This window comes from Pseudonocardia sp. Ae150A_Ps1 (assembly GCF_001932315.1).
In the GTDB taxonomy this organism is placed as follows: domain Bacteria; phylum Actinomycetota; class Actinomycetes; order Mycobacteriales; family Pseudonocardiaceae; genus Pseudonocardia.
This window is the reverse complement of the sequence record NZ_MCIJ01000001.1, coordinates 468,961-524,839: the sequence shown is the minus strand read 5'-3', so window position 1 is coordinate 524,839 and position 55,879 is coordinate 468,961. Positions and strand designations below refer to the sequence as shown.

The window sequence follows — 55,879 nt, the reverse complement described above, 5'->3', positions numbered from 1 at the left end:
CTGCTGGAGTCGATCGAGGGCTACCGGGGGGAGCCGCGCAACAAACCGCCGTTCCCGGCCTCCGTCGGCCTGTTCGGCAAGCCGACGGCGATCAACAACGTCGAGACGCTCTACAACGTGCTGGAGGTCCTCGACATTGGCGGGCAGGCGTTCGCCGGGGTCGGCGGCGGCCGGTCTACCGGGTCGAAGCTCTTCTGCGTCTCCGGCGCGGTCGGCACGCCCGGGGTGTACGAGGTGGACTTCGGGACCACCCTGCGGCAGCTGCTCGACCTCGCGGGCGGTGCCCGCGGGTCGCTGCGGACGGTGCTGCTCGGCGGCGCGGCCGGCGGCTTCGTGCTGCCCGGCGACCTGGACGTCGTGCTCACCCTGGAGGGTGCCCGCGACATCGGCGCCACCCTGGGCTCGGGCGTCGTCCTGGTGTTCGACGAGGACGCCGACCTGACCGGCACCCTGCGGCGGATCGCCGCGTTCTTCCGCGACGAGTCGTGCGGGCAGTGCGTGCCCTGCCGGGTCGGGACGGTCCGCCAGGAGGAGGCGCTCGCCCGCCTGGAGCGGAACGCGCCGATCGGCTCGCGGGAGACCGAGATCGCGCTGCTCGACGACCTGGCCCGGGTGATGCGGGACGCGTCGATCTGCGGGCTGGGACAGACGGCGCCGTCCGCGGTGACGTCCGCGATCGACCTCGGGCTGATCGCGGCACCCCCGTGCGACCGCTCGTCGACGAACGGCCACGGGGGCACCCGGTGATCGGCCCGGCCACCCGACCATCCGCAGCGGCGAGGGAGCACCGATGACGACGACCAGCGGCAAGGGCCCGGCCGGCCCCGGCGGCGGCTCGCGGGCACCGGCCCCCGGGCAGGTCGACGGCGCCCCCGAGGCCGACACGGGCGCGAACGGCTCGGAGACCCCGGGCGACGGCCCGGGCGCGGGCGAGGGGGTCGGCGCCCTGGGCCGGACCAACGGGGCCGGGGCGGTCGGCGTCACCGTCGCCGACCCGGCCGGGGCCGCGCCGGGCCCGGCCGAGCGCCTGTCCGGCGGCCCCGTGATGCTCGGCCTGATCCGGCGCACCGTCGGGCTCTCGCTGGACGGCACGGAGGTCCGGGTCCCGGAGGGCTCGACGATCCTGGAGGCGCTGCACTCCGAGGGCACGGCCGAGCAGGCCGACACCCCGACGCTGTGCTGGGCGCCCAACATGGACCCGATCAACGCCTGCCGGGTGTGTGTCGTCGAGGTCGAGGGCTCCCGCACCCTGGTGCCGTCGTGCGCCCGGCGGTGCGAGGACGGCATGGAGGTGGGGACCGCCGCCATCCGGGGCACCACCACGCCCCGGACGGGCGCACCCGGGCGACCGTCGAGCAGCCCGTCAAGATCGACAACGATCTCTACGTGCGGGACTACTCCCGCTGCATCATGTGCTACAAGTGCGTCAACGCCTGCGGCACCGACGCCCAGTTCACCTTCGCGATCGCCGCCGCCGGTCGCGGGTTCGACGCCCGCATCGCCACCGAGCACGACGTCGAGCTGCCCGACTCCGCCTGCGTCTACTGCGGGAACTGCATCGGCGTCTGCCCGACGGGCGCGCTGGTCTCGGTGGCCGAGCACGACCGGCGCGAGGCGGGCGACTGGCATCCCGACGAGGAGTCCGTCACGACGACGATCTGCTCGTTTTGCGGGGTCGGCTGCAACCTGGAGCTGCACGTCCAGCGCGGCGAGATCGTGAACGTGACGAGTCCGGCCGACCACTCGGTGACCCACGGCCACCTGTGCATCAAGGGCCGGTTCGGGTTCCGGCACGTGCAGAACCTGCCGGAGGACCGACCGTCGTGAGGAAGCGGGTCAGCTCCCGCTCGACGTGCGTGGTGACCGGCTCGCGCGGGTCGAAACCCCACCACGTCAGGGTGCCCTGCCAGTAGGTCGCGACGGCGTCGCCCAGGCCGGGCGGCCCGTCCAGGCACGCGTCGAGGACCCCGGCGAGGGACGCCCGCCACGCCGTGCCCCGCCGGCGCGCCTGCGGGTCGCGGAGGTCCTCGCGCAGCACCAGCAGGGCGTCGGCGTAGCTGTCGATGCCGCCGTACTGCTCGGAGAGCCCGACGAGGAACGCGACCGCGCCCCGCGGGGTGCGCTCCACGGTGGCCCCGAGCTCGTCGGTGCGCCGTTCGAGCCGGTCCCACGCGTGCAGCAGCACCCGGCTGAGCAGGTCGGGCTTGCTCCCGAACCGCTGGACGAGCGTCGCCGGGGCCAGTCCGCTCGCCTCGGAGAGCGCGGCGAACGTCAGGGACTGCGGGCCGCCGGCGTGCAGCACGTCGAGGGCGACGTCGAGGACGTCGGAATCGGGGACCTGCTTGCGGCGGGGCATGGCACCATCGTATATAAACGAATAGACGTTCACATATGAGGAGGGCACATGGACCTGACGGGACGGGTGGCGCTGGTCGCCGGGGCGACGCGCGGGGCCGGGCGCGGGATCGCCGTCGAGCTGGGCGCCGCCGGGGCGACCGTGTACTGCACCGGGCGCACCACGCGCGAGCAGCGGTCCGAGTACGACCGCGCGGAGACGATCGAGGACACCGCCGACCTGGTCACCGCGGCCGGCGGCACCGGGATCGCGGTGCCCACCGACCACCTCGACTCCGAGGCCGTCGCCTCGCTCGTCGACCGGATCGGGCGCGAGCACGGCCGGCTCGACGTGCTCGTCAACGACATCTGGGGCGGCGAGCTCATGGTCGAGTGGGAGACCCCGGTCTGGGAGCACGACCTGGCCAACGGGCTCCGGACGCTGCGGCTGGCGATCGACACCCACCTGGTCACCGCGCACCACGCGCTGCGGCTGCTGTCGCGGACGCCCGGCGGGCTCGTCGTCGAGGTCACCGACGGCACCGACGGGTACAACGCCGAGAACTACCGGCTCAACGCCTTCTACGACCTCGCGAAGATCGCCCCGATCCGGCTCGCCCGGTCCTGGGCGCACGAGCTGCGCGAGCACGGCGGCACGGCGGTCGCTGTCACGCCCGGCTGGCTGCGCTCGGAGATGATGCTGGAGCTCTTCGGCGTCACCGAGGACACCTGGCGCGACGCGCTCACCGCCGAGCCGCACTTCGCCATCTCCGAGTCGCCGCGGCTCGTCGGGCGCGGGATCGCCGCACTCGCCGCGGACCCCGACCGGCACCGCTGGAACGGCCGCTCCACCTCCTCCGGGGAGCTCGCCCGGGAGTACGGCCTCGACGACGTCGACGGCTCGCGCCCGGACGCCTGGCGCTACATCGTCGAGGTGCAGGACGCGGGGAAGCCGGCGGACGTCACCGGCTACCGCTGATGCCACCGGACCCCACGGCGCTCGCCGTCCTGACCGCCGTCGTGGCGGCCGGGACGGCGGTGCAGGTCCTGCTCGGGTTCGGGGTGAACCTCCTGCTCGTCCCGACGGCGCTGCTGCTCTGGCCGGGACTGGTACCGGTCCCGGCCATGATCGTGAACCTGCTGCTGTCGGCGGGGGTCGCGGTGCGGTGGCGCCGGTGGGCCGATCCGCGGGTCACCCGGTGGGCGCTGGCCGGGGCGGTGCCGGGGCTCGTCGCGGGTGCCTGGCTGCTGGCGGTGCTGAGCCCGCGGGCGCTCGCCGTCGCGGGGGCCTGCGGCATCCTCGCCGCGGTGCTGATGACCGCCCGCGGCCCGGCGGCCCGGCACGCGGGCCCCACGGCGAGCGCCGCGGCCGGGGCCGGTTCCGCGGTGCTGGGCACGACGGCTGCGGTCACCGGCCCGCCGGTCGCGTTGCTGCTCGCCGGGACCGACCCCCGCCGCGCCCGGGCGACGGTCGCGGTGACGGGCACGGCCATCGCCCTGGTCGCACTGGCCGCCGTGCTGGCGGGGCCGCTGCGGGCGGGCGCGGGCGACGCGCTGCTCGCCGGCCTGTGGCTGCTGCCCGGGATCGGGCTGGGCTGGGTCGCCGGGCACCTGCTGGGGCGCCGGGTGGGCGCCCGGACGCTGCGCCGGGTGGTGCTGGTCGTGTCGGCGGCGTCGGCCGTCGTCGTGCTCGTGCGGGCCCTGGCGACCTGAGCCGGGTCAGGGTGTGGCGGGAGGCCGTGCCTCCCGTCGCTGCAGCACGAGCAGCGCGCCGAGCGCGATCACCGCGAGCAGCGCGACGAGCCCGCAGAAGGCGATCCCGGCCGTCCGCAGCCCCCAGGCCTGGCTCGCCGCGCCGAGCCCGACGACCGGCAGCGAGATCGCGACGTAGAGCACCAGGAAGTACGACGACGTCGTCCCGGCCCGCCGTGCCACGTCCACCCGGCTGTTCACCGCGGCCAGGCCCTTGGAGAACGTCATGCCCTGCCCCGCGCCGGCGATCACCGCGCCGGCGAGCAGCTCCGTCATCGACGCCCGCGCCACCGACAGCGCGACCAGCCCGACGCCGGCCACCAGGAGCACGCAGCCCGCGTCGAGCATCCGGTCGGTGCCGGCGTGGCGGACGAGCAGCTGCGCGACCACCGAGGCCCCGAGCAGCACGAACGACATCACGCCCGCGACGGCGTGGTTCGGGATGCCGACGATCTCGGAGACGATCCGCGGGGAGAGCGCGGTGAACAGGCCGAGCACCGCGAAGCCGGCGAACCCGGCCGTCGCCGCCAGGGCGAACACCGCCCGGACGGCGGGCGGGACCTCCACCGTCTGCGGGCGCAGCGACGGGTGCGCGGGCCGGTCCCGGACCGTCTCCGGCGCGGCGAGCACCAGCAGCCCGCACAGCGCCACCACGACCGCGTGCACCGCGAAGGACAGGTGCAGCGGTGCCGGCAGGTACTCGACGGCGACGCCCGCGAGTGCCGTGCCCAGGCCGAGCCCGCCGATGTTCGCGGCGGTCGCCACCGCGGGCCCGCGGTCCCGCCACGACTCCGGGGCGGCCTCGATCACCGCTGCGGTCGCGGCCCCGGCGAAGATCCCGGCCGAGACGCCCGACAGCAGCCGCCCCACCAGGAGCACCCACACCGGACCGGCCAGCAGGAAGACCAGGCTGCTGACCAGGGAGAACGCGACGCCGGCGAGCAGCATCGGGCGTCGCCCCAGCTGGTCGGACCAGCGGCCCGCGAGCAGCAGCGCGGCGAGCACGCCGAGGGCGTACACGGCGAAGACCACCGTCTGGACGACCGGGGAGAACCCGAGCTCGCGCTGGTAGAGCGCGTACATCGGGGTCGGCATCGTGGCGCCGAGCATGACCACGGCGAAGGTGACGGCGAGCCCCTCGAAGGCCGCGGCCGGTGGCAGGCGAGCGATGATCGAGCCCCTTCCGTACGCCCGGTGCGTGTTGCAACGATCATGATCCCACCCGGGGCGGAGGGCCGCCGCCGAACCTGCCCGGACGGACGGGAGCGGCGCGCGCCCGCTCAGGGCCTGCGGCGCAGCACGTGCAGGTCCACCCCGTGCGGCAGTGGTCGGGTGCGGACCGTCCAGGTCCCGCGGGCGGCCTCCAGCCAGCGCGGGGTCTCCGGGCGCCCGGGATCGGCCAGCCACACCGCCGCCCGGCGGCTCGTCACCCGCGGCAGCAGCGCGGTCAGCGCGTCCGCCGCGGCGACACCGTAGAGCACGTCCGAGGCCAGCACGAGGTCCCACCGCTGCTGCCCGAGCCGCGGGTCGCCGGCGTCGAACGCGGCCACCACGGCCTCCACCGCCAGCCCCGACCGGCGGGCGTTCGCCGCCACCCAGCCGACGGCGGCGGGGGACCGGTCGGTCGCCACCACCGGCACCGCACCGGCGCGGGCCGCGGCCAGCGACGGCAGCCCGAGCCCGCAGCCCAGCTCCAGCACCCGGCGCCCGGCCAGCCGCGCCGGGCCCGCCGCGGCGACCGCGTGCGCCAGCGCCCGCCCGGACGGCCACAGGTGGGCCCAGTGCGCCGGGTGCAGCTCCTCCACGCCCTCGGCGACCTCGACGGCGTCGGGCTCGACGGTGTCCGGGTCGGCCGGGCGCAGCAGGGTCAGCGGTCCGCCCGGCAGCGCGATCTCCTCCAGCACGCCGGGGCCGGTCGGGCCACGCACGCCACGGCGCACCTCAGACGCCGTCCCGGTGTGTCCACCGGCCGCCGACGAGCGTCCCCGCGACCGGCATCGCGCGCAGGACGGCCGGGTCGCAGGTGACCGGATCGGCGTCGGTCAGCACCAGGTCGGCGCGGACGCCCTCGGCGACCCGGGCCGTCGAGCCGCCGACCACGCCGAACGACGCGCCGAGTGCGACGGCCCGGTCGAGCTCCTGCTCCGGGTGCCACCGCTCCCGGCCGTCGGCGGAGCGGTGCACGGCCGCGGCGAGCGCGACCCACGGGTCGAGCGGGGCCACCGGGGCGTCCGAGCCGAGCGCCAGCCGGGCCCCGGTGCCGTGCAGCGACGCGAACGCAAACGCGCGCCCCGTCCGGCCCGCCCAGAGCCGGTCGGCGACGTCGCGGTCGTCCAGCGCGTGCTCGGGCTGCACGCTGGCCACCAGGCCGAGTGCGGCGAAGCGGGGCACGTCGTCGCCGGTGAGCAGCTGGGCGTGCTCGATCCGCCCGCGCGCCCCGGTGGCGGCGAACGCGTCCAGCACCAGGGTGTTCGCGTGGTCGCCGATGGCGTGCAGCGCGGCCTCCAGGCCGGCGTCGTGCGCCCGGGCCAGCAGCGGGCGGAGCTCGTCCGGCGGGACGAGCAGCAGCCCGCACGGGTTGTCGATCAGTGCGCCCGGCGGCGCCGGGTACGGGTCGTAGCAGTACGCGGTGCGGGTGTTCAGCGATCCGTCGGTGATCACCTTGAGCGGGCCGGCGGTGAGCAGGCCGTCGCACCCGTCGACGGCGTCGCCGGTGCGCAGCCCGGTCGCGACGAGGTCGTCGAGCCGGTCCGGCCACACCGACGCCTCGACCCGCAGCCCGGTCGCGCCCGCGGCGATGCGGCGCCGCCAGTCCGGTAGCGACCACGGTGCCTCGAAGTCGACGATCCCGACGACACCCCGGGCCGACGCGGCGGCCGCCGCGTCGGCGACGAACCCGTCGAGCGTCTCGTCGGGGACGTCCTGCAACGCGACCGTGACCGCGAAGAACTCCGACTCGCGGATCCGGCCGGTCGGGTGCCCGTGGTGCCCGAACCGGTCCAGTGCCGGCCCGTTCAGCCAGCCCTGGTGCAGATCACCCGACACCAGGACGACCGGGACGTCGCCCGCGAGCGGGTCCAGCAGGTCGCGGTGCGCCTCGTCCGGCCACAGCGAGTCCCGGAACCCGAACCCGACCAGGGCCTCGCCCGGCGCGGGCGGGGCCTGCGCGAGGCGCTCCGCGACGAGCGCGGCGCACTCCGCGGCCGACCGGGCGCCGGAGACGTCGAGCCGGCGGCGGGCCAGCGCCCACTGCGCCATGTGCACGTGGTGGTCCCACAGGCCGGGCAGCAGTGCGCGCCCGTCGCCGTCGACGACCTCCGCCCCGCCGGGATCGAGCCCGGGCCCGATCGCGGCGACGCGGTGCCCGGACACGAGCACGTCGACCGGCTCCCCGAGCCCGGTGCGGTCCGCGGCGAGCGGGCGCACCGACCGCAGCAGGGTGCGCCCGCCCCCGGCGGCGCTCATCCCTGGAAGGGCCGGTCGCGGCCGGTCCAGCGCTCCTCGTCGCGGCGGTAGACCGGGATCGGGCGCTCGGCGACCCGGAACGTGTACCGGCCGGCCTCCTCGACGACCTCACCGTCGGTGGCGAGCACGCTCGGCTCCAGGAGCTCGACGTCGACCCGCGGCACCTCACGCTGGTGGTAGACGCGGCTGTGGCCGAGCGCGCCGAGGATCAGCGCGATCACCACGCGCAGCCGGGAGAACCGCACGTCGGCGCGCAGCCAGCGGACGTCGAGCAGGCCGGAGTCCAGCGTCGGCCGCCACGCCGGCACCGCGCCGCGCGGGTAGTACGGGCCGTTGCCGACGAACAGGAACCAGACCTTGTACCAGCGGTCTTCGATCTTCACCGAGATCTTCTCGGACCGCCGCAGCACGGTGATCAGGGCCGCGGCGAAGGCGGGCCACTTGCCGTAGCGCGGCTGCCACTGCTCGCGCAGCCGCACCAGCTCCGGGTAGGAGCCGATCGAGGCCGTGTTGATGAAGTAGCGGGTCCGGGTGACGGAGATGTCCTCCGGGTCGTCCAGCCGCCCGGGGTGGGCCTCGACCAGGGCCAGGTCCACGGCGACGGCCTCACCGGCCTGCGTGGCGTCGACGGCCTCCTGGGTGTCGTAGACGCCGACGTCACGGGCGAAGTGGTTGAGCGTCCCGCCCGGGACGACGACCAGCGGCAGCCCGTGCCGGTCCGCGACCGACGCCGCGGTCGCCACCGTGCCGTCGCCGCCCGCGACGCCGACCGCGCGCACCCACTGCCCGCGCTGCGCGATCGCGTCCTCCAGCATGTCCTCGACCTTGATCCCGTCGCCGACGACGAGATGGTGCGCGGCCGGGAGACGCTCCCGGACCTCGTCGGACACGTCGTGGTCCGGCGGCCCGGAGAACGGGTTGGACACGATCACCAGGCCCTCGCCCTGCGGCAGCTCCGGCACGGTGTCGATCGGCCGCGCCCTGGCCTCGTCGCTGGGGCGGACCGGCCACCAGCGGCGGGTCAGCTGTGCCACCGCGGTCCCGACGGCGGCCCCGGCCACCACGTCGGAGGTCCAGTGCACGCCGACGTGCACCCGCGACCAGCCGACGATCGCGGCCAGCGGCACGACGACCGGCGCCGCCCGCCGGTTCTCCATGACCACGGCCGTCGCGAACGCGGCCGCGGAGGCGGCGTGCCCGGACGGGAACGACGACGAGGACGGCGGGTCGGCCACCGTCCGGAACGCGGGCAGCTCCGCCGCGGCCGGACGCCGGCGCGGCAGCAGCGGCTTCAGCAGCGCGTTCGCGGTGAGGCTGGTCAGCACGATCGACGCGACACCCCGCATGGCCGCCTGGCGCCCGGCACCCCGCCGGACGGCGAGGATCCCCGCGATCGCGAACCAGAGCACGCTGTGGTCGGCCGTCCGGGTGAGCCGCCGCAGCGTCCGGTCCACCCGGCTGGGTGGCCTGCCCGCCACGAAGTCGGTGATGGACCGGTCCACCTGCGAGACGGTGTCGATCCCCCCGTCCACTCGTCGGGACCGCCGTGCGACGCGCTCGAACCATCCGCTCACAACCGTGACGGTAGAGGGGGTCCAACGCCTACCCTGAACCCCATGCAGCGTCGGATCTTCGGGGTCGAGACGGAGTTCGGTGTCACGTGCACCTTCCACGGGCAGCGCCGGCTGTCCCCGGACGAGGTGGCGCGCTACCTCTTCCGGCGGGTGGTGTCGTGGGGCCGGTCCTCCAACGTCTTCCTCCGCAACGGTGCCCGCCTCTACCTCGACGTCGGATCCCACCCCGAGTACGCCACCGCCGAGTGCGACTCGCTGACCCAGCTCGTCGCCCACGACAAGGCGGGCGAGCGCATCCTCGAGGACCTGCTCGTCGACGCCGAGCGCCGGCTCGTCGACGAGGGCATCGGCGGGGACATCTACCTGTTCAAGAACAACACCGACTCGGCGGGCAACTCCTACGGCTGCCACGAGAACTACCTCGTCGCGCGGCAGGGCGAGTTCTCCCGGATCGTCGACGTGCTGCTCCCGTTCCTGGTCACCCGCCAGCTGATCTGCGGCGCGGGCAAGGTCCTGCAGACCCCGCGCGGCGCGGTGTACTGCCTGTCCCAGCGGGCCGAGCACATCTGGGAGGGCGTCTCCTCGGCGACCACCCGGTCCCGGCCGATCATCAACACCCGCGACGAGCCGCACGCCGACGCCGAGCGCTACCGACGGCTGCACGTCATCGTCGGCGACTCGAACATGTCCGAGGTGACGACCCTGCTGAAGGTGGGGACGGCCACGCTCGTGCTGGAGATGATCGAGGCCGGCGTCCAGTTCCGGGACTTCACCCTGGACAACCCGATCCGGGCGATCCGCGAGATCAGCCACGACCTCACCGGGCGGCGCCCGGTCCGCATGGCGGGCGGCCGCGAGGCGAGCGCGCTGGACATCCAGCGCGAGTACCACGCCCGGGCCGTGGAGTTCCTGCAGAGCCGCGGGCACGAGGACAAGGTGATGGAGCGCGTCGTCGAGCTGTGGGGGCGCACCCTCGACGCCGTCGAGTCGCAGAACCTGTCGCTCATCGACCGCGAGATCGACTGGGCGATCAAGCACCGGCTCGTCGAGCGGTACCGGGAGAAGCACGACCTGGAGCTGTCCAGCGCCCGGATCGCCCAGCTCGACCTGGCCTACCACGACGTCCGGCGCGGCCGCGGGCTGTTCGACATGCTGCAGCGCAAGGACCTCGTCGACCGGGTCACCGACGACGGCGAGATCGAGGCCGCGAAGGACACCCCGCCGCAGTCCACCCGGGCGAAGCTGCGCGGCGACTTCATCGCCGCCGCCCAGGCCGCCGGCCGGGACTTCACCGTCGACTGGGTGCACCTGAAGCTGAACGACCAGGCGCAGCGGACCGTGCTGTGCAAGGACCCGTTCCGCGCCGTCGACGAGCGGGTGGACCGGCTGATCGCCTCGCTCTAGGTCGTGGGTGGTCGTCGCGGCCGGAACCGCGACGACCACCCACGAGCCGTCAGCCCTCCGGCTGCGCGACCCGGCCGAACCGCGACTCCGCCGGATCGGCGAACACGTGCAGCCCGAACCGCCGCGAGAGCTCCCGGCAGACCGCGACGCCGCGGACCGAGTTGCCGTGCCGGTCGAGGCCCGGCGAGTAGACGCCGAGACCGAACCAGCGCGGCAGCACGCCCATGATGCCGCCGGACACGCCGCTCTTGGCCGGGATGCCGACGTCGTGGGCCCACTCGCCGGCGGCGTCGTACATGCCGCACATGCTCGTCACGCTCACCACCGTGCGCAGGTGCTCCCGCGGCAGCGCCCGCCGGCCGGTCACCGGGTTGCGGCCGCCGTTCGCGAGGGTCGCCCCCATCAGCGACAGCTCCGGGGCGGTCACCGCGATCGAGCAGGCCGCCAGGTAGACGTAGAGGTTGTCGTCGATGTCGCCGTGCAGCATGCCCAGGCTGCGCATCAGGTAGCTCAGCCCGAGGTTGCGGTCGTTGGAGACCAGCTGCTCGTCGAGGATCTTCTGGTCGACGACCAGGTCCGGGTTCCCGGTGTAGTCGCGGTTGCGCTCCAGCAGCCGCTCGACCTTCTCCTCCTTGGTGGCCCCCTTGACGAGGTTCGCCGCGACCAGGGCACCCGCGTTGATCATGGGGTTGAACGGCCGGTGGTGGACCTGGTCGAAGGTGATCGAGTTGAACGGGTCGCCGGAGGGCTCGACGCCGACCCGGCGCAACGTCTCGTCCAGCCCGTTGTCCTCGAGCGCGAGACCGTAGGTGAAGACCTTCGAGATCGAGTGCAGCGGGAAGCGGATCCCGCAGTCGCCGACCTCCCACCGGGTGCCGTCGACGTTCGTCCCGGCGAGCCCGAACTCGTCGGCGCGGCTCTCCATCTCGGGCGGGTAGTAGCTGACGATCTCCTCGCCGGGCAGCAGGCTCCCGCCACCCGCCGAGCACGTGTTGCGGAGGTCCTCGAGCTGCTCCTGCACCAGCTCCCGTTCGGCCTGGGCGACCATCGGTGTCCCTTTCGTCGACGATGTCCGCTGGAGAACCTACGACGTCACAGACCCTCGGGGAGCCAACCGTCACCCGAGGGGTACATCTCGGTGGCGTCGTCGCGGCGGGCGGGCCGGACGATCCGGCCCAGCCGCGACTCCGACGGGTCCGCGAACACGTGCAGCCCGAACCGGTCCGACAACGCCCGGCACACCGCGACCCCGCGCGCCGAGTTGCCGTGCCGGTCGAGGCCGGGGGAGTAGACGCCGACGCCGATCGCGTCCGGGATGGACGCCAGGATCGCCCCGGACACGCTGGACTTCGCCGGGATGCCGACGTCGTAGGCCCACTGGCCCGCGGCGTCGTACATGCCGCACATGCTCATCACGCTGAGGACGTCGCGGGTGTAGGTGCGGGGCAGCGCCGGGACGCCGGTGAAGGGGTTCGCCCCGCCCCGCGCGACCGTCGCGGCCATCGTGGACAGCTCGACGGCGGTCACCGTGACCGAGCAGGCCGCGAGGTAGACGTAGAGGTTGTCCTCGATGTTGCCGTGCAGCATGCCCAGGCTGCGCATCAGGTAGCTCAGCGACACGTTGCGGTCGTTGGACACGAGCTGCTCGGCGAGGACGTCCTCGTCGACGGCGAGGTCCGGGTTGCCCGAGTAGATCCGCAGCCGGGTGAGCAGCCGCTCGACCTTCTCCTCCTTCGTCGCCCCGTGCACCAGGTTCGCCGCCACCAGCGCACCCGCGTTGATCATGGGGTTGAACGGGCGGTTGTTGACGTCGTCGAAGGAGATCGAGTTGAACGGGTCGCCGGACGGCTCGACCCCGACCCGCAGCAGGACGTCCTCGCGGCCGTTGTCCTCGAGCGCGAGGCCGTAGGTGAAGACCTTCGAGATGGAGTGCAGCGGGAAACGGGCCTCGGCGTCGCCGACCTGCCACTGGGTGCCGTCGACGTCGGTCGCGGCCAGCCCGAACAGGTTCGACTGCGCGGCCATGGACGGTGGGTAGTAGGCGACGACGCGGTTGTCCGGGATGCCGCCGGGACGCCCGATGACCTGGTGCAGCTCCTCGAGCTGCTCCTGCACGATCTCGCGCTCGGTCTGCTCCATGTCCCGCCCCCTCCGCCGTCTCGGCGCGGGGCCGGTGGACCGCCGCGACCCGGGTGTGCGCAGCGGAACCTAGATCACGGGGACGGGGTCACTCGATCCCGGGCATGATCCGGCGCCGGAGTTCGGCCAGCTCGTCCTGGACGTCCGGATCGGCGGGGCCCGCCTTCTCCGGTGCCGGGGCGATGCCCATCGAGCGCAGCAGCCCGGTGGCCGCGGCCGCCGGGTCGCCCGCCTCGCCCAGCACCGGGTGCAGTCCCTCGTCGGCGAGATGGTGGAACACGAGGTTCACCACGGTCCACGGGTTGAAGGTCTCCTGCTCTGCCGTCATCTCGCCCACCTCCACGCACACCCGCGCGGCCGCGGTGCCACGCCGTCCGGTGAGCCTTTCCCCGGCTGCGCCGGGCGTCAACGGGGGTGTCGCAGGATGAGACGGGCGCAGTGGCCGGTGCCGGTCCGCGCGGGGCGCACGGCCGGGCGCCGGGCCCCTGGCTACGATGCCTCTCGTGTCCTCCGCCCGCGCCGAGCGACTGGTGAACCTGGTCCTCTGCCTGATGTCGACGCGGCAGTACCTGACCGCCGAGCGGATCCGCGCGACCGTGCCCGGTTACGCCGAGGCCGCGGGTGACGAGGCGTTCTTCCGGATGTTCGAACGGGACAAGGCCGAGCTGCGCGAACTGGGCGTCCCGCTGGAGACCGGCCACAACTCGGTGTTCGACACCGTCGAGGGCTACCGGATCGCCCGCGCCGACTACGAGCTGGGCGAGATCGAGCTGGAGCCCGACGAGGCGACCGCCGTCGCCCTCGCCGGGAACTTGTGGGACTCACCGGACCTCGCCGGCGCGGCGCACGGGGCCCTGGTGAAGCTGCGCGCGGCCGGTGTGGAGGTCGCCGAGACCCCCGCCACCGTCCGGCCCGGCCCGCACGCCGGGGAACCGGCGTTGGCCCCGCTGCTGGCCGCGACCCGCGCCGGGCAGGTCGTGGTCTTCGACCACCGGCGCGGCGGCCCGGCCGACCCGCCGTCGCGACGGACCGTCGAGCCGTGGGGCGTGGTGTCCTACCGCGGCCGCTGGTACCTCGTCGGCCGCGACCGCGACCGCGACGCGGTCCGCTGCTTCCGGCTGTCCCGCATCACCGGTGCGGTCCGCGGGACCGGGCCGGAGGGCGCGGTCCGGGTCCCCGACGGCGTCGACCTGCGCGGCATCGTGCGCTCCTCCGCGGGCCCCGGGCCGGTGACCGGCACGGCGCGGGTCTGGGTCGCTGAGGGCCGGGCGGCCGGGCTGCGCCGCATCGGGCGCGAGCGGGGCCCGCACGAGCACCGCGGACGGCCGGGGGTGCTGATCGAGATCGACCTCCGTGACCGGTCGGTCGTCGCCCGGTGGCTGGCCGGGCACGGCCCGGACGTCGCCGTCCTCGACCCGCCGGAGCTCGCCGTCGCCGTGCGGGAGCTGTGGGCGGGCGCCGCCGACCTCGCCGTGGACCGGGCCCGGTGAGCCGCCAGGGGGTCGCGCAGCGGCTGCCCCGGCTGCTGTCGCTGGTGCCGTACCTGCGGGCGCACCCGGGCGTGCCGGTCGCGGAGGCGGCCGCCGACTTCGGCGTCGACGAGAAGCAGCTGCGCAAGGACCTCGAGCTGCTGTGGATGTGCGGGCTGCCCGGCTACGGGCCCGGCGACCTGGTGGACCTGTCGTTCGCCGGGGACACCGTCGACGTCGTGTTCGACGCCGGCCTCACCCGTCCGCTGCGGCTGACCACCAGCGAGGCGACCGCGCTGCTGGTGGCGCTGCGGATGCTGCACCAGTCGCCAGGCGTCGTCGACTCCGACGCCGTCGCGCGCGCCATCGGCAAGATCGAGGCCGCGGTCGGCACGGCCGGGGAACAGGCCGGGACCGGGGGCCTCGACGGGCTGGTCGCCGTGGAGTCGGGCCCGGGGGAGCGGGAGTCCACGGCCGTCGTCCGGCGGGCGCTGGACCGCGGGCGCGCGCTGCGGATCGTGTACTTCACAGCGGGCCGGGACGCGGTGTCGCGGCGCGACGTGGACCCGATGCGTCTGGTGGTCGCCGAGGGGCGGAGCTACCTCGAGGCGTGGTGCCGCCGGGCCGGGGGAGTGCGGATGTTCCGGCTGGACCGGGTCGAACAGGCCGAGGAGCTCGGCGAGCCGTCCCGGCCGCACCCTGACGCGGAACCCACCGACGTCTCGCACGGGCTCTTCGGGCGCCGTGAGGGGCAGCGGCACGCCGTGCTCGAGCTGGAGCCCGAGGCGCACTGGGTCGCCGAGTACTACCCGGTCGACGACGTCCGCGTCCCCGGGGCCGGTGACACCGAGGGCGACCCGCCACCCGGCACCGCGCCCCGAGGCGTCCCGCAGGCCGACGGTGGTGACCCCGCCCCGGCCGGCCGGCTGCGGGTGCTGCTGCGGTTCGCCGACCCGGACTGGCTGGTGCGGCTCGTGCTGGGACTCGGGGGTGCCGCGCGGATCGTCGAGCCGGCCGAGCTGGCCGGCGTGGTCCGGGCCCGGGCCCGTGAGGCACTGCAGGTCAGCGACGGAACGTGACCGGTCTGCCACGCTCGGCCACCCTCGGCGACCGGACGCCGGGCGGACCGGCGGCAGGGTGACGCGGCGGACGGCGCGGTGAACGGCCCGGTGAACAGCGGGTGAGCACCCAGCCGTCCCGTACCGGGTGCACAGGGACCGCACAGGGGCCGTGCGTAGACTCGGTCACGTACCGGCGGATCGACGGAGGGTTTGTCCCATGCCCGGTGGCTACGAATGGCTGATCATCATCGCCGTGCTGCTGCTGTTGTTCGGCGCGAAGAAGCTGCCCGAGATGGCGCGTTCGGTCGGTCAGTCCGCCCGTGTGTTCAAGGGCGAGATGAAGGGCCTGAAGGACGACGACGCCACGTCGAAGGCCGCGCAGGGCGACAAGGCCGCGCCGCAGGAGAAGGCCGCTCCGCAGGAGCTGCCCGCCACGCCGCAGGCCACGACCGAGCCCGCTCCGCAGGCGCAGCAGGCCCCGTCGCCGCAGGACCGCGGCACCGCGGGCTGAGGTCGCCGGCACCGTGAAGTCCCCGTTCCGTCGGAAGCGCAGGCTCAACCCCGACGGGACCATGACCCTCGTCGAGCATCTCTACGAGCTGCGCAACCGGCTCGGCGTCTCGCTCGCCGCGATCGCGGCGACGACGGTGTTCGGCTACATCTGGTTCGAGGTCTCGTTCTTCGGCTGGCCCAGCCTCGGCGAGCTGCTCAAGGACCCGTACTGCTCGTTGCCCGCGTCGTCGCGTGCCTCGTTCAACGCCGACCCGAACTCGTGCACCCTCCTCGGCACGACGCCGTTCGACCAGTTCATGCTGCGGCTGAAGGTGGGTGCGACCGCCGGGGTGATCCTGGCCTGCCCCATCTGGCTGTACCAGTTCTGGGGCTTCATCACGCCGGGTCTGGTGAAGAAGGAGCGGCGCTACGCGCTGAGCTTCGTCTCGGTCGCCGCGATCCTGTTCGTCGCGGGCGCGGTGCTCGCCTACCTGATCATCCCGCAGGCCCTCGGTTTCCTGCTGACGATCGGTAGCGAGATCCAGACGACCGCACTGACCGGCGCGTCGTACTTCTCGCTCGTCGTCAACCTGATCGTGATCTTCGGGGTCAGCTTCCTGATCCCGCTGCTGGTCGTGGCCCTCAACGGGGCCGGGATCGTCAGCTACCAGATGCTGAAGAAGTCACGCCGCGGCCTGATCTTCGGGCTGTTCGTCTTCGCGGCGATCGCGACGCCCGGCCAGGACCCGATCTCCATGATCGCGCTGGCCATGGCGCTGACCCTGCTGTTCGAGGGTGCGATCCAGGTCTGCCGGATCTCCGACCGGCGACGGGAGCGGCGCCGCGCGGCCGAGGGCTGGGAGTCCTGGGACCCGGACAGCCCGTCGCCGCTCGACACCTCGCCGTCCCGGATCGACGGGCCCTCGGACCTCGGCGGGCCGTCGCGGATCGAGGAGCCCGCAGCGGTCGGGGAGTCGTCCCCGGCCGGCGCCGGTCCGGCCGCGCCCGCGGTGATCGGCCGGGCGTCCGCGCGTCCCACGTCGGCGGGCCCGCCCGCGTCGCCGCCGCCGGCGCCGTCCGCACCGCCGGAGCGCCCCGCGGGCGACTCCTTCGACGACATCACCTGACCGGCGTGCCGGCCGGCGCCGAGCGGCGCCGGCCGGTCCCGGGAGACCCTGTCCCCCCACGGCGCCGGGTGCGGCCGTACGCTCTCTCCCCGGGTCCGGAACGGGCAGTACAGGCGAGGAGTTGGGTCGGGGCGCATGAAGTACAACCGGGTGGTCATCAAGCTCAGCGGCCAGGCGATGGCCGGTGACGACGGCTTCGGGTTCGACGCGAAGGCCCTCGCCCACCTGGCCGCGCAGATCCGTCAGGTGCGCGAGCTCGGGGTGCAGATCGCCGTCGTGGTCGGGGGCGGGAACGTCTTCCGCGGGAACCGCTCCGACTCGTGGGGCATCGACCGGGTCGAGGCCGACAACATCGGCATGCTCGGCACGGTGATCAACAGCCTGCTGCTGCGCGGCAAGCTCTCCGCGAGCGGCGAGGACAACGTCCGGGTGATGACCGCGATCCCGATCAACGCGGTCGCCGAGCCCTTCCTGAGGCTGCGCGCGAAGCGCCACCTCGACAAGGACGCCATCCTGATCTTCTCCGGTGGCAACGGCCAGCCGTTCATCACCACCGACTACCCGAGCGTCCAGCGGGCGCTGGAGATCGGCGCCGACGCGCTGCTCGTCGCCAAGCACGGCGTCGACGGCGTCTACGACACCGACCCCCGCAAGAACCCCGACGCGCACCGCTACGAGCGGCTGCCCTACGACGAGGTGCTGTCCCGGCGGCTCGCGGTGATGGACCAGACGGCCTTCATCCTGGCCCGCGACCACGGCCTGCCGCTGCACGTGTTCGACATCGAGCGCGACGGTCTGATGGCCGCGATCTGCCGTGGTGAGCACCACGGCACGGAGATCAACTCCGACATCGTCGAGGCCGAGTTCGCCCGCTGAGCCGGGTACCGGCCACGCGGGCCGGGCTCACAGGAGCCCAACCCGCGCGAGCCGCTCCTCGAACAGGTCGCGGATCTCCTCCTCGTCGGAGCCGAGGCGCTGCGCCTCCGCGTAGAGCTGGGCGGTGTCCACACCGGAGTCGGCCTCACGACGCCGCCACGTGTCGGCGTCGACCCGCCAGTACCCGATGACGCCGTAGCCGGTGGCCGGCATCCCGAGCTCGTGGCGCAGGTACTTGCGGACCCCGCGGGTCGCGGCGACCTCGCCGGCGACGTAGACGTAGCCGGGCCCTTCCGGGAAGGAGAGGGCGGTCACGACCTCGTGCAGCACGCTCCCGGCACCGGCCAGCGCGGGGTTGTCGATCCAGCGCGTCTCGACGCCCAGGTCCCGCCGGTCCGCGGGGTCGGGGATCTCGACGATCGCCGTCGTCGTGACCCGGTCCGGCGACTCGGCCGCGATCCGGGTGATCGCCGGCAGCGCGGTGACGTCGCCGACCAGCAGCTGCCAGGCCGCGTCCTCCGGGCGCCGGAACCAGCTGTTGTGGTGGGTGATCCGCAGGCGGTCACCGACCCGCGCGCCGGCCGCCCACTCGCCGCCGACGCCACCGGCGTGCAGGACGATCTCGACGTCCATCTCCCGGGCCGCCGCGTCGAAGCGGCGCACGGTGTACCAGCGTCCGACGTCCGCCACGGGGTCCCCGCCGGTGCCGGGGACCGGGAAGTTGAACACACACCCCTCGTCGGGGACGCCGAGCGGCTCGAAGCCGTCGAGGCCCGGCCCGCCCACCGTCACGCGGACGAGGCTGGGGGACAGGCGGTCGACGGCGTGCACGTCGACGATCCGGTGGGCGATCTCCTTGGACATGTGCGGACCTTCTGCTCGCGCGGAGTGGACATGCGATCCGTGGTGGGAGACGCGTGGTCGGACGTTCGGACGTCGTCGATCAGTCTGTCCCGCCGACGCCCCGGCCGTCGAGGCGACTCCGCCGCCGACGGGGTGTGACCTGGCCCGTACCGCGGCGGGACGTGCCGGGAGGAGACGCGTCACACACGTCTGCGAGGCGGGTCACGGCGGGTGTGTGACAGCCTGGGGCGGTGAGTACCCGGTCAGGCGTGAGCGATCAGGCTCCCGATCCGGCCGCCGCCTACGCGGCGGCCAAGGCCCGCTCCGCACACCCCCGGCTGGCCGAGTTCACCGGCCTGCTGCCGTTCGACCTCGACGGCTTCCAGCGGGAGTCGTGCGAGGCGCTGGAGGAGGGCCACGGCGTCCTGCTGTGCGCCCCCACCGGCGCGGGCAAGACGGTCGCCGGCGAGTTCGCGGTGCACCTCGCGCTGTCCGAGGGCCGCAAGTGCTTCTACACGACGCCGATCAAGGCGCTCTCCAACCAGAAGTACGCCGACCTCGTCGACCGCTACGGCCCGGACGCCGTCGGCCTGCTCACCGGGGACACCGCCGTGAACGGCGACGCCCAGGTGGTCGTGATGACCACCGAGGTCCTCCGCAACATGATCTACGCCGACAGCGACAAGGCGGCGAACCGGCGGCTCGATCACCTCGGGTACGTCGTGATGGACGAGGTGCACTACCTCGCCGACCGGTTCCGCGGCGCGGTGTGGGAGGAGGTCATCCTCCAGCTGCCCGAGCACGTCGCCCTCGTCGGGCTGTCGGCGACGGTCAGCAATGCCGAGGAGTTCGGTGACTGGCTGATCGAGGTCCGCGGGGACACCCGGGTCGTCGTCGACGAGCACCGCCCGGTGCCGCTGTGGCAGCACATGATGGTCGGCAACCGGCTGTTCGACCTGTTCGGCGAGATCCGCCCGGAGGACCGGGACGCGCCGTCGCAGCTCGTCGTCGATCCCGACCTGGTGCGGCACACCCGGGAGATGCAGCGCCGGGACTCCGCCGGCTCCCGGGCCGCCGACCGGGCGGGCGACCGGGGCCCGCGCGGCCGCGGGCGTGGCGGGCCGCGGGACCGCGGCCGGACGCGCGGCGGGAAGCAGGACGCCACGGCCGTCGTCGGGCGGGGGCCGCGCCCCGGCGGGCCGTCCCGCGGCGGGTTCCGACCGCCGTCGCGGGTGCAGGTCATCGACCGGCTGGACCGCGAGGGCCTGCTGCCGGCGATCACCTTCGTGTTCTCCCGCGCCGGGTGCGACGCCGCCGTCGGCCAGTGCGTGCGGGCCGGCGTCCGGCTCACCGACCCGGACGACGTCGAGGAGATCCGCCGGATCGTCGAGAAGCACACCGGCGACCTGCCGCAGGCCGACCTCGGGGTGCTCGGCTACTGGGAGTGGCGCGAGGCCCTCGAACGCGGTGTCGCGGCGCACCACGCCGGCATGCTGCCCGCCTTCAAGGAGACCGTCGAGGAGCTGTTCGTCGCCGGGCTCGTCCGATGCGTGTTCGCCACCGAGACCCTGGCACTGGGCATCAACATGCCGGCCCGCACCGTCGTGCTGGAGCGGCTGGTCAAGTACAACGGCGAGGCGCACGTCGACCTGACCCCGGGGGAGTACACCCAGCTCACCGGCCGCGCCGGGCGGCGCGGGATCGACGTGGAGGGGCACGCCGTCGTCCTCTGGACGCCCGGCATGGACCCGGAGCAGGTCGCCGGGCTCGCCTCCACCCGCACCTACCCGCTGCGCAGCTCGTTCCGGCCGGTCTACAACATGTCGGTCAACCTGGTCGGCCGGCTCGGCACCGACGCCGCCCGCGAACTCCTGGAACGCTCGTTCGGGCAGTTCCAGGCCGACCGCTCGGTCGTCGGGCTCGCCCGGCGCATCGACCGCAACGCCGAGGCGCTGGCGGGCTACCGCGAGTCGATGACCTGCCACCTCGGCGACTTCGCCGAGTACGCGGACATGCGCCGGCGGATCACCGAGCGGGAGAAGTCGCTGCGCAGGCAGAACACCTCCGCCGCCCGCGACGAGACCACCGAGTCGCTACGCGAGCTGCGCCCCGGTGACGTCATCGGCATCCCGGCGGGCAAGCGGGCCGGGATCGCCGTGGTGCTCGACGCGGGCGTGGGGGCGTACTCGGCGAACGGCCGGGACCCCGAGCCGCGCCCGCTCGTCTGCACCGAGGACCGGTGGGCCGGGCGGTTGTCCGCGGCGGACTTCCCGGCGGCCGTCGAGGTACTGGGGCGGATCAGGATCCCGAAGCGGGTGGACCACCGGTCGCCGCAGGTCCGCCGGGACCTGGCGTCGTCGCTGCGCAACTCCCGGATCGTCCTACCGGACCCCGGCCGCCGCCGCAGGCACGGCGTGCAGGACGACCCGGAGCTCGTGACCCTGCGCCGGGCACTGCGCGCGCACCCCTGCCATGGTTGCGACGACCGCGAGGCGCACGCCCGCTGGGGCGAGCGTCACGCCCGCCTCGAACGCGAGACGGAGACGCTGCGGCAGAAGGTGCGCGCCACGACCCACTCGCTGGCGCGGTCGTTCGACCGGATCCGGGCGTTGCTCACCGAGCGCGGCTACCTCATGCCGGTCGCCGAGGTCGGCCCCGGTGACGACGAGGTCACCGACCACGGCCGCGTCCTCGCCCGGCTGTGGGGGGAGTCGGACCTGCTCGCCGCCGAGTGCCTGCGCCACGGCGCCTGGGAGGGGCTGGAGCCCGACGAGCTCGCCGCGGTGGCGTCCGCGCTGGTCTACGAGTCGCGCCGGGACGACGCCCCGATGCCGCGACTGCCGCAGGGCCCGGTCTCCGACGCCTGCGAGCGGACGGTGCGGATCTGGGAGGAGCTCGAGGCCGACCAGCGGCGGCACAAGGCCGAACGCACCCGCGCACCCGACCTGGCCTTCGCCTGGCCGATGCACCGCTGGGCGCGCGGGGAGTCCCTCGCACAGGTTCTGGAGGCCGCCGAGCGCAACGGGCACGAGCTGTCCGCCGGCGACTTCGTACGCTGGGCCCGGCAGGTCCTCGACCTGCTCGACCAGGTGGCCGGTGTCGCCGGCCGGTCGAGCGCGGTGGGGAAGGCCGCGCACCGGGCCTCCGGTGCGGTCCGGCGCGGCGTGGTCGCGGCCGGGATGGAATGACGTGCGAAACGACAAGCAGGACGGCGAGAGGTCGGCGATGAGCAACCCGCAGGGTCCGGACAGGCATCCCGAGGATGCCTCCGAGCGGACGGGGGAGCTGCCCGTGTGGGGCGGCCCTCCGCCGGGCGGGTGGGGCGCCGATCCGGAGTCGACGGGGGCCTGGTCCCCGGAGCAGGACGGGCGCGACGGCTGGGGCGGCGCGGGCGGTGCACCCGGCTGGGCCGACCGCGGCGCGGGCGACGCGGGCTGGGACCCGCGCACCGCGCGGCACGACGCGTCCCGTGACGCCGGACCCGGCGCCGACCCCGCCGCGACGGGGGCCTGGTCGCCGCAGGACACCGGGAGCTGGGACTCCCGGAGCCGGGACACCGGGAGCTGGGACACCGGCGGCCGGGACGACCGGGGCGCCGGGCAGGACACCCGCGGCGGTGCACACTCCGCGCCGCTGTGGGGCGACGAGGCCCCACCGGACCAGGGCGACACCTGGGCGGTGCCCACCGGCCGGCGCGGCGGCCGTCGTCGTGCACCGGAGGGACCGGCCGACGCCGTGCCCGCGGGCGCACCCCCGGCCGGGTACCCCGAGGAGCCGACCGTCGCGCAGCAGCCCGGCGACGGCGGTGGCTGGTCCGGCGCCGGGCCGGGTGCGGAGCCGTGGGCCCCGAGCGAGGCCGTGCGCGCGCCGGCCGGCAACGGGAAGAAGTGGGCCCTGGCCGGCGCCGGCGTGCTGCTGGTCGCGGTCCTGGCCGTCTCGGCGCTGGTGTGGCCGGCGTGGCTCCTGACGAGCCACCTCGACCAGACCGCGCTGCAGACCGGGGTCAACCAGGTCCTGACCGAGGACTACGGCCTCCAGGTCGGTGCCGTGCAGTGCCCCGACGACGTCGAGGTCTCGGCCGGCACGCAGTTCGCCTGTCAGGCCGTGGTCGACGGCGAGCAGGTCGAGGTGGCCGGCATCGTGACCTCCGACGAGGGCGACTACCAGGTGAACCGGGTCTGACCCGGAAAGCGATGGCGGCGCCGCCGCCGCGCGGGCAGGCTCGGCGGACGTGAGCGCAGAGCACGACGTCCGCACCCTGACCGATCCGGCGCAGCGGCGCGCCGCCTACGACCTGTTCCTGTCGACGCTGCACCGCGGCCCGGCCGGTGACGAGGCGTGGGAGGCGCACGGCCACGCCGGCGACGAGCACTGGCTGGGTGTCGTCGACACCGACGGCGAGATCGTCGGCAGCGCCAACTCGTTCCCGTCCCGCCTGACCCTCCCGGGCGGTGCCCGGGTCCCGGCCGCGGCGGTGAGCGGCGTCGGTGTCCGCGCCGACCGCACCCGTGCCGGCCGGCTGACGGCGCTGATGCGGGCCCAGCTGACCGCGGCCCGGGAGCGCGGCGACACCGTGACGGTCCTGCGCGCCAGCGAGGCGGCGATCTACGGCCGCTACGGCTACGGCGTCGCCTCCCGCGGCCAGCACGTGCGGGTCACCGCCCGCCCGGCCTGGCGCGCCGACGCCCCGGCCGGCGGCCGGGTTTGGCTCCTCGGCACCGCCGAGGCGGGCAAGGTCCTGCCGGACCTGCAGGAGCGCCTCGCCGCGGACCGGCCCGGCGGGATGACCCGCAACCCGCGCTGGTGGCGGCGCGCGATCGACCCGGGCGGCCCGTCCGCCGGGGAGTACAAGCAGATCGGGGTGCACACCGGCCCGGACGGTGACGACGGGTTCGCGATCTGGGGGATCTCCGAGGGCGAGCCCGGCGGGAACGACACGATCTCCGTCCAGCAGATGTGGGCCGGGTCGCCCGCGGCGACCGCCGGGCTGTGGCGGTTCCTCACCGGCGCCGACCTCAGCGACGCCGTGACCGCCTGGGCCCGCCCGCTGGACGAGGACCTCGACCTGCTCCTGACCGACGGCCGCACGCACCGGGTCACCGGCCGGTCCGACGACCTGTGGCTGCGGATCGTCGACGTCGGCGCGGCGCTGGCGGCGCGGGCTTGGGGATCCGGCGACCCGGTCGTCCTCCGGCTGCACGACCCCGTCCTCGACGACGCCGGTACCTGGCGGATCGGCCCCGGCGGTGTCCGCCCGGCCGGGGACGCGCTACCGGAGCTGGAGTGCGGCCTGGAGTCGCTCGCCCCCGCGTTCCTGGGGGACCGGACGCCGTCGGCGCTGGCCGCCGCCGGGCGCTGGACCGAGCACGTACCGGGTGCCGCGGTCCGGGCGGACGCGCTGTTCGCGGTGCCCGGACCCGCACCGTGGAGCGGCACCTTCTTCTGACCGGTCCCCGGGACCCTCGGCACGTGTGCGGCGGGCGGGACGCGCGTACTCTCGCCCGCCCACCAGGGCGGATGCACGACGCGGCTGCCGGTCCCGTCGTCCGCGCCCCGCCGGATCGCCGGGAGGTCCGCGATGACCCCGATCGTCCCCGTCCCGGTGCCGCGCAGGCCGAGCCCGACGGTGACCCCGCGGCGCCCCGGCAAGGGATCGGCGCTGACGAGGATGCTGAGCACGACCGACCCCAAGGACATCGCGATCCTGTACCTGGTCACGTCGTTCGCGTTCTTCATGGTGGGCGGGGCGATGGCGATGCTCATGCGCGCCGAGCTGGCGCGGCCCGAGCTGCAGTTCCTCTCCACCGAGCAGTACAACCAGCTGTTCACCATGCACGGCACGATCATGCTGCTGCTCTACGCGACACCGATCCTGTTCGGTTTCGCGAACTACATCGTCCCGCTGCAGATCGGCGCCCCGGACGTCGCGTTCCCGCGCCTGAACGCGTTCTCCTACTGGCTGTTCCTGTTCGGCGGGATCATCGTCGTGGCCGGTTTCCTGAGCCCCGGCGGCGCCGCCGACTTCGGCTGGTTCGCCTACACCCCGCTGTCCGGCGTGATCCACTCGCCCGGTCTCGGCGCGGACCTGTGGGCCACCGGCCTGATCGTGGCCGGGCTCGGCACGATCCTGGGCGCGGTCAACTTCGTCACGACGATCGTGGCCATGCGCGGTCCGGGCATGACGATGTTCCGGATGCCCATCCTGTGCTGGGCCGTCCTGGTCACCGCGATCCTGATCCTCATCGCGTTCCCGATCCTGACGTCGGCACTGTTCGCGCTCGAGGCCGACCGGCACCTCGGGGCGCACGTGTTCGACCCGGTCCACGGCGGCGTCGTCCTCTGGCAGCACCTGTTCTGGTTCTTCGGCCATCCCGAGGTCTACATCGTCGCGCTGCCGTTCTTCGGGATCATCTCCGAGGTCGTCCCGGTGTTCTCCCGCAAGCCGCTGTTCGGCTACAAGGGCATGGTCATGGCCAACGTCGCGATCGCGGCCCTGTCGGTGGTCGTGTGGGCGCACCACATGTTCGCGACCGGAGCGGTGCTGCTGGCGTTCTTCTCCTTCACCACGTTCCTCATCGCGATCCCGACCGGCATCAAGTTCGTCAACTGGATCGGGACCATGTGGCGGGGGAAGCTGACGTTCGAGACGCCGATGCTGTTCGCCGCCGGTTTCCTGATCACGTTCCTGTTCGGCGGCCTGACCGGCATCCTGCTCGCGATGCCGCCCGTGGACTTCCAGGTCTCGGACACCTACTTCGTCGTCGCCCACTTCCACTACGTGCTGTTCGGGACGATCGTCTTCGCCACCTACGCCGGCATCTACTTCTGGTTCCCGAAGATGACCGGCCGGATGATGGACGAGACCCTCGGCAGGATCCACTTCTGGCTGACCTTCATCGGCTTCCACCTGACGTTCCTGGTCCAGCACTGGCTCGGGAACGAGGGCATGCCGCGCCGCTACGCGGACTACCTGCCGACGGACGGGTTCACCGTCCTGAACACCCTCTCCTCGGTCGGGGCGTTCGTGCTCGGTGCCTCGACGCTGCCGTTCGTCTACAACGTCTTCCGGAGCTACCGGCACGGCCGTGTGGTGACCGTCGACGACCCGTGGGGCTTCGGCAACTCCCTGGAGTGGGCCACCTCCTGCCCGCCGCCACGCCACAACTTCACCGAGCTGCCCCGGATCCGTTCCGAGCGCCCGGCGTTCGACCTGCACTACCCGCACCTGGTCGAACGCGCCCGCGCGGAGGCGCACACGCCGCCGTCCGTCGCCACCCCGCGGGGCGACGCGGTGACCCGGCCCTGAGCGTCAGGGCGCGAGACCGTGCACCCGATCACCGGCCACCCGGCCGGCGCACTCCCGCTCGGCCCCCGCGGAGAACGCGGGCTCCCGGGCCGCCTCCACCGCCGTGGCGATGTCGGCGGTCAGCAGGTCCCGGGTGATCCCCGCGGCCGCGGCGGCCCCGGCGGCGACCGCCGCGGGGACGGTCGCCATCGGGTCGGTGACGTTGCCCGCCGCGAAGATTCCGGGGACCGCGGTGGCGCCCATCGGGTCCGCGGGCAGGTGGTCGCCCAGCCCGGACGGGTGCTCGGTCACGGTCAGGCCGAGCCCGTCGAGGAACCCGGCCCGGGCCCGCGCCCCCGGCGAGACGGCCAGCGCGTCGACCGGCACGACGACGCCCGAGGTCAGCCGCAGCCCGGCGAGCCGGCCGTCCGGGGCCTCGACGGCCGTCACCTCCCCGTCGACGACGGAGATCCCGCAGGCGGCGAACGCCTCCCACTGGTCGTCGCCGGGTTCGGGGCCGGTGTGCAGGAACAGTGTCACGTCGCTGCTCCAGCGGGTCGCGATGTGCGCCTTCATCAGGTCGTGCGGCCCGGTGGACAGCACGCCGATCCGGGTGTCGCGGTGCTCCCAGGCGTGGCAGAAGGGGCAGGCGAACACCGGGCCGCCCCAGTGGCCGGCCAGGCCGTCGACGGCCGGGAGCTCGTCGGCGAGGCCGGTCGTGACGAGCAGCCGGCGGCCGGTGACCTCGCGTCCGTCCGCGGTGCCGACGGCGAACCCGCCATCGGGCAGCGCACGCGCGGAGACGGCGCGGGCGTCGCGCACCTCCCCGCCGTAGCCGGTGACCTCGGCGCGCCCGATCCGGGCGATCTCCGCGGGCGGCAGGCCGTCGCGGGTGAGCCAGTTGTGCACCCCCTCGGCCGGGGCGTTGCGCGGGGTCCCGTCGTCGAGGACGAGGGTCCGCCAGCGGGACCGGGACAGCATCAGCGCGGCGGACAGGCCGGCGGCACCGCCGCCGATGACGATCACGTCGTAGTCGCTCATGCCGTCGAGCGTGCGCGCCCGCGGAGAAAACTGGCAACTATCGTTGCCGGAGTGGCAAACTGACCGCATGGACGAGGCGATCGCGGACACCCTGGCCGGTGTGGGCCCCCGGCTGGCGGGCCTGCGCAGCGAGCGCGGCATGACACTGGCCGACCTGTCGGAGGCCACCGGCATCTCGGTGAGCACGCTGTCGAGGCTGGAGTCCGGTGGCCGCCGCCCGACCCTGGAGCTCCTGTTGCCGCTGGCCACCGCCCACCAGGTCCCGCTCGACGAGCTGGTCGCCGCGCCGCCCGTCGGGGACCCTCGGGTGCGGCTGCGGCCCCGCCGGGTGCACGGCAGCACCGTCGTCCCGCTCACCGAGCGGCCGGGCGGGCTGCAGGCGTTCAAGATGATCGTGCCGTGGCGGGGCGACGAGCCGGCACCGCAGGTGCACGAGGGCTACGAGTGGCTCTACGTGCTCGACGGCCGGCTGCGGCTGGTCCTCGGCGGGCACGACGTCGTCCTCGGCCCCGGGGAGGCCGCCGAGTTCGACACCCACGTCCCGCACTGGTTCGGCTCCGCCGAGCGCGACCACCCGGTGGAGCTGCTGAGCCTGTTCGGCCCGCAGGGGGAGAAGATCCACACCCGGGCCGCGCCGCGGAACCGCCGCCCGGACTGAGCCGCGAGGCCCCGGGGCTCAGGGGCCGTCGAAGTACGACGGCACGTCGACCGGGCCGCCCGCCTCGGCGAACTCGGCGGCGACGGCGGCGCGCAACCCGTCGTCGTGGAGCAGGTCGGCGACGACGAGCGCCAGTCCGGCCGCGCCGTCGAGCACCGCCCGGTCCCCGGCGGGCCCGCCCGCGGCCTCGGCGAACCCGGTGGTGTGCAGCGCCGTCCCCGGCTCCGCGATCCCGATCATCGGATGGATCGACGGCACCCGCAGCGACACGTTCCCGAGGTCGGTCGAGCCGGTCTCGGTCTCCGGGACGACCCCGCGGGGGAGCACCCGCCGTCCCCGCCCCTCCTGGTGCACCGCCCAGCGCGCGGCCAGGGTCCGGTTGTGCCGGATCGGCAGGTAGGCGGGCTTCGGGTCCCACTGGAGCGTGTAGCCGCAGCCGGTCATCGCGGCCGCGGCGACCGCGATCGCCTGTACCCGGTCGGTCAGGTCCCGCAGCGTCTCTGGGTCGGGGGAGCGCAGGTAGTAGCGCGCCGCCGCCCGCTCCGGGACGACGTTCGGCGCCTGCCCGCCGTCGACGACGATCCCGTGCACCCGGTCGGTGCCGGGGAGGTGCTGGCGCAGCATCGCGACGCCCTGGTAGCCCATGACGACGGCGTCGAGCGCGTTGCGCCCCATGTGGGGCTGGGCGGCGGCGTGCGCGGCGACACCGTGGTAGGTCACCTCGAGCTGGCGGCGGCCGAGGAACGGGTGGTCGGCGATGTCGTGGGCGAACGGGTGCAGCATGACCGCCGCGTCGACGCCGTCGAACGCGCCGTCGCGGGCCATCGTCTCCTTGCCGCCGCCACCCTCCTCGGCGGGTGTCCCGAGCAGCAGCACCGTGCCGTCCGGGGCGTCCGGGCCCGCGAGCAGCCGGGCCAGTGCGAGGAACGCGCCGGTCGCGGCCGTGCCGATCACGTTGTGCCCGCAGGCGTGCCCGATGCCGGGCAGGGCGTCGTACTCGGCGAGGACGGCGACGGTCGGGCCGCGGCCGTTCCCGGCGCGGGCGCGGAGCGCGGTCTCCAGCCCGTGCACGCCGACCTCGGCGGTGATCCCGTGCCGCGCGAGCAGGCCGGCGAGCGCGGCCGCCGAGCGGTGCTCGGTGAACGTGGTCTCCGGGTGCGCGTGCAGGTCGTGCGAGAGGTCCCGCAGGTCCCCGGCGAGCTCGTCGACCGCCGCCGTGACCCGGGCGCGGGCCGGGGCGGGCGCCCCGTCGTGCGGGGAGGTGATGGGCTCGGCGGCCGCGGCCCGCCGCGCGGTCTCGCGGGCCACGGCGTCGTCGTGGGCCCGGCTCGGCTGCTGTGGTGGCTGGTGGTCGGGGCACGTCACGGCCCCGATCCTCGCACCGGTCAGGACGCGGCGGCCGCCAGCGCCTTCCGCAGGCGCGCCACCGACGACTCGAGCCCCCACCGCTCCGCGAGCTCGTCGAGCCGCGCCGGGTCCACCGGCTCGGCAGGCAGCGCGGTGTCGTCGATGCTCATCCGCACCGGGGCGTCGGTGACCACCCGCACCACCGGTTCGACGACGTCGAGGTAGTCCCGCGCCGCCGTCATCTTCGCCCGAGGCCCGGCCGCGAGCCGGGGGTCGCCGTCGGTGACGGCCGCCAGCAGCTCCGCCCACGACCCGAACCGCCCGACCAGGGTCGCCGCCGTCTTCGCGCCGACACCGGGGACACCGGGCAGCCCGTCGGAGGGGTCGCCGCGCAGCATCGCCATCTCGGCGTACGCGGCGCCGGCCCGGTCCCGGGGCAGGTCGTACTTGGCGGCGACCTCGTCCGGCCCCAGGTCCTCGGCCTTGTTCAGGCCCCGGCCGATGTAGAGCAGCCGGACCCGCGGGCGGCCGTCGCCCGGGTCGCGGACGATCTGCATGAGGTCCCGGTCCCCGGACACGGCCAGCACCGGGTCGGCGGTCTCCCGGTCGGCGAGGGTGCCGATGACGTCGTCGGCCTCGTGCCCGTCGGCGCCGGCGGTGCAGATCCCCGCCGCCGCCAGCACCTCCATGATCACCGGCACCTGGGGGCCGAGGGTGTCGGGAACCTCCTCCGGGACGCCGGCCGGGACCTCGTCGGCCGCCCGCGCCGCCACCACCCGGTGCGCCTTGTACGAGGGCAGTGCCGCCACCCGGAACGCCGGCCGCCAGTCCAGGTCCAGGCACGCCACCAGCCGGGACGGCCGCTGCTCCGTGACCAGGCGCGAGATCATGTCGGTGAACCCGCGGACCGCGTTGACCGGTGTTCCGTCCGGGGCGGTGATGCTCTCCGGGACCCCGAAGTACGCGCGGAAGTACATGCTCGCGGAGTCCAGCAACAACAGCGGGCGGTCGCTCATGGGCGTCGAGTCTGTCACTCACGGCCGGTGGCGCGACGCGACACCGCCTGACCGGTGCATCGTGGTGCCGGTGGAGCACACGCACGGGGTCCCGGTCGGCGAGGGCGAGCAGGAGTGGACGGAGGACCGTGCCCGGTTCGTCGTCGCCCAGGGCCGCGACGGGCACGCGGAGGACGGCCTCGCCGCGACCGGCCCGCTGGCCCGCGAGTTCGCCGAGCTGACCCGCGCACTGCTCGTGTCCGGCACCGTCGGCGACGTGCTCGCCCGGGTCGTCGAGTCGGTCCACCGGGTGGTCCCGGGCGCCGACCTCGTGAGCGTCACGCTCCGCGAGGACGACGGTCACTTCCACACCCCGGTCGAGACCGGCCCGGCCGCGTCCGCGATCGACCAGGCCCAGTACCGCAGCGGCCGCGGCCCCTGCGTGGAGTCCGCCCGCGCCGAGGGCCCGGCGCTCGCCGTCGCCGCGGACCTGCGCACCGACGGCCGCTGGCCCGAGTTCGCCGCGGCCGCGGTCGAGCACGGCTACCTGTCGGTCCTGGCGACCTCGCTGATCCCGGACATCGCCCCGCCCCGGCTGCCCGGCGCCTTCACGCCCGCCGACCAGGACCGGATGCTGCTGCTGTCCACGCACCCGTCCCTGGCGCTCGCCACCTGCGCGGCGGTCTCCGCCGCGGGTCTGCAGGAGGCCCAGATGCGGCGTGCGATCGAGTCGCGGGACCTCATCGGGCAGGCCAAGGGCATCCTCATGGCCCGCCGGGCATGACCGCCGACGAGGCCTTCGACGTGCTCCGCCGCACCTCCCAGGACCTGAACGTGAAGCTCGTCGAGCTGGCGGGGACCGTGACCGCCCACCCGGACGCGCTCGACGCGGAGTGACCGCGGGCCCGCCCGCGAACAGCCGTCGGCGCTGGTCCGGCCGGGGGACGCGCGCTGGGCCGGGCGGCGGTCGCACACCCCGCGTACCCGCATACGCTCACGCCCATGACCGACGCCGTCCCCACCGAGCTGCTCGCCGACCGGCTGCGCCGGGCGGGTGAGCACGCCGCCGACCAGGGTACCGACGTGCTCTTCCTGACCCCCGGCACCGACCTGCGGTACCTGACCGGGTTCGACGGGTCCTCGCACGAGCGACTGACCTGCCTCGTCGTCCCGGCCGCCGGGCACCGTGCGCCGCCCGCGCTCGTCGTCCCCGCGCTGGAGGCGCCCGGCTTCGCCGGTGTGCCGCTCGAGGCGCTGGGCATCGACCTCGTCACCTGGACCGACGGCGAGGACCCCTACCTGCTGGTCAGCGACCTCGCCGGGGGCCCGACCCGGATGTCAGTCGACGACGACATGGCCGCCCGCCACGTCCTCGGCCTGCGCAACGCCTTCCCCGACGTCCCCCAGGTGCTCGCCGGCTCGGTGCTGCGCGAGCTCCGGATGTGCAAGGACACCGGGGAGATCGCGCGCCTGCGCGACGCCGGCGCCGCGATCGACCGGGTGCACGCCCGGATGGGCGAGTGGCTGCGTCCCGGCCGCACCGAGGCCGAGGTGGGCGCCGACGTCACCGCGGCGATCCTCGCCGAGGGACACACCGAGGCCGCGTTCGTCATCGTCGGGTCCGGTCCCAACGGCGCCAGCCCGCACCACGACGTCTCGGACCGGGTGATCGAGCCGGGCGACGTCGTCGTCATCGACATCGGCGGCCCGCTGCCCGGTGGCTACAACTCCGACTGCACCCGCACCTACGCGGTGGGCGGCGAGCCCGCCCCGGAGGTCGCGAGGACCTACGCGGTGCTGCAGGAGGCGCAGGAGCGCGCCGTCGCCGCGGTGAAGCCGGGCGCGACCGCCGCCGACATCGACCGGGCCGCGCGCGAGCACATCGCCGCCGCCGGCCACGGTGAGCACTTCATCCACCGCACCGGGCACGGGATCGGGCTCGACGTGCACGAGGAGCCCTACATCGTCGACGGGAACGACCTGGTCCTGCAGGAGGGCATGGCGTTCTCGATCGAGCCCGGCATCTACCAGGCCGGGCAGTGGGGTGCGCGCATCGAGGACATCGTCGTCGTCACCGCGGGCGGCGCGGAGCGGCTCAACAACAACCCGCGCGACCTCGTCGTCCTCCGGGGGTGATCCCCGGGGTGGTCCCCGGGTGATCCCCGAGCGCGGCCGGCCCCGGAACTGCCACCCTGTGAGGGGTACACGCACCCACATCCGAAGGAGCGTCCGTTGAACATGCCGCAGTCCCGCAGTCTCGTCCGGCCGCGCAACGGCACGGTGATCGCCGGGGTCTGCGCGGGCCTCGCCGACCGGTTCGGCCTGGGCCGCGGCACGGTCCGGCTGCTGTTCGTCCTGTCCTGCCTGCTGCCCGGCCCGCAGTTCGTGATCTACATCATCCTGTGGATCATCATGCCGAAGGCGCAGTACTGACCGACCGGTCCGCCCCGGCGGTGGACGGGCGTGTGCCGCCCGTCGCCGCCGGGGTGCCTGTGGGCGCTCTCGCACGCCCCGCCGTCGCCTCCGCGGCACCGTGCTGCCATGATGGCCGCGTGATCGACCCGACGACCGCCGCCGCGCGCACCTCCGTGCGCGTCGTCGCGTGCTGCTGTCGTCCGGGTCCGTGCCCGCGACGCTGACGTCCCCCGCCTCCGCGTCCGGCACCGGTCCCGTCCCGCCCGGCCGTCACCGGCCCCGCACGCGAAGCGATCACACCGTGCCCCTGCACCACCCCGCACCCCTGAACGGTGCGCACACCCCCGACCTCTCCGGCGAGACCGTCGTGGCGCTGCACGCCCACCCCGACGACGAGTCGATCTTCACCGGGCTCACCCTGCGCCGGCTCGCCGACGCCGGCGCCCGGATCGTGCTGGTCATGGCGACCGGCGGCGACCTGGGCGGCTCCCGGCTGCCGCTGGCCGACGGGGAGACCGTCACCGCGCGGCGCCGCCGCGAGCTGGAGGACGCCGCCGCGCTGCTGGGCGTGTCCCGGCTCGTCCTGCTCGGGCACCGCGACTCCGGTCTGCCCGGCGGGCCCGGCACCGCGCACCCGCACGCCCTCGCCGGCGCCGACCCGGTCGTCCTCGGACGCACCGTGGCCGAACTCGTCGACGCCGAGGGCGCCGGCACCGTCGTGCACGACGACGACGCCGGCATCTACGGCCACCCCGACCACCGCGCCGCGCACGCCGCCGGCGCCGTGGCCGTCGCGCTCACCGGCGCGACCGGCTACCGGATGACCGTGGACCGGGAGCACCTCGCCGTCTCGGCCCGGGACGGGCACCTCGTCCACGGCGCCGCCCGGGCCGCGGGCGTGCCGTTCGGCCGGGTCACCGCCGAGATCGCGGTCGCGGTCGCCGGGACCGCCGCCGAGCTCGCCGTCAAGCGGGACGCGATGCTGGCGCACGCCAGCCAGATCGACCCGGCCGGTGTCCCGGGGGACGGCTTCGCCGCCGCCTACGGCTACGAGTGGTTCCTGCGCGGGGAACGCGACGGTGCCCCCGCCGCACCGGGCGTCCTCGACGCCCTCGGCAACGCCCACCTGCTCGCCGGCGCCCGCTGAGCGGACCCCGGTGATCGATCCGGTCACCGGGGGCTCACGGTCGCGGTCGTACCCTCCTCGGTGTGGCGTCCGTGCGCGTGCCCCCAGCTCCCGGCCCGGTGGCCGGTGACCCCGCAGTGAGCCGCCGCCGGCGGCGGCTCGCCTCCGGTGCCGTCGCCGCCGTCGCGGCCGCCGCCGGGGTGCTGCTCTACCTGTCCTTCCCCCCGCGCGACGGCCTGTGGTGGCTGGCGGTGCCGGCGTTCGCCGTGCTCGGCCTGCTGCTGCGGGACGCCCGCCCCGGCCGCGGGTTCCTGGCCGGGTTCGCGTTCGGGCTCGGGTTCCTGCTCCCGCTGCTCGTCTGGGTCGGCGCCCTGGTGCAGACCCCACCGTGGCTGGCGCTGTCGGCGTTCGAGTCGCTGTTCCTCGGCCTGACCGGCGCGGTGATGGCGCTGGTGTCGCGGGTACCCGGGCGGCTCGGCGTGCTGTGGCCGGTGTGGGCCGCGGCCGTGTGGGTCGGGGGCGAGCTGCTGCGCGGCAGCGTGCCGTTCGGCGGGTTCCCGTGGGGCCGGGTCGGGTTCTCCCAGCCGGAGTCCCCGCTGCTCCCGGTGGCCGCGATCGGCGGTGTGCCGCTGCTGTCGTTCGCCACCGTGCTCGCCGGGCTCGCGCTCACCGAGCTGCTCCGGCGCGCGGTCGCGGGCCGGGTCGCCGGCCTGCCGGCACCCCGTCCCGCCGGTGACGGCCGCGCGGGCGCGCTGCGGGCGGTCGCCGTGCCGGTCGTCCTGCTGCTGCTCGTCGGGGTGGCCGGACCGCTCGCGGCGCTGGTGCCGCCCTCGCCGGGGCCCCCCGCCCGCACCGTCACCGTCGCCGCGATCCAGGGGAACGTCCCCCGGCTCGGCCTGGACTTCAACGCCCAGCGCCGGGCCGTGCTCGACAACCACGCACGCGAGACCGAGAACCTCGCCGCCGAGATCGCCGCCGGCCGGCAGCCGCAGCCGGACCTGGTGATCTGGCCGGAGAACTCCTCCGACATCGACCCGCTGCGCAACCCGGACGCCGCCGCCCGGATCGACGCGGCCGCCCGCGCGGTCCGGGCCCCGATCATGGTCGGGGCCGTGCTGGTCAACCCGGGCCGGACCACGAGCAACGCCGCGCTCGTGTGGGAGGCGGGCACCGGCGTCGTCGACCGGCAGGACAAGCGGCGCATCCAGCCGTTCGGCGAGTACATGCCGTGGCGGTCCTTCTTCCGCCTCTTCTCGTCCTACGTGGACCGGGCGGGCTACTTCGTCCCGGGCGGCGGTGACGGCCTGGTGGACCTGGCCGGGGTCCCCACCGCCGTCGCGATCTGCTGGGAGATCGCCTTCGACGACGCGTTCGGCGACGCCGTCGACGCCGGCGCGCAGCTGCTCGCCGTCCCCAGCAACAACGCGACCTTCGGCTTCTCCGAGATGACCTACCAGCAGATGGCGATGTCCCGGGTCCGCGCCGTGGAGTTCGACCGGCCGGTCGTCGTGGCGACCACCAGCGGGGTGTCCGGGATGATCACACCGCAGGGTGCCGTCACGGCCCGGACGGGCCAGTTCGTCCCCGGAGTCCTGGTCGATCGCATCGAGCTGCGCACGACGACTACGCTGTCCGCACGGCTGCGCTCCGGACCGGAGTGGACGCTGACCGTGATCGGCCTCCTCGCCGCCGGTGCCGCATGCGTGGCGGTGCGGCGGGAACGGGGCGAGGCAGTAGGGTCGGCGGAGCCGTCGGATCGGCGCGCGCGGGCGGGGAAGGACGAGGATGGCTGAACCACCGGGCCCGGTGCTGGTCGTCGTGCCGACCTACGAGGAGCGGGAGAACCTCGGTCCCGCGGTCGCGCGGCTGCACGCGGCGGTCCCGGCGGCCGACGTCCTCGTCGTCGACGACGCCAGCCCGGACGGCACCGGTGAGCTGGCCGACGAGCTCGCCTCGGCCGACGAGCGGGTGCGTGTCCTGCACCGGGCCGGCAAGGACGGCCTCGGTGCCGCCTACCTCGACGGGTTCCGGCACGCCCTGACCGGCGAGCACCAGGTCGTCGTGGAGATGGACGCCGACGGCTCGCACGCCCCCGAGGACCTGCCCGCCCTGCTGGCCGCGCTGGGCGACGCCGACGTCGTCCTCGGCTCCCGGTACGTGACCGGTGGCCGCGTCGTGAACTGGCCGTGGCACCGCGCGGCGCTGTCCCGCGGCGGGAACCTCTACTCGCGGCTCGCCCTCGGCGTCCCGATCCGCGACATCACCGGCGGCTACCGCGTCTACCGGCGCTCCGTTCTGGAGCAGCTGCACCTCGACTCGGTGGCGTCCCAGGGCTACTGCTTCCAGGTCGACATGGCCTGGCGCGCCGTCCGGGCGGGCTTCCGCGTCCAGGAGGTGCCGATCACGTTCACCGAGCGGCAGCGCGGCGCGTCGAAGATGAACGGCGCGATCGTCGCCGAGGCGCTCTGGCGGGTGACCTGCTGGGGTCTGTCGCACCGCCTGGGCCGCGACCTCCCGCAGGAACCGGCCGGCCCGGTCGCCGAGGGCGCCCGCTCCTGAGCGGACGCCCCCGGGGCACCGGGGCTCACGACCGCGCGGGGAGCTCCGCCAGCTCGGGGACCAGGTCGTCGAGGCCGAGGGTGCCCTGCGCCAGCGCGGCGGCGTGCCAGGCGGCCAGGTCGAAGGTCTCGCCACGGGCCCGGTGCGCCTCGCGGGCACGCTCGCGGCCGGTCAGCCAGGCACGCTCGCCCAGCTTGTAGCCGATCGCCTGGCCCGGCCCGCCCAGGTAGCGCAGCAGCTCCGAGTCGGCCAGTGCGTCGCCGCCGCCGACGTGCATCCCGAAGAACTCCCGTCCCAGCTCCGGGGTCCAGGTCAGGCCCGCGCCGACCGGGGAGTCGTCCGGGACCGGCAGCGACAGGTGCATCCCGAGGTCGATCACCACGCGGACCGCGCGCAGCATCTGGCCGTTGAGGTAGCCGAGCCGTGAGCCCGGGTCGGTGTGGTGGCCCAGCTCGTCCATCAGCAGCTCGGCGTAGAGCGCCCATCCCTCGACGTCCGCGCTGACCGCGCCCACCAGCGACGTCTGGAACGTCGACAGCTCGGAGGACCGCAGCGCCCAGGACGCCAGCTGGAGGTGGTGCCCCGGGACGCCCTCGTGGTACCAGGTGCTGATCAGGTCCCACATCGGGTAGCGGTCGTCGGGCGTGGCGGGGAGCCAGGTCCGGCCCGGCCGGGAGAAGTCCAGCGACGGCGGCGTGTAGTACGGCGCCGCTGCGCTGCCCGCCGGTGCGAGGCGGGACTCGACGTCGCGGATCCGGCCCGACAGGTCGAAGTGCGTGCCGTCGAGCTCCGCGATCGTGTCGTCCATGATCTTCTGCAGGTGTGCCCGGGCGGCCTCGCCACCCTCGACGACACCGCTGGCGCCGCCGTCGGAGTCGAGGAAGGCCATCGCCTCGCGGGTGGTGCCGCCCGGGACGATCCGGTCCGCCTCGGCGGCCATCTCGTCGCGCAGCCTGCGGAACTCCGACCAGCCCCAGGCGTACACCTCGCCGGGGTCGATGTCGGCGCCGTTCCAGAAGCGGGACGCGATCCGGTACCGGTCGGCGCCGACGCCGTCCGGGGTGCCCTCCGCCGCGGGCAGGTACTCCTCCCGCAGCCAGTCCCGCAGGCCGGCGAGCGCCTCCGACGCCTGCGCCGCGCCCCGGTCCAGGTCGGCGCGCACCCCCGGGCCGACCTCGGCCTGCCCGGCGAACCCCGCGAACCAGCCCCGCCCGCCGGCGTCGGCGTTCCAGGACTCGATCTGCTCCGCGACCCGGGCGACCTGCCGGGGCGCCGCCAGCAGTCCCTGACGGCGGCCCTCGGCCAGCGAGGCCCGGTACTGCTCCATCGCGGCGGGCACCGCCGCCATCCGGGCGGCGACGGTGGCCCAGCCGGCCTCGTCGTCGACGGGCATGAGCGTGAAGGCGGTCCGGATCGTGGCGAGCGGCCCGAACAGCTCCTGGACCACGCGCAGCGGCTCGCCGGACGCGGCGTGGTCGATCTGGGCGCCGAGCCGCTCGGTCAGCAGCCGGGCGCAGCGCCGCTCGTCGGGGTCGGCCGGGTCGGGGAGCGCGGCGAGCCGGTCCAGGGTGTCCCGGCAGGCGGCGGCGACGGCGGCGGTCCCGTCGGGGGAGAGGTCGGGCAGCTCGTCCTGCCGCTCGGTGTACCCCAGGTCCCCGGCGAGGATCGGGTCGAGGCGGGCGAGGCGGCGGACGTGGTCGTCGGCCAGGTCCCGGACATCCCGCACGGGACGGCCGGCTCCGCCGGGGCGGGTGGCGCTGCTGCTGTGATCGCTCATCGCCGCCATCATGCCCCGGACACGACGGAGCCCGGACCCCCGCGGGGGTCCGGGCTCCGTACGACTGTGCTCCGAGCTCAGGCGATCTCGGCGCGCCGCTCGCGCAGAAGCTCCAGCCGCTCGTTGAGCAGCTCCTCCAGCTCGGCGATGGAACGCCGCTCGAGAAGCATGTCCCAGTGGGTACGCGGGGGCTTCTGCTTCTTCTGCTCGGGCTCGACACCGTCGACCCGGCGCCCGACGCCGCCCTGGGGCGACTCCCAGGTCGCCGGAGCCTCGGCGTCGTTCGCGAACGGCACCTCGAACTCGTGACCGGACTCGGACACATACCGGACCATCTGCCGCGGCGCCAGGTCGTGGTTGCGGTCGGTCTCGTAGCTGACAGCCCCGAGCCGGCTGCCACGCAGAACGCGGTCGGCCATGCGTCGTCACCCTCCTTGCGATCTGTCGAGGCGGCGGCACCTCGACGGTTACGTCGCCGCCACCGGGTGTAACGTTCGTGGCACTACGCTATTCCGGCGGCGGGGCAGGCGGATCACCCCGGATCTTACCCGGGGGTAACCCTCTCTGCGCCCGATGGGCCAGTGTTCCCTACCGGAGCCCGTTACACACGCTGATGTGACGTGTCAGCCATGTATGATGGCACTCACACCAGGGTCGACGAGTGTTCACGTGCCCGATCGTGCCTGTGCACGGGCCGGGGAGCGGACCGGCAGCAGCGCGAGGAACCCGGCCAGGAGCACGACGACGATGCCGATCGTGCCGGCCCGGTCGGAGCCGAACAGGTAGGTGAACAGACCGATCAGCGCCGGGGCGAGGAACGAGACGGCCCGCCCGGTGGTCGCGTAGAGCCCGAACAGCTGCCCCTCCCGGCTCTCCGGGCACATCCGCAGCAGGTACGACCGGGACGACGCCTGGGCCGGTCCGACGAACACCCCCAGCACGAGCCCGAAGATCCAGAACATGGTCGGGCCGGACACGAACAGCAGTACGACGCCGACCACGGTGAGACCCGCGAGCGAGCCCGCGACGACCGCCTTCGGGCCGATCCGGTCGTCGAGCCGGCCACCGGCGAGCGCGCCGAGCGCGGCCACCACGTTGATCGCGACACCGAAGATCAGCACCTGGCCCGGGTCGAGCCCGTACACGGTCACGGCCAGTACGCCGCCGAAGGCGAAGATCGCGTTGAGCCCGTCGCGGTAGAGCGCGCTGGCGCCCAGGAAGTACACGGTGTGCGGGCTCGACCGGTAGAGGGCGACCAGGTCGGTGACGAGCCGGCGGTAGGAGCCGGCCACGCCCAGCCGTGGTGACCCGGGCGACGCGGGCCGCGTCTCGGGGAGCAGCAGGAACATCGGGACCGCGAAGACCGCGAACCAGACCGCGGCGACGAGTACCGAGATCCGGACGTCGAACCCGCCGTCGGTGGGCACGCCGAGCAGGCCGCCGTCGCCGGACAGGAAGCACATGTAGACCAGCAGCAGCAGGACGATCCCGCCGACGTAGCCGAGCGCCCAGCCGAACCCCGACACCCGCCCGACCGTCGCCGGGGTCGAGACCTGGGCCATCAGCGCGTAGTACGAGACGTACGCCAGCTCCGCGAAGATCGACGCCAGGCCGAGCAGCAGCAGGCCCAGCCACAGGTACGACCAGTCGTCGCGGACGGCGAACATCGCGACCATCGACAGCACGACGAGCGCCGTCCAGATCCCGGTGGACCGCAGCCGGTGCCCGGCGCGGTCGGCGCTCTGCCCGATCACCGGCGCCATCAGCGCGATGAGGACGCCGGCTGCGGCGGTGGACCAGGCGAGCCAGCTGTTCGCGGAGACCGGGCCCGGCAGGCCGGCACCGACGGCGTCGGTCAGGTAGACCGAGAACACGAAGGTCAGGGCGATGTGCTGGAAGCCCGACGAGCCCCAGTCCCAGAGCCCTCAGGCCCACACGCGGGATCGGCGGGGCCCGGTCTCGGGCAGTACTGCTGCGGTCACCGGGCGAGGGTATCGGCGGACACCGGGGCCGGCCTCCGTGCGATCACGCAGACCCGGCGCGCTCGCCGAGCACCTGCAGCAGCAGGTCCGGGCGGTCGGACAGCAGCCCGTCGACACCGAGGTCGAGCAGCCGGTGCATCTCCGCCGGCTCGTCGACCGTCCACACGTGCACCTCGTGGCCGCTGCGGTGGGCCGCCGCGACGAACCGGCGGTCGGACGCGACCGGGATCGGCCCGAAATGGGTCGGCACCTGCGCGAACTCTCCGCCGATCCCCGGGAGCAGCAGGCCCGGGACACCCCAGGCGCGGGCGCGCAGCCCGGTCACCGCCCGCTGCCCCATCGAGGTGCAGAGCCTCGGGCCGGCCTGCGACCGGGCGCGTGCGAGGCGGCGGTCGTCGAACGAGCCGAGGCAGACCCGGTCCCAGGCGTCCGCCGCGTCGAGCACCGCCAGCGCGGGGCCGACGACGTCGTCGGACTTCAGCTCGATCGTGATCCGCACGCCGGGCAGCGCGGCGAGGACGTCGGCGAGCCGCGGGAGCGGCTCCCGGTCCCGCACCCGGACCGTGTCCAGCTTCGCGGCGGGCAGTGCGTCGATCCGCCCGGTCGTGCCGGTGGTGCGGTCCAGGGTCGGGTCGTGGTGCACGAACGGCACCCCGTCGGCGCTGGCGTGGACGTCCATCTCGACGTAGCGCAGTCCGTGGTCGGCGGCGGCGACGAACGCGGCGACCGTGTTCTCGCAGCCGTCGAGCTCGCCGAGGTGCCAGCCGCGGTGGGCGTAGGCGCGCGGGTACGGACCGTCGAGGTACGGGTGCGGCACGGCGGTCAGCCTGGCACCTCGAAGATCGCCCCACCACGGGGGAGCCGGAAACCCTCGGTGTCCAGCAGGGGACGCATCAGGTCACCGTGGGTGTCCAGCCGGCCGGGCAGGTCGTCGCAGGTGAACACCAGGTCCCCGGCCTCGCGGCAGGCGTCCACCTCGTCCCAGGTGACGGGGGTGGCCACGGTCGGCCGCTCGCGCCCGCGCAGCGAGTACGAGGCGATCGTCGTCTTGGCCGTGTTGTTCTGGCTCCAGTCGACGAACACCTTTCCCCGGCGACGGGCGCGGGTCATCACCGCGATCGTCTCCCGCGGGTGCTCGGCGGCGAGCCGCTCGGCGACCTCCCGGGCGAACTCGGAGGTGCGCTCGGGCTCCGTGACCCGCACCGGCAGGTAGAGCTGCATGCCCTTGCCGCCGGACGTCGACGGGTACACCGGCAGCCCGTGCTCGTCGAGCAGCGCGCGCAGCCGCAGTGCGATGCGGCAGCAGTCGACGACGGTCGTCCCCTCACCGGGATCGAGGTCGAACACGACACGGTCCGGTGGGTGCCTGCCGTCGCGCGGGCCGAGCCGCCACTGCGGGACGTGCAGCTCCAGCGCCGCGAGGTTCGCCGCCCAGGCCAGCCCCTCGGCATCGGTGATCACCGCGAAGTCGGCCGACTCGGACCGGCCGCCGGGCGTCCCGACCCGTGCCGTGCGCAGCCACGACGGCGCGTGCCGGGACACGTTCTTCTCGAAGAACGACGACGACTCCACCCCGTCCGGCCAGCGCTTCAGCGTGGCGGGGCGGCTCTCCAGGTGCGGCAGCATCGCCTCGGCGACGGCGAGGTAGTGCCCGAGGACCTCGGCCTTCGTCGTGCCGGTGGCCGGGTACAGCACCTTGTCCGGGTTGGTCAGCGACGCGCGGCCGTAGCCGTCGCGGTGCGCCGCCCCGCTGCTCCTGCGCGTGGTGTCCCGTCTCCCGGTCACCGGCACCTCCCGCCAGTCGTCGCTCGGCCCCTCGGGGTAGGGCGACCCCTCCCGGACGGCGACGACGCCCGGCAGGCCCTGCTGCCGGACGGCGTCGAGCAGCCGCGCGCCCGCGTTCGGGTACAGCGGGACGGGCCTGCGGTGCGGCCCGTCGAGGGGGAGCGCCTCCAGCAGTGCCCGGCGCTCGTCGAGGGGCAGCGCACGGACGTCGCGGCCGCCGGTGTGCAGGACGTCGGCGATCCACAGCTCGCCGCGGCCGGTCAGCTCGGCGTCGAGCAGGTGCCCGCCCGCGCCGAGCTCCGGGCCGAGGTCCCGGAGGGCCGCCGGGGTGTCGACCGGGTCGCCGGGGGAGCCGTCGTCGCCGATCGGGCGCAGCGTGAGCCGGCCACCGTCGCTGCGGACCAGCATCCGGCGGCCGCCGAAGACGGGGCGGACGCGCCAGCCGTCCCCGGTGGGCAGCCGGCGGGCCGCCGTCGGCACCGCGGCGACGGGGTCGTGGGGGAGCGGCGCCCCGGCCGGCGCGGAACCGGCGGCCTGGTCGCGGGTGCGGCGCAGCAGCCACCGGTCCGCCCGGCCGGCCCCCTGCCCGCCGTCCCGGTGCAGCAGGACGAACCGGCCGCGGGCGCGCTCGCCGTGCAGCACGACGGCGACCTCGTTGTCGTTCCACTTCTCGGTGTCGTAACGGCCGGAGTCCCAGACCGTCATGTGCCCGCCGCCGTACTCGCCGCGCGGGATGTCCCCGTGGAAGTCGAGGTACTCCAGCGGATGGTCCTCGGTGCGCACGGCCATCCGGACGGTCTCGCTGTCCTCGGGCAGGCCCTTCGGCACCGCCCAGGACGCGAGCACCCCGCCACGCTCCAGCCGGAGGTCCCAGTGCAGCGCGGTGGCGTGGTGCTCCTGGATGACGAACCGGTCGTCGCCACCGGACTCCGGGTCGCCGTCGGGCACCGGCTCCGGGGTGCGCCGCGGGTCGCGCCTGCGGCGGTACTCGTCGAGCGGCACACGGGGAGCCTAGCGATCGCGGGGCCCACGGACCTGCCGTGCGACGCGATGACGGTGCCGGCGGGTGTCCACCGCGCGGGGAGCGCACATCGAAGATACGTTCGATCCCATGACGAACGACCACACGACCGACGACACCGAACCGGGCACCGCCGAGAAGGACCCGGGCGACTGGACGACCGGCGACGAGCCGATGACGGGGCCGCAGCGCTCGTACCTGGAGACGCTGCTGCAGGAGGCCGGCCACGGGACCTCCGAGCTCGACGGGCTCAGCAAGGCCGCGGCGTCCCGCCGGATCGACGAGCTGCAGGAGGCCACCGGCCGCGGGCAGTGAGGGGTCGCGCTACTCGTCCCAGACGATGCCGACCGAGTCCAGGCGGGGCCGGTCGAACCCCCAGAGGAACTCCAGCGTCCCGCCGGTGTCGTTGTGGATGCCGTGCGGGGCGTGGGCGGGGATCCAGAGGGCCGAGCCGGGCTCGCCCCGGACGGTCTCGTCGCCGACGGTGAACCGCGCGGCCCCCGCGATGACGTAGTACCACTCGTCGGCGTGCGGGTGGTGGTGCAGCAGGTGCCGCTCACCGGGGCCGAGCCAGGCCAGGCCGACCATCAGCCGTTCGGAACCGACCAGCTGTTCGGACACCAGCTCGACGAGCCTGCCCCGGTCGCGCGGGTCACCGCCGGCGGCGACCCAGGTGCTGTCGGAGGGGTCGCCCTGGTCGACGACCGGCTCCTCGGCGGCCCGGACGTGGAACCGGCTCCGGTGGTGGGCGGTCACAGGTCGATCCGCAACGCCGGGCAGCCCTGCTCGGCGCGCGAGACGCAGATCATCATGCAGTCCTGGGCGGCGCGTTCGTCGTCGTCGAGCACGGAGTCCCGGTGCTCGGCGCGGCCGCCGAGCAGCCCGGCCTCGCACGTTCCGCAGGTCCCCTCCCGGCAGGACCAGTCGGCACGGATCCCGGCCTCCTCCGCGACGTCGAGGACGCTGCGGTCCGGCCCCACGACGGCGGTGACCCCGCTGGCGACGAACTCGACCTCGAAGGTCCCGTCCCGGCCGGCGGGTGCGGACGTCCTCGGGGCGAAGCGTTCGACGTGCAGGCTCCCGGCCGCCCACGCCGCAGTCCGTGCGGCGAGGGCGTCGAGCAGTGCCTCCGGGCCGCAGGCGTAGACGAGGGTGCCGTGCGGGGCGCCGTCGAGCGGGGTCGCGAGGTCGGGCAGGCCGACCTCGTCCTGCGGGGCGATCACGACCCGGTCGCCGTAGCGGGCCAGCTCGTCGGCGAAGGCCATCGAGGACCGGCTGCGCCCGCCGTAGAGCAGCGACCACCCGGCTCCGGCCCGCTCGGCCCGGTCGATCATCGGCAGCAGCGGGGTGATCCCGATGCCCCCGGCGACGAACACGTAGTGCGCCGCCGCCACCAGCTCGAAGTGGTTGCGGGGGTCCCCGACGTCGACGATGTCGCCGCCGTGGAGCTTGTCGAACACGTGCCGGGACCCACCGCGGCCGTCGGGCTCGCGCCGTACCCCGATGCGCCAGCGGGTCCGGTCGGCGGGATCGGAGCACAGCGAGTACTGGCGCACGAGCCCGTCGGCGAGGCGGAGGTCGACGTGCGCACCCGGTGTCCAGGGCGGGAGCTCACCGCCTCGGGCGCGGACCAGCGTCAGGGACACGACGCCGTCGGCCTCGTCCCGGCGGTCCTCCACCATCAGGTCCATCGTGGCCTCCTCATCCGCTCGTGCGGGCGACGACGGTCTTGGTGCTCAGGTAGCTCTCCAGCGCGACCAGCCCGCGTTCGCGGCCGGTGCCGCTGAGCTTGGTGCCGCCGAAGGGGACGGCGGTGCCGCCCCCGAAGTACTCGTTGATCATCACGTAACCGGCGTCGACGCGGCCGGCCACGCGCAGTGCCCGGTCGATGTCACGGGTGTGGATGCCCACGCCCAGGCCGTAGTCGGTGCCGTCGGCGAGGCGCACCGCGTGGTCCTCGTCGTCGAAGGCCAGGACGGCCAGTACGGGCCCGAAGATCTCCTCCTGCACGATCCGGGCGTCCGGTGCGAGGCCGGTGAACACGGCGGGGGCGAGGTAGTGACCGTCCGGCGGGACCGGTCGTGGCCGGCCGACGAGGCGTCCCTCGGCGTGTCCGAGCGCGACGTAGCCGGCCACGCGACGGTGGTGCCGGGCCGAGACCAGCGGCCCGAGGTCGGGGTCGTCGGCCCCCGGTCCGATGGTGAGCGCCGCGGCACGGGCGGCGACCCGTTCGACGAGCTCGTCGTGCACGGAGCGTTCGACCAGCAGCCGGGACCCGGCGTCGCAGTACTGGCCGCTGTTGGCGGTGAAACCGGCGACGACCTGGTCGGCCACGTCGTCGAGGTCGGTGTCGGCGAACACGATCTGTGGCGACTTCCCGCCCAGCTCCGTCACCACCGGGGTGATGTGCTCGGCCGCGGCCCGCAGCACCGCCCGGCCGGTGGCGACCGACCCGGTGAAGGTGAGCGACCCGATCCCCGGGTGGCCGGCCAGGGCCCGGCCGGCCTCGGTGCCCAGGCCGGTGACGACGTTGCAGGTCCCGGGCGGGTAGCCGGCGGCGGTGACGAGCTCGGCGAGGCGCAGCGCGGTCAGCGGGGTCTGCTCGGCGGGTTTGACGACAGCGGTGTTGCCGGCCGCGAGGGCCGGGGCGAGGCTGCGGCACAGCATCGACAGCGGGGCGTTCCACGGGACGACGTGGGCGCTCACCCCGACCGGCTCGCGGACGGTGAAGGCCAGCGACCCGGGCCCGAGCGGGATGGTCTCGCCGTGGAGCTTGTCCGCGGCGCCGGCGTAGTAGTGCAGGTAGTCGACGCAGCCCGCGACCTCGGAGCGCGACAGCGAGATCGGCTTGCCGGTGTCGAGGGTCTCGAGGTGCGCGAACTCCTCGCGGCGGTCCCCGAGTGCCGTGGCCAGCGCCCGCAGGGCCCGGCCGCGGTCGGCCGGGGTGGTCCCGCGGATCGTGCGCGCGCAGGCCCGGGCGGCACGGACGGCGTCGTCGACGTCGGCGGCACCGCCACGCGCGACGTGCGCGACGGTCGCGCCGGTCGAGGGGTCCTCCACGGCGAGCGTGCGCCCGTCGCGGGCCGCGACCCAGGCACCGTCGACGTGGTGGGCGGGGTGGACGTCGAGCGCGGCGGTCATGCCGGGTCCCCGAACATGGGCGTCATGACCTCGTCGTCGCCGCCGGGGACCCGGTCGATGCCGACCATCCGGTCGACGACCATGTTCTGGAAGCGGTGCAGCGGCTCCTCGAAGCGGAAGCACATCCGCCCGCCGCGGTAGGCGGGGTCGGCCATACCCTCCTGAACCCGTTCGACGATCTCGACGTCCTGGCGGTTCACCAGGTCCCAGAACTTCTCCAGCTGGTCGAGGCCCTCTTCCAGGCCGGGGGAGCCGGTCGCCTCGGGGTGGGTGAGGAGCACCGCGGTCTCGATCGTGCGGTCGGCCGCGACGGGCCGGTTGAGCAGCACGAACGCATGGTTCGGCAGCACGACCAGCGCGCAGCTGGGGAACAGCCAGACGAACCGGCCGGCCTCGCGGTCCTGGGGGCCGAGCGTGCTCAGCGGGGCCAGCCCGTCCCAGCCGCCGGCCTCGGTGTTGCGCGACACCGGCGTGGTGCACATCCCGGTGTAGCGGCCGGGCCCCTGCCAGCGGTAGTGGTCGGAGACCTGCGAGACCTGGTTGAGCTCCGGGTGCACCCAGGGCAGGTGGTAGTACTCCATGAAGTTCTCCCCGACGAGCTTGTAGTTCGCGGCGACGTCGTAGGAGGACCGGCGCTGCGGCGTCCAGTCCTGCAGCCGGTGGTCGGCGAATCGCCGGGGGAGGTCTCCGAGGTGGTCGCGCAGCGGTGCGGGGTCGGGGGCGAGGTTGACGAACAGGAGGAAGCCCCAGGCCTCGACGGAGACGGGGAGCAGGCCGTAGTCGGCGCGGTCGAATCCCTTCGCGCCCGAGGTGTCGAAGACGGCCTCCTGGCCCGGGGGCACGTCGGAGCCCTCGAACAGCGGCGTGCCCAGGCACGTGCCGTCGGTGTCGTAGGTCCAGTTGTGGTACGGGCACCGGATCCGGCCGCGCCTGCCGACCTCGCGGGCACCGGCGTCGAGCAGCTTCGTGGCCCGGTGCCGGCACACGTTGTGGAAGCCGCGCAGCTCGCCGTGCCGGTTGCGCGTGACGACGACCGAGCGTCCCGCCACGTCGACGACGACGCAGGCGCCCGCCGCGTCGACGTCGGCGACGAAGCCGACGGCGACCCAGCCGGAGGCGAACACCTTCTCCTGCTCGAGCGCGAAGAACGCCGGCGAGGTGTAGGCGTCGGGCAGCAGGGTCGAGGCCAGCTCCACCGGGAGGCGCGTGTGGCGGTAGGTGGACTCCTCGGTGAACAGCGCGGGATCGACGGGCCGGGCCGGCAGCGCGTCGCCCGGGGCGGTGGCCGGGGCCGTCGTCGCCGTGACGTCGAGTGTCATCGTGTGTCTCCCTTCGGGTGGGGGCGGGCTCAGACGTGGAAGCTGCGGGGGAACGCCGGGTCGGTGAGCGCGGGGCGGCCGGCGGAGAACGCGTCGACGGCGTGGGCGGGCTCGCGGTCCAGGGCGAGGTCGGCGAGCAGCCCGCCGATCAGTGCGGCGAACTTGTAGGCGTGGCCGGCGCCGTTGGCGACGACGATCTGCGGGGATCCGGGCAGCCTGTCCAGGATGAAGTTCTGGTCCGGCGGCACGGTGTAGAGGCAGGTCCGGGAGTACAGCTCCGGCCCGCGGAAGCGCGGGATGTGCCGGACGAGGAAGTCGTCGTAGCGGTCACGGCGGACCGGGTCCGGCTCGAAGGAGCGGTCCTCGGCGGTGGTCTCCTCGCCGCCCATGTGCTGGCCGAGCTTCGTGGCGACCTCGCCGTAGACGGGGAACCCGTAGAAGTTGTGCCGTCCGTGCCACATGAACACCGGGAACCGGGAGGTCGAGAACTCGGCGAGGTGCGGGGTGGAGTAGTAGGTGACCTGCTCGCGCAGGACGGTCAGCGGGAGCTGCACACCGGTCCCGGCGAGCACCTGGTTGGTCCAGGCGTCGGCGGCCACCACGACACGGTCGGCGCGCAGGGTCTCCCCGTCGGTGACGACGGTGACGCCGTCACCGTCGGCGCGGACCGCCCGGACCGGGGTGTGCGGGCGGACCTCGGCCCCGCGTGCCCTGGCGAGCGCGATGTGCACCGCGTTGACCCGTGCGGCGTCGACGATGCCCGAGTCCGCCTGGTAGAGGGCCTGCTCGCCACCCTCGACGCGGAACTGCGGCCAGCGGGCGGTGAGCTCGTCGGCGTCGAGCAGCTCGTACCCGACGCCGAAACGGTCGAACATCGCGGTGTAGCCCTCGATGTTGCGGGTGCCGGTCGCCGCGCCCCGGCGGGCGATCCGGTCCTCGATCACCAGCCCGCCGGTGCGGGTGAGGATCTGCTGCCCGGACTCGGCCTCGACCTCGGCCCACGCCTTGTAGGCTGGAGCGGCGAGTGCGGCGTACTGCTCCTGGTGCTGGGCGAGCCGGATGATGCGGGAGTGGTCCTGCGAGGCCCCCCGGTGGTGCCCGAGCTCGAACTGCTCGAGGCCCAGCACACCCGGCCCCAGCTCGGCGGGCAGGCGGTGCAGTGTCGCCGAGCCCAGTCCGCCGAGGCCGACGACGATCGCGCGGTAGGTCGTCATGTCGCTACTACTCCTGGCGTGCCGAGGACACCCTCGGATCGCTGGTGAGGGGGTGTGTATGTGGTGCCGGCCACAGGATGCGTGCGGACGTCGTTACACGTCCATCGAAGATTTGAACTCGCGATCATGTACGTTTTTCGAATGATCGATCGGAGGCTCCGGGTGCTCGCGGCGATCGCGCGGCACTGGAGCGTCACCGCCGCGGCCGAGATCTGCCGGATGACCCCGTCCTCGGCGTCGCACCAGATGCAGGGCCTGGCGCGGGAGCTGGGGGTCACGCTGCTCGAGCCCGACGGGCGGGGCGTGCGGCTCACCGCGGCCGCCCGGACCCTCCTGGCGCACGGCGAGACGCTGGCCGCGCAGTGGGAGCGGGCCCGCGCCGAGCTGGCGGCGCACCGCGACGGGGACGTCGGAGGCGTCGTCCGGTTCTGCGGGTTCTCCACCGCGGCGGCGGCCGTCGTGCCCGAGGTCATGGGGCGGCTGCGCGAGAGCCACCCGGCCCTGCAGGTCGCGCTCCGCGAGTGCGAGCCGGCCCGGGCGTTCGACCTGCTCGCCGCGGGCGAGGCCGACATCGTCGTGGTCGTCGCGACGTCGGCCATCCCCCCGGCGTCGGACCCGTCGTTCGACCAGCGTGCGCTGTTCGACGAGCCCCTGGACCTGCTCGTGGGCCCCGACCACCCGTTGGTCGAGCGGCCGGACGTGGCGCTGCACGACCTGGCCGGTGACCGGTGGATCTGCAGCAGCCCCGGGCGCGCCTACCACCAGCTCGTGACGATGGCGTGCTCCAGCGCGGGCTTCGCCCCGGACATCGCCCACTACGCCGACGAGTGGGACACCGGTGCCGCTCTGGTCGCCCGCGGCTTCGGGGTGGCGCTCGTACCCCGGCTGGCCGACCTGCCGGCCCGGCACGACACGCGCCGGCTGCGCATCGGCACGCCACCGGTGCCGATCCGCCGGGTGATCGCCGCGGTCCGCGCGGGCGCGCAGGACCAGCCCGCCGTCGCGGCCGGTCTCGACAGCCTGCGTGCGGTGTGCCGGTCGCTGGCGGACCGGCTCGCCGCGGCATGACGGCCCGGGCCGCCCGGGGGAGACGTCAGAGTGGGACGTGCACGTCGAACGCCGTCGTCACCAGCTGGTCACCGACCTTGCGGAGGATCCGTGGCCGGGCCGTCTCCACCGTCGCGCAGCCGGCGAGAGCCGAGTTCCGGTCGAGCAGCACCTCGCCGGCGCGCCGCAGCACGTCGCCCGGAGCCCGGTGCGCGTGCTGCCCGTCAGGTCCTGTCACGTGCAGCCACAGCCGTTGCCGCACGGTCCCCCGCGGGGTCGGTTCCGGTGCGGACCAGGACAGCAGCAGGGTGTCGGTGGTGTACCGGGGCTCGGCCGGTTCGTCCGGGACGAGCACCCGGACGGTGCCGTAGTGGTATCCGTGCCCGGCGAGCCCGTCGTCACCGGCCAGGGCGAGGAAGGCACGGTCGCGTGCCAGCTCGGCACGGTGCCGGTTCGGTACGACAGAACGCATCGGGCTGCTCCCTCGTCGCCGTGGTCTCACCGGCAACGGTAGGACGACGGGCACCAGCGCCGGCCCAGCGGCGGGTAAGCGGACGGTAAGAAGCGCTCTCCGTCAGTGGCCGTCGGTCGCCTGCTCGGCGACGGGGAGCAACAGCGTCACCACCGACGGTGACCGCCGGATCGTCAGGCGGCCGCCCTCGGACTCGGCGAGGCGACGGGCGAGTGCGACACCCATGCCGGACCCGTTGCCGGCGAGCGCGGACTCCGGGACACCACCGCCCTCGTCGGTGACGTCGAGCGCCACCGCGCTCGGCCCGGCCTCACGGGCGACGAGGGAGACGGCACCGGCGCCGTGCTGGGCGGCGTTGTCGAGCAGGACGCCGACGATCTGGCGGACGGCCGCCGCCCCCGCGGCCGGGTCGGGGAGGTCGTGGGGCCGGCGTGTCGTGAAGACGCACCCCGCACGGGCGAGGCGGTCGCGCCACTCAGCCTCGGCCTCGGCCAGCAACCGCACCAGGTCGACCGGGGCGGACCGTCCCCGTCGCTCGCGGGCCAGCGTGAGCAGCTCGTCGATGGTGCGCTCCAACCGGTCGATGGACGCGAGGCCGTCCTCGACGGTCGCGCGGGTCAGCCGGTCCGGACGGTCGAGCGTCGACTCCAGCCGCAGCCGGAGACCCGCCAGCGGTGTCCGTAGCTGGTGCGAGGCCTCGGCCGAGAACGCGCGCTCACGGGCCAGCAGCTCGTCGAGACGGCGCCCGGTCCCCGCGAGGGCGGTGCCCACGAGATCGACCTCGGGGATGCCGGTGGGTTCGGGCCGCACCGCGAAGTCGCCGTCACCGAGCCGGGTCGCCTCGGCGGCGAGCGTCTCCATCGGACGGGAGAGCCGCCGGGCGAGGCCGCGCGCGAACAGCCAGACCGCGGCGAGGATCAGCGCGGCCAGGCCGAGCATGCCGGACCAGATCGGGAGGAGCATGGCGGTGACGGTCCCGGCCGGGCTCGCGACGCGGACCACGCCGACGACGTCGTGGGTGTCGGACACCGGTGCTGCCACCACGAGCTGGTCCGGGGGACCGGAGACCAGACCGCCACGCAGGACGCGGTCGACCGGTCCGTCCCCGACCGGCGGGCCCGCGCCGAGGACGAGGTCGCCGTCCTCGTCGTAGAGCGCGACCGAGGTGTCGTCGGGCCCGGCCGGCAGCTCCGTGGGATCGAGGTCGTGGCTCATGTCCTCCTGCACCGACAGGGCGCCGAACTCGGCGAGTCGCTGGAGCGAGGACCGTTCGTCCGCCGTGGCGTACTGCTGCAGGCCCAGGGCGAGCGGCACCCCGAACAGGACGAGTGCCGCCGCGGCGGCGGTGACGGCGAGCCGCACGATCCGGGAGCGCATCAGGCGTGGTCACCGGCGGGGCCCGGTGGGTCGAGGCGGTAGCCGTGCCCGCGCAACGTCGTGATGGTCGGGACCTGCGCGCCCGGACGGCCTGCCAGCCGTCGCCGCACGGCGGCGACGTGGACGTCCAGCGTCTTCGTCGATCCGAACCAGTGCTCGTCCCACACGTCGGCCATGAGCCGGTCGCGGCTCACCGCGACGCCCGGCTCGCGGGCGAGTCGTTCGAGCAGGTCGAACTCGCGGGCGCGGAGGTCGATCTCGTGCCCCGCCACGCGGACACGGCGGCTCCCGGTGTCGATGCGGAGGTCACCGATCTCGATCCGGCGGGTGACACCGACGATCCCACCGCGCCGCAGGTGGGCGCGCACACGGGCCAGCAGCTCGGCCAGCCGTACCGGCTTGGTCAGGTAGTCGTCGGCCCCGGCCTCCAGACCGACGACGACGTCCATCTCCTCGGCCCGCGCGGTCAGGATGATCACGATGGCGTCCGGGCACCGGTCCCGCAGCCGTCGGCAGACCTCGTTGCCGTCGAGATCCGGCAGGCCCAGGTCGAGCAGCGCCAGGTCGACCGGCTGCCGGTCGGCGGCGGCCAGTGCCGTACCGCCGTCGGGGGCGGCGACCACGTCGTAGCCCTGCTCGGTCAGGGCACCGACGAGGACGTCACCGATCGTGGGGTCGTCCTCGACCACGAGGACCCGCGGCTCGGACGTCATCGGCTGCTCGCACTCCTCCCGTGATCTGCCCTGTGTCGGCGGTCACCAGAGTTCCAGGCCGGGACGCTACCGGAGCGGAGGACGTCCGGCGCCTTCCTCAGATGTCAATGTTTCATTGACGCCAGCAGATCATCAACGAAACGACGACCGACGACCCCGTCACGACGGCGGCAGCCGGAGCCGGGCCACGGTCCGCGACACGGCAGGACCGGCCCGGACGACGTCGATCCGGCAGGAGATCCGGGCGACGCGTACGGGTACTACGCACGGAGGCCGCCGCCCGCCGGCACATCGTCCTGTCTCGCCGGCTCTGTCGATCCTGGCGGTTCGCGGCGGAGGTGATGACCACGGGACTGCGGTGGTCGCACCGGGGTGCGACTCCATGATCGCTCGTCGTTCCTACCAGCACCGATGCACGGATCCGGTGCGGCGATTGATCCGCACGATCGCGCACGTCGGATTCGCGAACGGAGGTGGCCTGCGCCGTGGGCGGCATCAGGATCGAGTCGTGATGCTCACTGTGCTCGGATGCCGTGCGGCGATGCCCGCCGACGGACAGGCCAGCTCGGCCTACCTCGTGTCCACCGACTCGACCCGTGTCCTGCTCGACTGCGGACCAGGGGCGGTGACCGCGCTCGGCGCGGTCTCCACACCCGCAGCGCTCGACGGGATCGTCATCAGCCACCTGCACACCGACCACTGCTACGACGTGTTGCCGCTGGGCAAGGCGTTGCTGACGTCCCGGATGCTCGGGAACGACCGTTTCCCGACCCTGCCGACGGCCGGGCCAGCGCCCGGTGACCGTCCGATCCCGCTCCATGTCCCGAAGGGCGGCCGGGCGGCGCTGGAGCGCCTCGCCGCGGTGTTCCCGATCCCCAGCCGGCCCGAGCTCGACCGTGCGTTCGGGGCGGCGTTGGAGATCCGGGAGTACGAGCCGGGCGAGGAGCTGACCATCGGCGACTGCCGCGTCGTGCTGCGGCCGCTGCACCACACGATGTCCAACTGCGGTATCCGCGTGACCGATCCCGCGGGGTCGAGCCTGGTCTACAGCGGCGACACCTCGGACGTCGCCGGGCTGAGCGAGCTCGCCCGCGGAGCGGACCTGCTGCTGTGCGAGTCCACCCTCGAGTTGCCCGACGACACCTCCGACGGGCACATGAGTGCGGCTCGTGCGGGGCGGGTGGCCGCCGCGGCCGAGGTGGGCCAGTTGGTGCTGACCCACTTCGTCACCGCGGATCCCACCTGGCTCGATGCGCGCCGTGCCGAGGCGTGCGGGTCGTTCGCCGGCCCGGTGCATCTCGCCGCGCCGGAGCGTGTGTTCCCGGTCTGCTGAGCACGCACTCCCGGAACCTGTGGGTGGGCCGGGGCGGGACGAGTGATCGTCCCGGCCCACCCACAGATCAGTCGCGGCACCCGACGCGCCGCCCGGTCCCGGGATCGAAGCGGTGCAGGTCGCGCGCTGCGATCGAGACCCGCACGTGGTCACCGACCGCGCGCCCGCTCGCGATCGGCTCGGTGAACGACCACCGGCCTTCGCGGCTGCGGCAGTGCACGAGCCTGTCGTGGCCGGCGAACTCGACGACGTCGACGGTGCCGTCGAGCACCATCGCGTCGACCTCGGGCGTGTCGCCGTCACCGAGGACGGCTCCGTCCGCCGGGCGCCACCCCCACCGGGCGCGGTCGTGATCGAGCACGTTCATCGGCGGGCTGCCGACGAAGGTCGCGACGAACTCGTCGTGTGGGCGTCGGTAGACCTCGTCCGGTGCGGCGGCCTGCACGACTCGCCCGGCCCGCATGACGATCAGGTGCGTGGCGATCGACAGTGCCTTGGACTGGTCGTGGGTGACCATGACCAGGGTCGCGCCGAGCTCGCGGTGCAGCCGTGCCAGCTCGGTCCGGGCCTGGGCGCGGAGCTGGGCGTCCAGGCTCGACAGCGGTTCGTCGAGCAGCAGCACCGGGCGGCGGCGCACGATCGCTCTGGCGAGTGCGACCCGCTGCCGCTGGCCACCCGACAGCTGCGCCGGGCGCCGTTCGAGCAGACCGGCCAGACCGAGCTGGGCACTCACCTCGTCGACCCGCCGGTCGATCTCGGCGCGCCCGGGGCCCGCACCGCGCGAGTGGCGGGCTTCGAGCCGCATGCCGAACCCGATGTTCGCCGCGACCGACAGGTGCGGGTAGAGCGCGTAGTCCTGGAAGACCATCGCGAGTCCACGTCCACCGGGAGCGGTGTCGGTGACGTCGGTCCCGCCGATGCGCACGCGGCCCTCGCCGGGGGAGAGCAGTCCTGCGACGACCGAGAGCAGTGTCGACTTCCCGCAGCCCGAGGGGCCCACGATCACGGTCAGGGAACCGTGCGGGACAGCGAGGTCGTCGACGTCGAGGGCGAGTGTGGGGCCGTAGCGGTGGCGTACCCCGAGCAGCTCGATGCCCGCTGCGGTCGTGACGGCGGGCACGGTGGGCTGCCCCGGGTCCGCGGTCTCCTTCTGCAGGGTCACGTCAACGCCTTCCGGCTCGGAGGAACGCGGCGGTGATCCGTCGCGAGAACACGGCGTAGACCGCGATGACGGGCGCGCATGCCAGCACCGAGGCCGCGAGCAGCGGACCGGGGTTGCCGCCCTCCTGGTTGTCGAACAGGGCCAGGCCCTGCTGGATCGTGGTGTTCTCCGGACTGGGGGCGACCAGAGCGGGCCACAGGTACTCGTTCCAGGTCGTGATGAACACGAGGATCCCGACCGCGCCGAGCGCGGGACGGAGCTGGGGGAGCACGACGTACCAGAGCGTCTCCGCCGGTCGCGCCCCGTCGATCGCCGCGGCGCCGAGCAGGTCGGCGGGCAGGGATCGCACGTGCTCCCACATCAGCAGCACGGCCAGACCGCAGGAGGCCAGCTGGGGCACGATCAGGCCCGGGTAGGTGTCGCGCCACCCCAGGCCCGTCGCGATCAGGAACTGGGGGATCACCATCGCCTGGAGCGGCACGATCAGCGACACGGTGACCGCGCCGAGGACCAGGCGCCGGCTGCGCACACCCAGGCTCAGCATGGCGTAGGCGGCGAGGACGGCGACCAGCAGCTGGGCCGCGGTCACCCCGAGTGCGGTCACCAGGGAGTTCAGCAGCAGCCGACCGATCGGGAACAGGGTGAGGGCGTCGAGGTAGTTGGCGGCCGACACCGGTGACGGGCCGATCTCGAAGATCGCGTTCGGTGCGCGGAAGGAAGTCAGCAGGGCCCAGATCAGGGGAAACGACACACCCAGCCCGGTGATCGCGAGCGGTACGTGCCAGCGCAGCTCAGCGCGCATCGTGGCTCCTTCTCCGTGCCGACGCGATCGCGCCGAACGCCACGGCGAGGGTCGCCGTGATGGTGACCGCGAGTGCGGACGCGGCGCCGGCGTCGAAGAAGTCGAAGCCCTCGGCGTAGAGCCGGTAGTAGATGTTGTCCGTCGCCCCGTCGCCCCGTCGCCCCGTCGCCCCGTCGCCCCGTCGCCCCGTCGCCCCGTCGCCCCGTCGCCCCGTCGCCCCGTCGCCCCGTCGCCCCGTCGCCCCGTCGCCCCGTCGCCCCGTCGCCCCGTCGCCCCGTCGCCCCGTCGCCCCGTCGGGCCCGCCCCGGGTCAGGACGGCGACGTTGGTGAACACCCACTGCCCGGCCACGACCACGCACAGCGCGGTGAGCAGGACGACCGTGCGGGCGAGCTGGGGTAACACGACGTACCGCGTCGTCTCCCAGCCGGTGGCGCCGTCGATGCGGGCCGCCTCGATCGAGCGGCGGTCGATGCCGGCCAGTGCTGCCGAGAACAGCACCACGTTCAGTGCGACGATCTTGCCCGCGGTGATCACGACGATGACGGGTAGCGCCGTGCGCGGATCACCCAGCCAGTTCGGGCTCGGCAGCCCCGACCCGGACAGCACGGTGTCGACCAGCCCCTGCTCCGGGCTCAGCAGGAACTTCCAGGAGATCGCGGTGGCCAGCGGAGCCAGCACCACCGGCGAGAACAGCAGGGCCCGGTAGGCCTCGGCCGCGCGTCCGGGGCGGCGCCACAGCAACAGCGCCAAGGTCATCGGGATCACGGTGGC

Annotated in this window: 53 protein-coding genes and 1 pseudogene (2 of these 54 running past the window's edge); 26 read left to right on the top strand and 28 right to left on the bottom strand. The window is 74.5% G+C overall.

Annotated features, from left to right (window positions below):
* The 3 genes and pseudogenes from Ae150APs1_RS02310 to Ae150APs1_RS02305 form a co-directional block, all read left to right on the top strand.
* Positions 1-747 carry the 3' portion of an NAD(P)H-dependent oxidoreductase subunit E gene (locus tag Ae150APs1_RS02310; RefSeq protein ID WP_075295458.1) on the top strand. It extends 1,179 nt beyond the left edge of the window, so only the last 747 of its 1,926 coding nucleotides appear in the window; its start codon lies off the left edge, out of view; the stop codon is at positions 745-747.
* 43 nt (positions 748-790) lie between these two features.
* Positions 791-1,240, top strand: a pseudogene (locus Ae150APs1_RS34500) (2Fe-2S iron-sulfur cluster-binding protein); the annotation flags it as partial.
* 32 nt (positions 1,241-1,272) lie between these two features.
* On the top strand, positions 1,273-1,827 hold the full coding sequence (locus Ae150APs1_RS02305; RefSeq protein ID WP_249266181.1) for a 4Fe-4S binding protein: 555 nt from the start codon (positions 1,273-1,275) through the stop codon (positions 1,825-1,827).
* On the opposite strand, the gene Ae150APs1_RS02300 is transcribed toward Ae150APs1_RS02305, so the two are convergent.
* Entirely contained in the window at positions 1,769-2,356 is a 588-nt protein-coding gene (locus Ae150APs1_RS02300; RefSeq protein ID WP_060575935.1) for a TetR family transcriptional regulator, read from the bottom strand. The two genes, Ae150APs1_RS02305 and Ae150APs1_RS02300, sit on opposite strands and share 59 nt — an antisense overlap.
* Positions 2,357-2,404: 48 nt before the next feature.
* Here Ae150APs1_RS02300 and Ae150APs1_RS02295 point away from each other — a divergent pair, with 48 nt between their 5' ends.
* Together Ae150APs1_RS02295 and Ae150APs1_RS02290 are read left to right on the top strand one after the other, a co-directional pair.
* Positions 2,405-3,313: an SDR family oxidoreductase gene (locus Ae150APs1_RS02295; RefSeq protein ID WP_075295456.1), complete on the top strand. Its 909-nt coding sequence runs from the start codon at positions 2,405-2,407 to the stop codon at positions 3,311-3,313.
* Positions 3,313-4,047, top strand: coding sequence for a TSUP family transporter (locus Ae150APs1_RS02290; protein WP_075295454.1), 735 nt, complete (start codon positions 3,313-3,315; stop codon positions 4,045-4,047). The genes Ae150APs1_RS02295 and Ae150APs1_RS02290 overlap by 1 nt, the downstream gene beginning before the upstream one ends.
* Before the next feature lie 6 nt (positions 4,048-4,053).
* On the opposite strand, the gene Ae150APs1_RS02285 is transcribed toward Ae150APs1_RS02290, so the two are convergent.
* The 4 genes from Ae150APs1_RS02285 to Ae150APs1_RS02270 all read right to left on the bottom strand — a co-directional run bounded on the left by Ae150APs1_RS02285 (position 4,054) and on the right by Ae150APs1_RS02270 (position 9,125).
* Complete coding sequence (locus Ae150APs1_RS02285) at positions 4,054-5,247, bottom strand: MFS transporter (RefSeq protein ID WP_283160264.1); 1,194 nt, start codon at positions 5,245-5,247, stop codon at positions 4,054-4,056.
* 119 nt (positions 5,248-5,366) lie between these two features.
* The gene (locus Ae150APs1_RS02280; protein WP_075295452.1) at positions 5,367-6,014 is read right to left on the bottom strand and encodes a methyltransferase domain-containing protein; all 648 of its coding nucleotides are present in this window, start codon (positions 6,012-6,014) and stop codon (positions 5,367-5,369) included.
* A 13-nt stretch (positions 6,015-6,027) separates the two neighbouring features.
* A complete protein-coding gene (locus Ae150APs1_RS02275) occupies positions 6,028-7,551 on the bottom strand; it encodes an amidohydrolase family protein (protein ID WP_075295450.1) in 1,524 nt (507 codons plus the stop codon).
* Positions 7,548-9,125, bottom strand: a complete 1,578-nt coding sequence (locus tag Ae150APs1_RS02270; RefSeq protein ID WP_249266179.1) for a phosphatase PAP2 family protein — start codon at positions 9,123-9,125, stop codon at positions 7,548-7,550. The genes Ae150APs1_RS02275 and Ae150APs1_RS02270 overlap by 4 nt, the downstream gene beginning before the upstream one ends.
* A gap of 42 nt (positions 9,126-9,167) precedes the next feature.
* Here Ae150APs1_RS02270 and pafA point away from each other — a divergent pair, with 42 nt between their 5' ends.
* Positions 9,168-10,529, top strand: a complete 1,362-nt coding sequence (gene pafA / locus Ae150APs1_RS02265) for a Pup--protein ligase (RefSeq protein ID WP_075295444.1) — start codon at positions 9,168-9,170, stop codon at positions 10,527-10,529.
* Positions 10,530-10,578: 49 nt separating this feature from the next.
* Here pafA and glsA (Ae150APs1_RS02260) read toward each other — a convergent pair whose 3' ends face one another.
* From glsA (Ae150APs1_RS02260) to Ae150APs1_RS02250, 3 genes are all read right to left on the bottom strand, one after another.
* Positions 10,579-11,577 (bottom strand): glutaminase A, encoded by a 999-nt coding sequence (gene glsA, locus Ae150APs1_RS02260; RefSeq protein ID WP_075295441.1) that lies wholly within the window; start codon positions 11,575-11,577, stop codon positions 10,579-10,581.
* A 44-nt stretch (positions 11,578-11,621) separates the two neighbouring features.
* Positions 11,622-12,668, bottom strand: coding sequence for a glutaminase A (gene glsA, locus Ae150APs1_RS02255; protein ID WP_010242436.1), 1,047 nt, complete (start codon positions 12,666-12,668; stop codon positions 11,622-11,624).
* Between the two features lie 88 nt (positions 12,669-12,756).
* Positions 12,757-12,996: a hypothetical protein gene (locus Ae150APs1_RS02250; RefSeq protein WP_029240044.1), complete on the bottom strand. Its 240-nt coding sequence runs from the start codon at positions 12,994-12,996 to the stop codon at positions 12,757-12,759.
* A 175-nt stretch (positions 12,997-13,171) separates the two neighbouring features.
* Between Ae150APs1_RS02250 and Ae150APs1_RS02245 the strand changes: the two genes are divergently transcribed.
* The 5 genes from Ae150APs1_RS02245 to pyrH all read left to right on the top strand — a co-directional run bounded on the left by Ae150APs1_RS02245 (position 13,172) and on the right by pyrH (position 17,693).
* Positions 13,172-14,158, top strand: coding sequence for a WYL domain-containing protein (locus Ae150APs1_RS02245; RefSeq protein ID WP_075295439.1), 987 nt, complete (start codon positions 13,172-13,174; stop codon positions 14,156-14,158).
* Complete coding sequence (locus tag Ae150APs1_RS02240) at positions 14,155-15,216, top strand: YafY family protein (protein ID WP_075295437.1); 1,062 nt, start codon at positions 14,155-14,157, stop codon at positions 15,214-15,216. The genes Ae150APs1_RS02245 and Ae150APs1_RS02240 overlap by 4 nt, the downstream gene beginning before the upstream one ends.
* Positions 15,217-15,415: 199 nt before the next feature.
* Positions 15,416-15,709 (top strand): Sec-independent protein translocase subunit TatA, encoded by a 294-nt coding sequence (gene tatA, locus Ae150APs1_RS02235; protein WP_075295434.1) that lies wholly within the window; start codon positions 15,416-15,418, stop codon positions 15,707-15,709.
* Between the two features lie 13 nt (positions 15,710-15,722).
* Positions 15,723-16,817, top strand: a complete 1,095-nt coding sequence (gene tatC / locus Ae150APs1_RS02230) for a twin-arginine translocase subunit TatC (RefSeq protein ID WP_249266178.1) — start codon at positions 15,723-15,725, stop codon at positions 16,815-16,817.
* Positions 16,818-16,952: 135 nt separating this feature from the next.
* On the top strand, positions 16,953-17,693 hold the full coding sequence (pyrH, locus tag Ae150APs1_RS02225) for a UMP kinase (RefSeq protein ID WP_010235247.1): 741 nt from the start codon (positions 16,953-16,955) through the stop codon (positions 17,691-17,693).
* A gap of 27 nt (positions 17,694-17,720) precedes the next feature.
* Here the strand turns inward: pyrH and Ae150APs1_RS02220 are convergent, their stop codons facing one another.
* Complete coding sequence (locus tag Ae150APs1_RS02220; protein WP_060575943.1) at positions 17,721-18,557, bottom strand: siderophore-interacting protein; 837 nt, start codon at positions 18,555-18,557, stop codon at positions 17,721-17,723.
* 248 nt (positions 18,558-18,805) lie between these two features.
* Between Ae150APs1_RS02220 and Ae150APs1_RS02215 the strand changes: the two genes are divergently transcribed.
* From Ae150APs1_RS02215 to ctaD, 4 genes are all read left to right on the top strand, one after another.
* On the top strand, positions 18,806-21,724 hold the full coding sequence (locus Ae150APs1_RS02215; protein WP_075295432.1) for a DEAD/DEAH box helicase: 2,919 nt from the start codon (positions 18,806-18,808) through the stop codon (positions 21,722-21,724).
* 37 nt (positions 21,725-21,761) lie between these two features.
* Positions 21,762-22,718 (top strand): DUF4333 domain-containing protein, encoded by a 957-nt coding sequence (locus Ae150APs1_RS34155; protein WP_139320368.1) that lies wholly within the window; start codon positions 21,762-21,764, stop codon positions 22,716-22,718.
* A gap of 49 nt (positions 22,719-22,767) precedes the next feature.
* The gene (locus Ae150APs1_RS02205; RefSeq protein WP_075295428.1) at positions 22,768-23,982 is read left to right on the top strand and encodes a GNAT family N-acetyltransferase; all 1,215 of its coding nucleotides are present in this window, start codon (positions 22,768-22,770) and stop codon (positions 23,980-23,982) included.
* Between the two features lie 132 nt (positions 23,983-24,114).
* Entirely contained in the window at positions 24,115-25,842 is a 1,728-nt protein-coding gene (ctaD, locus tag Ae150APs1_RS02200; protein ID WP_075295427.1) for a cytochrome c oxidase subunit I, read from the top strand.
* A gap of 3 nt (positions 25,843-25,845) precedes the next feature.
* Here ctaD and Ae150APs1_RS02195 read toward each other — a convergent pair whose 3' ends face one another.
* Positions 25,846-26,862 carry an NAD(P)/FAD-dependent oxidoreductase gene (locus tag Ae150APs1_RS02195; protein ID WP_075295426.1) on the bottom strand — a complete coding sequence of 339 codons (1,017 nt, stop codon included), beginning with the start codon at positions 26,860-26,862 and terminating at the stop codon, positions 25,846-25,848.
* A 67-nt stretch (positions 26,863-26,929) separates the two neighbouring features.
* Here Ae150APs1_RS02195 and Ae150APs1_RS02190 point away from each other — a divergent pair, with 67 nt between their 5' ends.
* On the top strand, positions 26,930-27,520 hold the full coding sequence (locus Ae150APs1_RS02190; RefSeq protein WP_010232023.1) for an XRE family transcriptional regulator: 591 nt from the start codon (positions 26,930-26,932) through the stop codon (positions 27,518-27,520).
* Between the two features lie 18 nt (positions 27,521-27,538).
* Here the strand turns inward: Ae150APs1_RS02190 and Ae150APs1_RS02185 are convergent, their stop codons facing one another.
* Positions 27,539-28,828: a M20 family metallopeptidase gene (locus Ae150APs1_RS02185; RefSeq protein WP_249266525.1), complete on the bottom strand. Its 1,290-nt coding sequence runs from the start codon at positions 28,826-28,828 to the stop codon at positions 27,539-27,541.
* 77 nt (positions 28,829-28,905) lie between these two features.
* Complete coding sequence (locus tag Ae150APs1_RS02180) at positions 28,906-29,883, bottom strand: 5'-3' exonuclease (RefSeq protein WP_075295424.1); 978 nt, start codon at positions 29,881-29,883, stop codon at positions 28,906-28,908.
* Positions 29,884-29,953: 70 nt separating this feature from the next.
* On the opposite strand from Ae150APs1_RS02180, the gene Ae150APs1_RS02175 reads away from it, so the two are divergent.
* From Ae150APs1_RS02175 to Ae150APs1_RS02150, 7 genes are all read left to right on the top strand, one after another.
* Positions 29,954-30,646, top strand: coding sequence for an ANTAR domain-containing protein (locus Ae150APs1_RS02175; protein WP_349289867.1), 693 nt, complete (start codon positions 29,954-29,956; stop codon positions 30,644-30,646).
* Complete coding sequence (locus Ae150APs1_RS34495) at positions 30,643-30,759, top strand: ANTAR domain-containing protein (protein ID WP_349289866.1); 117 nt, start codon at positions 30,643-30,645, stop codon at positions 30,757-30,759. Before Ae150APs1_RS02175 ends, Ae150APs1_RS34495 begins: the two co-directional genes overlap by 4 nt.
* Positions 30,760-30,864: 105 nt before the next feature.
* On the top strand, positions 30,865-31,998 hold the full coding sequence (locus Ae150APs1_RS02170) for a Xaa-Pro peptidase family protein (RefSeq protein WP_060575951.1): 1,134 nt from the start codon (positions 30,865-30,867) through the stop codon (positions 31,996-31,998).
* Positions 31,999-32,094: 96 nt separating this feature from the next.
* Positions 32,095-32,295: a PspC domain-containing protein gene (locus Ae150APs1_RS02165; RefSeq protein WP_029239434.1), complete on the top strand. Its 201-nt coding sequence runs from the start codon at positions 32,095-32,097 to the stop codon at positions 32,293-32,295.
* Positions 32,296-32,578: 283 nt separating this feature from the next.
* Positions 32,579-33,424, top strand: coding sequence for a PIG-L deacetylase family protein (locus Ae150APs1_RS02160; RefSeq protein WP_060575952.1), 846 nt, complete (start codon positions 32,579-32,581; stop codon positions 33,422-33,424).
* Positions 33,425-33,486: 62 nt separating this feature from the next.
* The gene (gene lnt / locus Ae150APs1_RS02155; RefSeq protein WP_249266177.1) at positions 33,487-35,196 is read left to right on the top strand and encodes an apolipoprotein N-acyltransferase; all 1,710 of its coding nucleotides are present in this window, start codon (positions 33,487-33,489) and stop codon (positions 35,194-35,196) included.
* The gene (locus tag Ae150APs1_RS02150; RefSeq protein ID WP_033200745.1) at positions 35,189-35,962 is read left to right on the top strand and encodes a polyprenol monophosphomannose synthase; all 774 of its coding nucleotides are present in this window, start codon (positions 35,189-35,191) and stop codon (positions 35,960-35,962) included. Before lnt ends, Ae150APs1_RS02150 begins: the two co-directional genes overlap by 8 nt.
* 25 nt (positions 35,963-35,987) lie before the next feature.
* On the opposite strand, the gene Ae150APs1_RS02145 is transcribed toward Ae150APs1_RS02150, so the two are convergent.
* The 5 genes from Ae150APs1_RS02145 to ligD form a co-directional block, all read right to left on the bottom strand.
* On the bottom strand, positions 35,988-37,739 hold the full coding sequence (locus Ae150APs1_RS02145) for a DUF885 domain-containing protein (RefSeq protein WP_075301579.1): 1,752 nt from the start codon (positions 37,737-37,739) through the stop codon (positions 35,988-35,990).
* 77 nt (positions 37,740-37,816) lie between these two features.
* Positions 37,817-38,158, bottom strand: coding sequence for an RNA polymerase-binding protein RbpA (locus Ae150APs1_RS02140; protein WP_010243772.1), 342 nt, complete (start codon positions 38,156-38,158; stop codon positions 37,817-37,819).
* A 246-nt stretch (positions 38,159-38,404) separates the two neighbouring features.
* Entirely contained in the window at positions 38,405-39,613 is a 1,209-nt protein-coding gene (locus Ae150APs1_RS02135) for an MFS transporter (RefSeq protein WP_249266176.1), read from the bottom strand.
* A 151-nt stretch (positions 39,614-39,764) separates the two neighbouring features.
* Positions 39,765-40,538, bottom strand: a complete 774-nt coding sequence (locus Ae150APs1_RS02130; RefSeq protein WP_075295420.1) for a glycerophosphodiester phosphodiesterase family protein — start codon at positions 40,536-40,538, stop codon at positions 39,765-39,767.
* Positions 40,539-40,543: 5 nt separating this feature from the next.
* Complete coding sequence (gene ligD / locus Ae150APs1_RS34490; RefSeq protein WP_349289865.1) at positions 40,544-42,508, bottom strand: non-homologous end-joining DNA ligase; 1,965 nt, start codon at positions 42,506-42,508, stop codon at positions 40,544-40,546.
* 109 nt (positions 42,509-42,617) lie between these two features.
* Between ligD and Ae150APs1_RS02115 the strand changes: the two genes are divergently transcribed.
* Complete coding sequence (locus tag Ae150APs1_RS02115; protein ID WP_075295418.1) at positions 42,618-42,842, top strand: DUF3072 domain-containing protein; 225 nt, start codon at positions 42,618-42,620, stop codon at positions 42,840-42,842.
* A 9-nt stretch (positions 42,843-42,851) separates the two neighbouring features.
* On the opposite strand, the gene Ae150APs1_RS02110 is transcribed toward Ae150APs1_RS02115, so the two are convergent.
* Genes Ae150APs1_RS02110 through solA form a run of 5 tightly spaced genes read right to left on the bottom strand, consistent with a single transcriptional unit; the run spans position 42,852 to position 48,201 of the window.
* Entirely contained in the window at positions 42,852-43,283 is a 432-nt protein-coding gene (locus tag Ae150APs1_RS02110) for a cupin domain-containing protein (RefSeq protein ID WP_075295416.1), read from the bottom strand.
* Complete coding sequence (locus tag Ae150APs1_RS02105) at positions 43,280-44,218, bottom strand: PDR/VanB family oxidoreductase (RefSeq protein ID WP_075295414.1); 939 nt, start codon at positions 44,216-44,218, stop codon at positions 43,280-43,282. The genes Ae150APs1_RS02110 and Ae150APs1_RS02105 overlap by 4 nt, the downstream gene beginning before the upstream one ends.
* Before the next feature lie 10 nt (positions 44,219-44,228).
* Entirely contained in the window at positions 44,229-45,668 is a 1,440-nt protein-coding gene (locus Ae150APs1_RS02100) for an aldehyde dehydrogenase family protein (protein WP_075295412.1), read from the bottom strand.
* Positions 45,665-46,987 carry an aromatic ring-hydroxylating dioxygenase subunit alpha gene (locus tag Ae150APs1_RS02095; protein ID WP_075295410.1) on the bottom strand — a complete coding sequence of 441 codons (1,323 nt, stop codon included), beginning with the start codon at positions 46,985-46,987 and terminating at the stop codon, positions 45,665-45,667. The genes Ae150APs1_RS02100 and Ae150APs1_RS02095 overlap by 4 nt, the downstream gene beginning before the upstream one ends.
* Before the next feature lie 29 nt (positions 46,988-47,016).
* On the bottom strand, positions 47,017-48,201 hold the full coding sequence (gene solA, locus Ae150APs1_RS02090; RefSeq protein ID WP_075295408.1) for an N-methyl-L-tryptophan oxidase: 1,185 nt from the start codon (positions 48,199-48,201) through the stop codon (positions 47,017-47,019).
* 141 nt (positions 48,202-48,342) lie between these two features.
* Between solA and Ae150APs1_RS02085 the strand changes: the two genes are divergently transcribed.
* Positions 48,343-49,269, top strand: a complete 927-nt coding sequence (locus Ae150APs1_RS02085) for a LysR substrate-binding domain-containing protein (RefSeq protein WP_075295406.1) — start codon at positions 48,343-48,345, stop codon at positions 49,267-49,269.
* Between the two features lie 25 nt (positions 49,270-49,294).
* Here the strand turns inward: Ae150APs1_RS02085 and Ae150APs1_RS02080 are convergent, their stop codons facing one another.
* The 3 genes from Ae150APs1_RS02080 to Ae150APs1_RS02070 form a co-directional block, all read right to left on the bottom strand.
* Positions 49,295-49,720, bottom strand: a complete 426-nt coding sequence (locus Ae150APs1_RS02080; protein ID WP_060575963.1) for a hypothetical protein — start codon at positions 49,718-49,720, stop codon at positions 49,295-49,297.
* A 102-nt stretch (positions 49,721-49,822) separates the two neighbouring features.
* Positions 49,823-51,097 carry a HAMP domain-containing sensor histidine kinase gene (locus Ae150APs1_RS02075; protein WP_075295404.1) on the bottom strand — a complete coding sequence of 425 codons (1,275 nt, stop codon included), beginning with the start codon at positions 51,095-51,097 and terminating at the stop codon, positions 49,823-49,825.
* Positions 51,097-51,810: a response regulator transcription factor gene (locus tag Ae150APs1_RS02070; RefSeq protein ID WP_075295402.1), complete on the bottom strand. Its 714-nt coding sequence runs from the start codon at positions 51,808-51,810 to the stop codon at positions 51,097-51,099. Before Ae150APs1_RS02070 ends, Ae150APs1_RS02075 begins: the two co-directional genes overlap by 1 nt.
* Positions 51,811-52,351: 541 nt before the next feature.
* Between Ae150APs1_RS02070 and Ae150APs1_RS02065 the strand changes: the two genes are divergently transcribed.
* The gene (locus Ae150APs1_RS02065) at positions 52,352-53,143 is read left to right on the top strand and encodes an MBL fold metallo-hydrolase (RefSeq protein ID WP_249266175.1); all 792 of its coding nucleotides are present in this window, start codon (positions 52,352-52,354) and stop codon (positions 53,141-53,143) included.
* Positions 53,144-53,210: 67 nt separating this feature from the next.
* Here Ae150APs1_RS02065 and Ae150APs1_RS02060 read toward each other — a convergent pair whose 3' ends face one another.
* The 3 genes in view from Ae150APs1_RS02060 to Ae150APs1_RS02045 are tightly spaced (at most 1 nt apart) and all read right to left on the bottom strand, a layout consistent with a single transcriptional unit that may run on beyond the window.
* Complete coding sequence (locus tag Ae150APs1_RS02060) at positions 53,211-54,305, bottom strand: ABC transporter ATP-binding protein (RefSeq protein WP_075295398.1); 1,095 nt, start codon at positions 54,303-54,305, stop codon at positions 53,211-53,213.
* Between the two features lies 1 nt (position 54,306).
* Positions 54,307-55,107, bottom strand: coding sequence for a carbohydrate ABC transporter permease (locus Ae150APs1_RS02055; protein WP_075295396.1), 801 nt, complete (start codon positions 55,105-55,107; stop codon positions 54,307-54,309).
* A protein-coding gene (locus Ae150APs1_RS02045; RefSeq protein WP_249266174.1) for a sugar ABC transporter permease crosses the window boundary here: on the bottom strand, positions 55,097-55,879 show its 3' portion. It continues 288 nt past the right edge of the window; 783 of the gene's 1,071 nt are visible here — the last part of the coding sequence; its start codon lies beyond the right edge, outside the window; the stop codon is at positions 55,097-55,099. The genes Ae150APs1_RS02055 and Ae150APs1_RS02045 overlap by 11 nt, the downstream gene beginning before the upstream one ends.

Excerpts from the sequence above, each read along its gene's own strand:
- Ae150APs1_RS02300 (WP_060575935.1), bottom strand. The coding sequence starts at position 2,356 with ATGCCCCGCCGCAAGCAGGTCCCCGATTCCGACGTCCTCGACGTCGCC.
- Ae150APs1_RS02295 (WP_075295456.1), top strand. The coding sequence starts at position 2,405 with ATGGACCTGACGGGACGGGTGGCGCTGGTCGCCGGGGCGACGCGCGGG.
- Ae150APs1_RS02290 (WP_075295454.1), top strand. The coding sequence starts at position 3,313 with ATGCCACCGGACCCCACGGCGCTCGCCGTCCTGACCGCCGTCGTGGCG.
- Ae150APs1_RS02275 (WP_075295450.1), bottom strand. The coding sequence starts at position 7,551 with ATGAGCGCCGCCGGGGGCGGGCGCACCCTGCTGCGGTCGGTGCGCCCG.
- pafA (WP_075295444.1), top strand. The coding sequence starts at position 9,168 with ATGCAGCGTCGGATCTTCGGGGTCGAGACGGAGTTCGGTGTCACGTGC.
- glsA (WP_075295441.1), bottom strand. The coding sequence starts at position 11,577 with ATGGTCGCCCAGGCCGAACGGGAGCTGGTGCAGGAGCAGCTCGAGGAC.
- glsA (WP_010242436.1), bottom strand. The coding sequence starts at position 12,668 with ATGGAGCAGACCGAGCGCGAGATCGTGCAGGAGCAGCTCGAGGAGCTG.
- Ae150APs1_RS02250 (WP_029240044.1), bottom strand. The coding sequence starts at position 12,996 with ATGACGGCAGAGCAGGAGACCTTCAACCCGTGGACCGTGGTGAACCTC.
- tatA (WP_075295434.1), top strand. The coding sequence starts at position 15,416 with ATGCCCGGTGGCTACGAATGGCTGATCATCATCGCCGTGCTGCTGCTG.
- pyrH (WP_010235247.1), top strand. The coding sequence starts at position 16,953 with ATGAAGTACAACCGGGTGGTCATCAAGCTCAGCGGCCAGGCGATGGCC.
- Ae150APs1_RS02220 (WP_060575943.1), bottom strand. The coding sequence starts at position 18,557 with ATGTCCAAGGAGATCGCCCACCGGATCGTCGACGTGCACGCCGTCGAC.
- Ae150APs1_RS34155 (WP_139320368.1), top strand. The coding sequence starts at position 21,762 with ATGAGCAACCCGCAGGGTCCGGACAGGCATCCCGAGGATGCCTCCGAG.
- ctaD (WP_075295427.1), top strand. The coding sequence starts at position 24,115 with ATGACCCCGATCGTCCCCGTCCCGGTGCCGCGCAGGCCGAGCCCGACG.
- Ae150APs1_RS02195 (WP_075295426.1), bottom strand. The coding sequence starts at position 26,862 with ATGAGCGACTACGACGTGATCGTCATCGGCGGCGGTGCCGCCGGCCTG.
- Ae150APs1_RS02190 (WP_010232023.1), top strand. The coding sequence starts at position 26,930 with ATGGACGAGGCGATCGCGGACACCCTGGCCGGTGTGGGCCCCCGGCTG.
- Ae150APs1_RS02180 (WP_075295424.1), bottom strand. The coding sequence starts at position 29,883 with ATGAGCGACCGCCCGCTGTTGTTGCTGGACTCCGCGAGCATGTACTTC.
- Ae150APs1_RS34495 (WP_349289866.1), top strand. The coding sequence starts at position 30,643 with ATGACCGCCGACGAGGCCTTCGACGTGCTCCGCCGCACCTCCCAGGAC.
- Ae150APs1_RS02170 (WP_060575951.1), top strand. The coding sequence starts at position 30,865 with ATGACCGACGCCGTCCCCACCGAGCTGCTCGCCGACCGGCTGCGCCGG.
- Ae150APs1_RS02150 (WP_033200745.1), top strand. The coding sequence starts at position 35,189 with ATGGCTGAACCACCGGGCCCGGTGCTGGTCGTCGTGCCGACCTACGAG.
- Ae150APs1_RS02145 (WP_075301579.1), bottom strand. The coding sequence starts at position 37,739 with ATGAGCGATCACAGCAGCAGCGCCACCCGCCCCGGCGGAGCCGGCCGT.
- Ae150APs1_RS02140 (WP_010243772.1), bottom strand. The coding sequence starts at position 38,158 with ATGGCCGACCGCGTTCTGCGTGGCAGCCGGCTCGGGGCTGTCAGCTAC.
- Ae150APs1_RS02115 (WP_075295418.1), top strand. The coding sequence starts at position 42,618 with ATGACGAACGACCACACGACCGACGACACCGAACCGGGCACCGCCGAG.
- Ae150APs1_RS02105 (WP_075295414.1), bottom strand. The coding sequence starts at position 44,218 with ATGGACCTGATGGTGGAGGACCGCCGGGACGAGGCCGACGGCGTCGTG.
- Ae150APs1_RS02100 (WP_075295412.1), bottom strand. The coding sequence starts at position 45,668 with ATGACCGCCGCGCTCGACGTCCACCCCGCCCACCACGTCGACGGTGCC.
- Ae150APs1_RS02095 (WP_075295410.1), bottom strand. The coding sequence starts at position 46,987 with ATGACACTCGACGTCACGGCGACGACGGCCCCGGCCACCGCCCCGGGC.
- solA (WP_075295408.1), bottom strand. The coding sequence starts at position 48,201 with ATGACGACCTACCGCGCGATCGTCGTCGGCCTCGGCGGACTGGGCTCG.
- Ae150APs1_RS02085 (WP_075295406.1), top strand. The coding sequence starts at position 48,343 with ATGATCGATCGGAGGCTCCGGGTGCTCGCGGCGATCGCGCGGCACTGG.
- Ae150APs1_RS02080 (WP_060575963.1), bottom strand. The coding sequence starts at position 49,720 with ATGCGTTCTGTCGTACCGAACCGGCACCGTGCCGAGCTGGCACGCGAC.
- Ae150APs1_RS02075 (WP_075295404.1), bottom strand. The coding sequence starts at position 51,097 with ATGCGCTCCCGGATCGTGCGGCTCGCCGTCACCGCCGCCGCGGCGGCA.
- Ae150APs1_RS02070 (WP_075295402.1), bottom strand. The coding sequence starts at position 51,810 with ATGACGTCCGAGCCGCGGGTCCTCGTGGTCGAGGACGACCCCACGATC.
- Ae150APs1_RS02065 (WP_249266175.1), top strand. The coding sequence starts at position 52,352 with ATGCCCGCCGACGGACAGGCCAGCTCGGCCTACCTCGTGTCCACCGAC.
- Ae150APs1_RS02055 (WP_075295396.1), bottom strand. The coding sequence starts at position 55,107 with ATGCGCGCTGAGCTGCGCTGGCACGTACCGCTCGCGATCACCGGGCTG.